This is a genomic window from Enterobacter sp. BIDMC 27 (genome assembly GCF_000534415.1).
Taxonomy (GTDB): Bacteria; Pseudomonadota; Gammaproteobacteria; order Enterobacterales; family Enterobacteriaceae; genus Enterobacter; species Enterobacter hormaechei_C.
This window is the reverse complement of record NZ_KI973178.1, coordinates 3,172,242-3,229,912: the sequence shown is the minus strand read 5'-3', so window position 1 is coordinate 3,229,912 and position 57,671 is coordinate 3,172,242. Positions and strand designations below refer to the sequence as shown.

At 55.4% G+C, this 57,671-nt stretch carries 53 protein-coding genes and 3 pseudogenes (1 of these 56 only partly in view); 24 read left to right on the top strand and 32 right to left on the bottom strand.

Translation table 11 applies throughout. The annotated features are described in order from the left end of the window. The 8 genes from L463_RS07465 to dsbG form a co-directional block, all read left to right on the top strand. Positions 1–61, top strand: partial view of a carbohydrate porin gene (locus tag L463_RS07465; protein WP_023303760.1) — the final stretch only. 1,457 nt of this gene lie to the left of the window's left edge; only the last 61 of its 1,518 coding nucleotides appear in the window; the start codon falls outside the window, past its left edge; its stop codon occupies positions 59–61. A 66-nt stretch (positions 62–127) separates the two neighbouring features. Next, positions 128–1,498 carry a sucrose-specific PTS transporter subunit IIBC gene (locus L463_RS07470; RefSeq protein ID WP_003857085.1) on the top strand — a complete coding sequence of 457 codons (1,371 nt, stop codon included), beginning with the start codon at positions 128–130 and terminating at the stop codon, positions 1,496–1,498. Then, entirely contained in the window at positions 1,498–2,904 is a 1,407-nt protein-coding gene (locus L463_RS07475) for a sucrose-6-phosphate hydrolase (RefSeq protein ID WP_032102996.1), read from the top strand. The genes L463_RS07470 and L463_RS07475 overlap by 1 nt, the downstream gene beginning before the upstream one ends. A 28-nt stretch (positions 2,905–2,932) precedes the next feature. Then, entirely contained in the window at positions 2,933–3,949 is a 1,017-nt protein-coding gene (locus tag L463_RS07480; protein WP_017693400.1) for a LacI family DNA-binding transcriptional regulator, read from the top strand. 95 nt (positions 3,950–4,044) lie between these two features. Further along, the gene (locus L463_RS07485) at positions 4,045–5,595 is read left to right on the top strand and encodes a methyl-accepting chemotaxis protein (RefSeq protein ID WP_017382326.1); all 1,551 of its coding nucleotides are present in this window, start codon (positions 4,045–4,047) and stop codon (positions 5,593–5,595) included. A gap of 189 nt (positions 5,596–5,784) precedes the next feature. Continuing rightward, positions 5,785–6,198, top strand: a complete 414-nt coding sequence (locus L463_RS07490) for a hypothetical protein (protein ID WP_015570500.1) — start codon at positions 5,785–5,787, stop codon at positions 6,196–6,198. 5 nt (positions 6,199–6,203) lie between these two features. After that, positions 6,204–6,761: an RNA polymerase sigma factor gene (locus L463_RS07495; RefSeq protein ID WP_023296645.1), complete on the top strand. Its 558-nt coding sequence runs from the start codon at positions 6,204–6,206 to the stop codon at positions 6,759–6,761. Between the two features lie 41 nt (positions 6,762–6,802). After that, positions 6,803–7,579 (top strand): thiol:disulfide interchange protein DsbG, encoded by a 777-nt coding sequence (dsbG, locus tag L463_RS07500; protein WP_017382328.1) that lies wholly within the window; start codon positions 6,803–6,805, stop codon positions 7,577–7,579. 38 nt (positions 7,580–7,617) lie between these two features. On the opposite strand, the gene L463_RS07505 is transcribed toward dsbG, so the two are convergent. The 3 genes from L463_RS07505 to L463_RS07515 form a co-directional block, all read right to left on the bottom strand. Next, positions 7,618–8,907 (bottom strand): glycoside hydrolase family 10-like protein, encoded by a 1,290-nt coding sequence (locus L463_RS07505; RefSeq protein ID WP_017693403.1) that lies wholly within the window; start codon positions 8,905–8,907, stop codon positions 7,618–7,620. A 7-nt stretch (positions 8,908–8,914) separates the two neighbouring features. Further along, entirely contained in the window at positions 8,915–9,202 is a 288-nt protein-coding gene (locus L463_RS07510) for a VF530 family protein (RefSeq protein WP_003857097.1), read from the bottom strand. A gap of 324 nt (positions 9,203–9,526) precedes the next feature. Beyond that, the gene (locus L463_RS07515; protein ID WP_017382330.1) at positions 9,527–11,008 is read right to left on the bottom strand and encodes a UbiD family decarboxylase; all 1,482 of its coding nucleotides are present in this window, start codon (positions 11,006–11,008) and stop codon (positions 9,527–9,529) included. A 111-nt stretch (positions 11,009–11,119) separates the two neighbouring features. On the opposite strand from L463_RS07515, the gene L463_RS07520 reads away from it, so the two are divergent. Beyond that, positions 11,120–12,004, top strand: a complete 885-nt coding sequence (locus L463_RS07520; RefSeq protein WP_017382331.1) for a LysR substrate-binding domain-containing protein — start codon at positions 11,120–11,122, stop codon at positions 12,002–12,004. On the opposite strand, the gene L463_RS07525 is transcribed toward L463_RS07520, so the two are convergent. Together L463_RS07525 and L463_RS0122840 are read right to left on the bottom strand one after the other, a co-directional pair. Further along, complete coding sequence (locus L463_RS07525) at positions 11,995–12,918, bottom strand: LysR family transcriptional regulator (RefSeq protein ID WP_032102998.1); 924 nt, start codon at positions 12,916–12,918, stop codon at positions 11,995–11,997. The genes L463_RS07520 and L463_RS07525 overlap by 10 nt on opposite strands. A 16-nt stretch (positions 12,919–12,934) precedes the next feature. Beyond that, positions 12,935–13,802: pseudogene (locus L463_RS0122840) on the bottom strand (LysR family transcriptional regulator). A 109-nt stretch (positions 13,803–13,911) separates the two neighbouring features. On the opposite strand from L463_RS0122840, the gene L463_RS07530 reads away from it, so the two are divergent. Continuing rightward, positions 13,912–14,496, top strand: coding sequence for a nuclear transport factor 2 family protein (locus tag L463_RS07530; RefSeq protein WP_023296638.1), 585 nt, complete (start codon positions 13,912–13,914; stop codon positions 14,494–14,496). 117 nt (positions 14,497–14,613) lie between these two features. Here the strand turns inward: L463_RS07530 and L463_RS07535 are convergent, their stop codons facing one another. The 3 genes from L463_RS07535 to L463_RS07545 form a co-directional block, all read right to left on the bottom strand. Continuing rightward, a complete protein-coding gene (locus L463_RS07535) occupies positions 14,614–15,591 on the bottom strand; it encodes an MBL fold metallo-hydrolase (protein ID WP_023296637.1) in 978 nt (325 codons plus the stop codon). A 107-nt stretch (positions 15,592–15,698) separates the two neighbouring features. Continuing rightward, on the bottom strand, positions 15,699–16,583 hold the full coding sequence (locus tag L463_RS07540) for an SDR family oxidoreductase (protein ID WP_017382335.1): 885 nt from the start codon (positions 16,581–16,583) through the stop codon (positions 15,699–15,701). Between the two features lie 111 nt (positions 16,584–16,694). Continuing rightward, complete coding sequence (locus L463_RS07545; RefSeq protein ID WP_032103000.1) at positions 16,695–17,222, bottom strand: GNAT family N-acetyltransferase; 528 nt, start codon at positions 17,220–17,222, stop codon at positions 16,695–16,697. 131 nt (positions 17,223–17,353) lie between these two features. Here L463_RS07545 and treZ point away from each other — a divergent pair, with 131 nt between their 5' ends. Genes treZ through glgX form a run of 3 tightly spaced genes read left to right on the top strand, consistent with a single transcriptional unit; the run spans position 17,354 to position 23,697 of the window. Further along, positions 17,354–19,141 (top strand): malto-oligosyltrehalose trehalohydrolase, encoded by a 1,788-nt coding sequence (gene treZ / locus L463_RS07550; RefSeq protein WP_032103001.1) that lies wholly within the window; start codon positions 17,354–17,356, stop codon positions 19,139–19,141. Beyond that, entirely contained in the window at positions 19,138–21,606 is a 2,469-nt protein-coding gene (gene treY / locus L463_RS07555) for a malto-oligosyltrehalose synthase (RefSeq protein WP_032673218.1), read from the top strand. Before treZ ends, treY begins: the two co-directional genes overlap by 4 nt. A 15-nt stretch (positions 21,607–21,621) precedes the next feature. Continuing rightward, a complete protein-coding gene (gene glgX, locus L463_RS07560; protein WP_032103003.1) occupies positions 21,622–23,697 on the top strand; it encodes a glycogen debranching protein GlgX in 2,076 nt (691 codons plus the stop codon). Here glgX and L463_RS07565 read toward each other — a convergent pair. After that, positions 23,694–24,242, bottom strand: a complete 549-nt coding sequence (locus L463_RS07565; protein WP_003857118.1) for a winged helix DNA-binding protein — start codon at positions 24,240–24,242, stop codon at positions 23,694–23,696. The two genes, glgX and L463_RS07565, sit on opposite strands and share 4 nt — an antisense overlap. A gap of 224 nt (positions 24,243–24,466) precedes the next feature. Between L463_RS07565 and L463_RS07570 the strand changes: the two genes are divergently transcribed. The 3 genes from L463_RS07570 to L463_RS07580 are packed head-to-tail and all read left to right on the top strand — an operon-like array spanning position 24,467 to position 27,177. Next, positions 24,467–25,189 (top strand): DUF969 domain-containing protein, encoded by a 723-nt coding sequence (locus L463_RS07570; RefSeq protein WP_003857121.1) that lies wholly within the window; start codon positions 24,467–24,469, stop codon positions 25,187–25,189. Continuing rightward, positions 25,186–26,172, top strand: a complete 987-nt coding sequence (locus tag L463_RS07575) for a DUF979 domain-containing protein (protein WP_023296632.1) — start codon at positions 25,186–25,188, stop codon at positions 26,170–26,172. Before L463_RS07570 ends, L463_RS07575 begins: the two co-directional genes overlap by 4 nt. Positions 26,173–26,181: 9 nt before the next feature. Continuing rightward, entirely contained in the window at positions 26,182–27,177 is a 996-nt protein-coding gene (locus L463_RS07580; protein WP_015570513.1) for a DUF2891 domain-containing protein, read from the top strand. A 21-nt stretch (positions 27,178–27,198) separates the two neighbouring features. On the opposite strand, the gene L463_RS07585 is transcribed toward L463_RS07580, so the two are convergent. Then, positions 27,199–28,587 (bottom strand): MFS transporter, encoded by a 1,389-nt coding sequence (locus L463_RS07585; RefSeq protein WP_032103005.1) that lies wholly within the window; start codon positions 28,585–28,587, stop codon positions 27,199–27,201. A 129-nt stretch (positions 28,588–28,716) separates the two neighbouring features. Here L463_RS07585 and L463_RS07590 point away from each other — a divergent pair, with 129 nt between their 5' ends. The 3 genes from L463_RS07590 (at position 28,717) to L463_RS07600 (ending at position 30,449) form a co-directional block, all read left to right on the top strand. Further along, positions 28,717–29,646: a LysR family transcriptional regulator gene (locus L463_RS07590; protein ID WP_023296630.1), complete on the top strand. Its 930-nt coding sequence runs from the start codon at positions 28,717–28,719 to the stop codon at positions 29,644–29,646. 63 nt (positions 29,647–29,709) lie between these two features. Beyond that, entirely contained in the window at positions 29,710–29,976 is a 267-nt protein-coding gene (locus L463_RS07595; RefSeq protein ID WP_003857131.1) for a type II toxin-antitoxin system TacA family antitoxin, read from the top strand. Beyond that, positions 29,964–30,449, top strand: coding sequence for a GNAT family N-acetyltransferase (locus L463_RS07600; protein WP_003857133.1), 486 nt, complete (start codon positions 29,964–29,966; stop codon positions 30,447–30,449). The genes L463_RS07595 and L463_RS07600 overlap by 13 nt, the downstream gene beginning before the upstream one ends. Positions 30,450–30,619: 170 nt before the next feature. Here L463_RS07600 and L463_RS07605 read toward each other — a convergent pair whose 3' ends face one another. Continuing rightward, positions 30,620–31,912: a glycoside hydrolase family 28 protein gene (locus tag L463_RS07605; protein WP_023296629.1), complete on the bottom strand. Its 1,293-nt coding sequence runs from the start codon at positions 31,910–31,912 to the stop codon at positions 30,620–30,622. A 104-nt stretch (positions 31,913–32,016) separates the two neighbouring features. Next, a complete protein-coding gene (locus L463_RS07610; RefSeq protein ID WP_015570520.1) occupies positions 32,017–32,775 on the bottom strand; it encodes a DeoR/GlpR family DNA-binding transcription regulator in 759 nt (252 codons plus the stop codon). 86 nt (positions 32,776–32,861) lie between these two features. Here L463_RS07610 and L463_RS07615 point away from each other — a divergent pair, with 86 nt between their 5' ends. Both L463_RS07615 and tam read left to right on the top strand, forming a co-directional pair. Beyond that, positions 32,862–33,446: an NUDIX hydrolase gene (locus L463_RS07615; protein WP_017382349.1), complete on the top strand. Its 585-nt coding sequence runs from the start codon at positions 32,862–32,864 to the stop codon at positions 33,444–33,446. Positions 33,447–33,530: 84 nt separating this feature from the next. Further along, positions 33,531–34,289 (top strand): trans-aconitate 2-methyltransferase, encoded by a 759-nt coding sequence (gene tam, locus L463_RS07620; protein WP_023296628.1) that lies wholly within the window; start codon positions 33,531–33,533, stop codon positions 34,287–34,289. A gap of 6 nt (positions 34,290–34,295) precedes the next feature. Here tam and L463_RS07625 read toward each other — a convergent pair whose 3' ends face one another. The 9 genes and pseudogenes from L463_RS07625 to L463_RS24320 form a co-directional block, all read right to left on the bottom strand. Further along, the gene (locus L463_RS07625) at positions 34,296–35,486 is read right to left on the bottom strand and encodes a cytochrome c biogenesis protein/redoxin (protein WP_032103009.1); all 1,191 of its coding nucleotides are present in this window, start codon (positions 35,484–35,486) and stop codon (positions 34,296–34,298) included. A 135-nt stretch (positions 35,487–35,621) separates the two neighbouring features. Next, positions 35,622–36,917 (bottom strand): ATP-binding protein, encoded by a 1,296-nt coding sequence (locus tag L463_RS07630; RefSeq protein WP_032103010.1) that lies wholly within the window; start codon positions 36,915–36,917, stop codon positions 35,622–35,624. Next, entirely contained in the window at positions 36,914–37,654 is a 741-nt protein-coding gene (locus L463_RS07635; RefSeq protein ID WP_022651194.1) for a response regulator, read from the bottom strand. Before L463_RS07635 ends, L463_RS07630 begins: the two co-directional genes overlap by 4 nt. A gap of 45 nt (positions 37,655–37,699) precedes the next feature. Further along, on the bottom strand, positions 37,700–38,695 hold the full coding sequence (locus tag L463_RS07640) for an alpha/beta fold hydrolase (RefSeq protein WP_032103014.1): 996 nt from the start codon (positions 38,693–38,695) through the stop codon (positions 37,700–37,702). 134 nt (positions 38,696–38,829) lie between these two features. Further along, entirely contained in the window at positions 38,830–39,057 is a 228-nt protein-coding gene (locus tag L463_RS0122835) for a GNAT family N-acetyltransferase (RefSeq protein WP_254909581.1), read from the bottom strand. Between the two features lie 11 nt (positions 39,058–39,068). Beyond that, positions 39,069–40,595 (bottom strand): annotated as a pseudogene (locus tag L463_RS07645) (peptidase domain-containing ABC transporter); the annotation flags it as partial. 1 nt (position 40,596) lies between these two features. Next, a pseudogene (locus tag L463_RS0122830) lies at positions 40,597–41,394 on the bottom strand (secretion protein HlyD); the annotation flags it as partial. A gap of 14 nt (positions 41,395–41,408) precedes the next feature. Next, positions 41,409–42,053 (bottom strand): CPBP family intramembrane glutamic endopeptidase, encoded by a 645-nt coding sequence (locus L463_RS07650; protein ID WP_032103015.1) that lies wholly within the window; start codon positions 42,051–42,053, stop codon positions 41,409–41,411. A 497-nt stretch (positions 42,054–42,550) separates the two neighbouring features. Then, positions 42,551–42,883, bottom strand: coding sequence for a hypothetical protein (locus L463_RS24320; RefSeq protein ID WP_071524110.1), 333 nt, complete (start codon positions 42,881–42,883; stop codon positions 42,551–42,553). Positions 42,884–43,327: 444 nt separating this feature from the next. On the opposite strand from L463_RS24320, the gene L463_RS07655 reads away from it, so the two are divergent. Then, a complete protein-coding gene (locus L463_RS07655) occupies positions 43,328–43,876 on the top strand; it encodes a GNAT family N-acetyltransferase (protein ID WP_032103016.1) in 549 nt (182 codons plus the stop codon). Here the strand turns inward: L463_RS07655 and L463_RS07660 are convergent. From L463_RS07660 to sad, 8 genes are all read right to left on the bottom strand, one after another. Next, the gene (locus L463_RS07660) at positions 43,864–44,778 is read right to left on the bottom strand and encodes a bestrophin family protein (RefSeq protein WP_017382358.1); all 915 of its coding nucleotides are present in this window, start codon (positions 44,776–44,778) and stop codon (positions 43,864–43,866) included. The two genes, L463_RS07655 and L463_RS07660, sit on opposite strands and share 13 nt — an antisense overlap. A gap of 201 nt (positions 44,779–44,979) precedes the next feature. Then, positions 44,980–46,431 (bottom strand): tagaturonate reductase, encoded by a 1,452-nt coding sequence (locus tag L463_RS07665; protein WP_023296619.1) that lies wholly within the window; start codon positions 46,429–46,431, stop codon positions 44,980–44,982. Positions 46,432–46,548: 117 nt separating this feature from the next. Next, a complete protein-coding gene (locus L463_RS07670) occupies positions 46,549–47,076 on the bottom strand; it encodes a GNAT family N-acetyltransferase (RefSeq protein ID WP_023296618.1) in 528 nt (175 codons plus the stop codon). 82 nt (positions 47,077–47,158) lie between these two features. After that, the gene (locus tag L463_RS07675) at positions 47,159–48,124 is read right to left on the bottom strand and encodes a sensor domain-containing diguanylate cyclase (RefSeq protein ID WP_023296617.1); all 966 of its coding nucleotides are present in this window, start codon (positions 48,122–48,124) and stop codon (positions 47,159–47,161) included. A gap of 58 nt (positions 48,125–48,182) precedes the next feature. Next, on the bottom strand, positions 48,183–48,545 hold the full coding sequence (locus L463_RS07680; RefSeq protein WP_023296616.1) for a DUF4186 domain-containing protein: 363 nt from the start codon (positions 48,543–48,545) through the stop codon (positions 48,183–48,185). After that, positions 48,545–49,471: a glutaminase B gene (gene glsB, locus L463_RS07685; RefSeq protein ID WP_032103017.1), complete on the bottom strand. Its 927-nt coding sequence runs from the start codon at positions 49,469–49,471 to the stop codon at positions 48,545–48,547. Before glsB ends, L463_RS07680 begins: the two co-directional genes overlap by 1 nt. A gap of 62 nt (positions 49,472–49,533) precedes the next feature. Continuing rightward, positions 49,534–51,123: a methyl-accepting chemotaxis protein gene (locus L463_RS07690; protein WP_032103018.1), complete on the bottom strand. Its 1,590-nt coding sequence runs from the start codon at positions 51,121–51,123 to the stop codon at positions 49,534–49,536. Positions 51,124–51,250: 127 nt separating this feature from the next. After that, on the bottom strand, positions 51,251–52,633 hold the full coding sequence (gene sad, locus L463_RS07695) for a succinate-semialdehyde dehydrogenase (RefSeq protein WP_032103019.1): 1,383 nt from the start codon (positions 52,631–52,633) through the stop codon (positions 51,251–51,253). A 99-nt stretch (positions 52,634–52,732) separates the two neighbouring features. Between sad and L463_RS07700 the strand changes: the two genes are divergently transcribed. Continuing rightward, positions 52,733–53,611, top strand: a complete 879-nt coding sequence (locus L463_RS07700; RefSeq protein WP_017382364.1) for a putrescine utilization regulator PtrR — start codon at positions 52,733–52,735, stop codon at positions 53,609–53,611. On the opposite strand, the gene L463_RS07705 is transcribed toward L463_RS07700, so the two are convergent. Together L463_RS07705 and L463_RS07710 are read right to left on the bottom strand one after the other, a co-directional pair. After that, on the bottom strand, positions 53,608–54,420 hold the full coding sequence (locus tag L463_RS07705) for a PhzF family phenazine biosynthesis protein (protein ID WP_032673217.1): 813 nt from the start codon (positions 54,418–54,420) through the stop codon (positions 53,608–53,610). The genes L463_RS07700 and L463_RS07705 overlap by 4 nt on opposite strands. Positions 54,421–54,442: 22 nt before the next feature. Next, positions 54,443–55,231 (bottom strand): PhzF family phenazine biosynthesis protein, encoded by a 789-nt coding sequence (locus L463_RS07710; protein ID WP_017693433.1) that lies wholly within the window; start codon positions 55,229–55,231, stop codon positions 54,443–54,445. Between the two features lie 176 nt (positions 55,232–55,407). Here L463_RS07710 and L463_RS07715 point away from each other — a divergent pair, with 176 nt between their 5' ends. Next, complete coding sequence (locus L463_RS07715; protein WP_023296611.1) at positions 55,408–56,604, top strand: sugar transporter; 1,197 nt, start codon at positions 55,408–55,410, stop codon at positions 56,602–56,604. 237 nt (positions 56,605–56,841) lie between these two features. On the opposite strand, the gene L463_RS07720 is transcribed toward L463_RS07715, so the two are convergent. Next, positions 56,842–57,507 (bottom strand): MarC family NAAT transporter, encoded by a 666-nt coding sequence (locus L463_RS07720; RefSeq protein ID WP_003857180.1) that lies wholly within the window; start codon positions 57,505–57,507, stop codon positions 56,842–56,844. Positions 57,508–57,671: the final 164 nt, after the last annotated feature.

Genomic DNA, 57,671 nt, shown 5'->3' with positions numbered 1-57,671 from the left:
CAGCGGCTTCAACGCGGGCGGGGAATGGAACTTTGGGGTGCAGATGGAAACCTGGTTTTAACCCTTCACGCTCCCGCATCGCGGGGGCGTTTCGAACACCATAAAAAGAGGTCAGGAAGAGGTATCTATGGATTTTAATCATATTGCGCGCGAGCTTATTCCGCTGCTCGGTGGCAAAGAGAACATTGCCAGCGCGGCACATTGCGCCACGCGCCTTCGTCTGGTGCTGGTCGATGATGCGCTTGCCGACCAGCAGGCTATCGGCAAGGTTGAAGGCGTGAAAGGCTGTTTTCGAAACGCCGGGCAGATGCAGGTGATCTTCGGCACCGGGGTGGTGAATAAGGTTTACGCCGCGTTTATTCAGGCGGCAGGGATTAGCGAGTCCAGTAAATCGGAAGCGGCGGATATTGCGGCCCGCAAGCTGAACCCATTCCAGCGTATCGCGCGTCTGCTCTCCAACATCTTCGTGCCGATTATCCCGGCGATCGTGGCCTCGGGTCTGCTGATGGGCCTGCTGGGGATGGTTAAAACCTACGGCTGGGTTAATCCGGATAACGCGCTCTATATCATGCTGGATATGTGCAGCTCGGCGGCGTTTATTATTCTGCCGATCCTGATTGGCTTCACCGCCGCGCGGGAGTTTGGCGGCAACCCGTATCTGGGGGCAACGCTCGGCGGCATCCTGACTCATCCGGCGCTGACCAACGCCTGGGGCGTAGCGTCCGGCTTCCACACCATGAACTTCTTCGGTCTTGAAATCGCCATGATTGGCTATCAGGGAACCGTCTTCCCGGTGCTGCTGGCGGTGTGGTTTATGAGCATTGTGGAAAAACAGCTGCGCCGGGCGATCCCGGATGCGTTAGATCTGATCCTGACGCCGTTCCTGACCGTCATTATCTCCGGCTTCATTGCGCTGTTGATTATTGGCCCGGCGGGACGCGCGCTGGGCGACGGGATCTCCTTCATTCTTAGCACCCTGATTGCCCACGCGGGCTGGCTGGCCGGGCTGCTGTTTGGTGGGCTTTATTCGGTGATTGTCATTACCGGCATTCACCACAGCTTCCACGCCATTGAGGCCGGGCTGCTGGGTAATCCGTCGATTGGCGTTAACTTCCTGCTGCCGATCTGGGCGATGGCGAACGTGGCGCAGGGCGGGGCGTGTCTGGCGGTGTGGTTCAAAACCCGCGATGCCAAAATCAAAGCCATTACCTTACCGTCGGCGTTTTCCGCGATGCTGGGCATCACCGAAGCGGCAATTTTTGGCATCAACCTGCGTTTTGTGAAGCCGTTTATCGCGGCGCTGATCGGTGGTGCGGCGGGCGGTGCCTGGGTGGTCTCGGTGCATGTCTACATGACCGCCGTTGGCCTGACGGCGCTTCCCGGCATGGCGATTGTCCAGGCCAGCTCGCTGCTCAACTATATAATCGGCATGGTGATTGCCTTTGGCGTGGCGTTCACCGTCTCTCTGCTGCTGAAATATAAAACGGACTCTGAATAATGACCTTATCTTCCCGCTGGCCTGCCGTGTTGCAGGCCGTTATGCAAGGCCAGCCGCGTGCGCTGGCGGACAGCCACTATCCGCAGTGGCATCCCGCACCGGTGACAGGGCTGATGAACGATCCGAACGGGTTTATCTGGTTTGCCGGGCGCTACCATCTGTTTTATCAGTGGAACCCGCTGGGCTGCGATCATCGCTACAAGTGTTGGGGGCACTGGAGCTCAGCAGATCTGGTGCACTGGCAGCACGAGCCAATGGCGCTGATGCCTGACGAAGAGTATGACCGCAATGGCTGTTACTCCGGCAGCGCCGTGGATAACAACGGCGTGCTGACCCTGTGCTATACCGGCAACGTTAAGTTTGACGATGGCGGCCGCACCGCCTGGCAGTGTCTGGCGGTGCAAAATGACGATGGCACGTTTGCCAAACTGGGACCGGTGTTGCCCCTGCCGGACGGGTACACCGGGCACGTCCGCGATCCGAAAGTATGGTGGCATGACGGGCTGTGGTACATGGTGCTCGGCGCGCAGGATCGACAGCAGCGCGGCAAGGTGCTGCTGTTTACGTCAGCCGATTTACACACCTGGGCGTCATGCGGCGAAATCGCCGGTCACGGCGTCAACGGACTCACGGACGCGGGCTATATGTGGGAGTGCCCGGATCTGTTTGAGCTTGATGGCACACACGTCTTGATCTGCTGCCCGCAGGGGCTGGCGCGCGAACCGCATCGCTATCTCAACACCTATCCGGCCGTCTGGATGAGTGGGGCATTTGATTATCAAACGCCTGCATTTGCGCACGGCGAGCTGCATGAGCTTGACGCCGGTTTCGAATTTTACGCGCCGCAAACCACGGTGGCAGAAGATGGCCGCCGCATCCTCATCGGCTGGATGGGCGTGCCGGACGGCGAAGAGATGCTCCAGCCTACGCGGGCGCACGGCTGGATCCACCAGATGACCTGTCCTCGCGAGCTGCGCTACCGCGACGGTAAGCTCTGGCAAACCCCGGTTCGTGAGCTGGAAACGCTGCGCGAGGATGAACATCACTGGCAGGGACGCGCCAGCGATGCCCCGGTGCTGGCGGGAGCGCGTCTTGAGTTCGAACTGAGCGCATCGAGCGTGAACGTGGATTTTGCCGGCGCGTTGCGGCTGATTGTGGATGATGAGGGGATCCGCCTGGAACGCGCCAGTCTGAAAACCACAGACACGCTGACCCGCTACTGGCAGGGCAATGTTCATCATTTACGCGTGCTGTGCGACTGTTCCAGTGTCGAAATTTTCATCAATCACGGTGAAGGCGTCATGAGCAGCCGCTATTTTCCTGACCATCCGGCCCAGGTACGCTTCGAAGGTGCGTCCGATATCACATTACGCTACTGGTCGCTGCGCAGCTGCATGATAGAATAGAGTTTTTGGCAGCCGGATCTAAGTCGTTGTGAGAAAAACAAAACGCGTCACCATTAAAGATATCGCGGAGCTCGCGGGGGTATCAAAAGCCACCGCCAGCCTGGTTCTGAACGGCCGCAGCAAAGAGCTTCGGGTGGCGGAGGAGACACGCGAGCGTGTGCTGGCGATTGCCAAAGAACATCATTATCAGCCCAGCATTCACGCCCGTTCGCTGCGGGACAACCGCAGCCACACCATTGGTCTGGTGGTGCCGGAAATCACCAACTACGGGTTTGCCGTTTTTTCTCATGAGCTGGAGACCCTCTGCCGCGAGGCGGGTGTTCAGCTGCTGATCTCCTGTAGCGATGAAAATCCCGGCCAGGAGACGGTGGTGGTCAATAACATGGTGGCCCGCCAGGTGGACGGGCTGATTGTCGCCTCCAGCATGCTCAACGACGCGGACTATCAAAAGCTGAGCGAACAGTTGCCCGTTGTGCTTTTTGATCGTCATATGAACGACAGTTCTCTGCCGCTGGTTCTCACCGATTCAATTACCCCAACCGCCACACTGGTGGCCGACATCGCGCGCCAGCATCCGGATGAGTTCTACTTCCTCGGCGGTCAGCCGCGGCTTTCCCCGACGCGTGACCGTCTTGAAGGGTTTAAGCAGGGGCTGCGTGACGCTGGCGTCGAGTTACGTCCGGAGTGGATCATTCATGGTAATTACCATCCGAGCTCCGGCTACGAAATGTTTGCCGAGCTTTGCGCACGCCTGGGCCGCCCGCCAAAAGCCCTTTTTACCGCCGCCTGCGGTCTGCTGGAAGGGGTGTTGCGCTATATGGGGCAACATAATCTGCTGCAAAGCGATATGCGTCTGGCCAGCTTTGACGATCACTATCTCTATGATTCTCTGACCATTCCTGTCGATACCGTTCGTCAGGATAACCGCCAGCTCGCCTGGCACTGCTTTGATCTGATTGGCAAACTGATTGAAGGGGAAACGCCGGAGCCGATCCAGCGTAAGCTGGATGCCACCCTGCAACGGCGATACAAGGCCGTAGAGTGACAGGGTAACGTCTGAGGGTGACATCAATAACTTTAATTAATTAAAGATTGGATTCAGCCGATAACCAAAGGGAAATTATATCCCTGAGGTGTGTTATGTCGTTGAAAAAATCATCCCTGATTATCCTGTTTTCCCTGCTTTTCTTCTTTGTGGCCAGCACTATCACCAGCGTTGGGCTCATCATTAAAAGTAATACTTCGCTGGATAATGTGAACAAAGAAATTCAGGTGGTTCTGTCCATTATTGATCCCATTAACCACAGCCGAACCCTGCGGGTCAGGGTTATGGAGTATGTGAAAATGGTGGAAGCGGGGGACGCTACCGATCTGTCTGCGAAACTGGCCTCGGTTAAAGAGGCGCTGACCAAAGCCGATAGTGCATTTTCGGCGTTTATGGCCTCGCCGCGTTTGCCGGACGAAGCCCCGCTGGTCACTGCCTACCAGGAGGCGTGGCAAAACTACCGTAACCAGGGACTGGCGCCTCTCATCGCCGCTGCCGCCGCTCACGATGTGTCGCGGTTCAACGCTCTTATTCCCGTGGTGTCTCGACTCGATCGCCAATATGAAATTGTGCTCGATCAGGTTCTCTCCGTTCACCAGAAGTACGCCAAAACGCTGAACGAGGATGCGAGCCATAATTTCGTGTCGGGTCTGGTTATTATCGCCTGCATTGCGGTGCTGTTCGTGGTGGTGATCTTCGCCGTCAGCCTGCTGATGAAACGCGTGGTCTTTGCGCCGGTGAACCTGGCGCGCGAGCACTGTCGCCAGATTGCGGCCGGGAAGCTGGACGTACCGGTACCGATCAAGCGTGATTCCGGGAATGAAATCGATCACCTGATGTCCTCGATGGAGCAGATGCGCCAGGCGCTGCTCTCCACCATTTCTCAGGTGCGCGATGCCAGCCACACTGTGACGCATGCGGCGCAGGAAATTGCCTCCGGCAATATCGACCTGGCCTCCCGTACCGAGCAACAGGCTTCGGCCCTGACCCAGACGGCCGCCAGCATGGAAGAGCTGAGCGCGACGGTGGCGAATAACACCGACAACGTTTTCCAGGCCGGTAAGCTGGTGCAGGATGCCGTGAAAAATGCCCATACCGGTGAAGCGGTAACCCGTGAAGTCATCGAAACGATGAATACTATCGCGTCCAATTCGAAGCGTATTGAGGACATCACCAGCGTCATCAACAGCATTGCTTTCCAGACTAATATTCTGGCGCTAAACGCGGCCGTTGAAGCGGCGCGTGCTGGCGCGCAGGGGCGAGGATTTGCCGTGGTAGCAAGTGAAGTGCGCACCCTGGCACAAAAAAGCGCGGTGGCGGCGAAAGATATCGAAAGCCTTATCGCCCAGTCTGTTTCCAGCGTGAAAAACGGTGCACAACTGGTGAATCGTTCGGGAGAGGTGATTGATTCTATTATCAGCTCTGTGAATAAAGTGCATACGCTGATGGAACAGATTTCGGTTGCCTCAGAAGAGCAGAGCCGCGGAATTGGTCAGGTTGGGCAGGCCGTAACGGAGATGGACGGTGTGACCCAGCAGAACGCGGCGCTGGTGCAGCAATCCGCCGCCGCCGCCGCCTCGCTGGAGGAGCAGGCGCAGCAGCTGTCCCAGAGTATCTCGAGCTTTAGTTTGCCTGCTACGGCGTGATGTTCAGAGAGGCTCCTGAGGGAGCCTTTTTAATGTCTGCATGTAGCCGCTGCACAATCTCCTTCAGCCATTACTGTTATCCGTACAAAGCCGCTATCACATAAATTTTATCTTTCCCCGGCAATATTTCTGTTCCTCATCCGTCTACCTCCTCAGAGACCATAATCATTCAACATAAACGAGGTACACATGAGAAATTTTGATATGCACGGAAAAGGTCACGGGCGTGGTTTGGGCCGCCATCGTATGGGTAAGGGCATCGTGATTGGCGCAGTCCTGTTCGTGGTACTTGGCCTGCTGGTCATGTCCCTGTGGAACGCGTTGCTCCCGGCCATCCTGGGGGTTAAAGCCATTGGCTTCTGGCAGGCGCTGGGGATCCTGCTGCTGAGCCGCATTCTTTTCGGTGGGCTGGGTTTCCGTCCTGGTATGTTCGGTGCGCACCGCCGTATGCACGAACAATGGATGAATATGAGCCCCGAACAACGTGAGGCCTTCATTCAGCAGCGTCGGGCGGGATTTGGGCGCCACGGTCATTGCCGGTGGCACGATGGCCGGGATGAAAAGCGAGATGATAACGGTGCGAAAGCGCCGGAAGCCGAGTGAGCGATATGAAAGCCGGTGAGGCGGGGGAATCATTACTGATCTCGGCACTCAATGCCTGCCGCGCGCGGCTAAAAGCCTTCATTCGCGGACGGACCGCGGTTCGTGATGATGTCGATGATATTCTTCAGGAAGTGACCTGGCAGTTGATGAAAGTGGAACAACCGGTCGAGAACGTCGCCGCCTGGCTGTTTCGCGCCGCACGAAATGAGATGATCGACCGGGCGCGAAAAAAGCACGAGGTTTCACTGCCGGGGTACCTGACAGCAGATGACGAAGACTTTCCTGAGCAGGAGATTGCAGAAACGTTATTCGGCGTACCGCAAACGCCGGAGGAAGAGTATCTCAACATGCTGCTATGGGAAGAGTTGGGGCAAGCCCTGTCGGAACTGCCGCCACCTCAGCGCGAGGTGTTTGAAAAAACGGAATTTGAGGGCTACAGCATGAAGATGCTGGCAGAGGAAACAGGCGACAGTGTGCAGGCGTTATTATCCCGCAAACACAAAGCCGTGCGATTTTTGCGTAGTCGCCTCAAGGATATTTATGAAGCGTTGACAGGGCAATAAACTTCGACCACTCTGAAAAACAATATTTTAAAGGGGTCGTTATGCTTCAACGGTTAGCAAAGAAAAAGGTGCTGTTACTCTCTGCTCTGATGGTTACAGGGCTGGTCAGGGCAGAGGAGTCGCTTCCGGATGTGGTGAAGCACTTCAGTGAACAGCAGGACATCAAAATCATCAAGAAAATTGACGCCCCCGGCGGCGCGCCAGCGTGGCTGGGGAAATATCAGGACATGGGCGTGACGCTCTTTCTGACCCCTGACGGAAAGCACGTCGTGTCTGGTTATCTTTATGATGAGAAGGGAACCAACCTCAGCGAGGCCTTTTTCCAGAAAGAGATCTACGCCCCGATGGGCCGCGAGATGTGGAAAAAGCTCAATGCGGCGCATCCCCTGAAAGAGGGCGCGGAGAGTGCCCCGCGCAAAGTCTTCGTCTTTGCCGACCCGTTCTGCCCGTACTGCAAGCAGTTCTGGGCTGAAGCGCAGCCGTGGGTGAAGGCTGGCAAGGTTCAGCTCAATACGCTGCTGGTTGCATTTCTTAACCCGAACAGCGGGCGTAACGCCTCCGCGATCCTGAATGCGAAAGATCCGGTGTCGGCCTGGAAAACGTACGAGCTGTCCGGCGGGAAAAAGCTGCCGAAACCTGAAGCTGCGGCTTCCCGGGAAACCGTTGAGATCCTGCAAAATCACCAGACGCTAATGGACAGTCTCGGCGCGAATGCCACACCGGCTATTTATTACCTGAATGAGCAAAACGAACTGCAACAGGTCGTGGGTATGCCAGACGCAAAACAGCTTGAGGCGATGTTCGGGCCGAAGCCGTAAAAGAAAGGCAGAAACAGAACGTTTCTGCCTTTTTTCAGTCAATTACCCCAGCGTCCCCGGAGGTAATTTACCGCCTCCTGCGTCTGCGGCTGGTTAAGATAGTCTTCACGGAACAGGATGGTGCCCTTAACGTCTGGCAGTGAATCGTTGAGGTCGAGCTGTTTTTTCAGCTCCGGTACGCCGCCGTTCACCGTCCAGTCCGGTTCGTTTCTGGAAGGCGCGCCCACTTTGTAGAACGCGATCCCGATATACAGGCGGGTATGGGTCGGTTTCACCACGTCAGCCCACCATTTTGTCAGCACATCGTAACGTGCCGCGTCGCGGGCGAAGGGCCAGTAGATCTGCGGCGCAATGTAATCCAGTAAACCCTGCTGTACCCATTTGCGCGTGTCAGCGTAGGATTCATCATAGGCTGCGGCACCGCGCGTGTCCGAGCCTGCCGGGTCGAAGGAGCGATTGCGCCAGACCCCCGCCGGGCTAACGCCAAATTCGACCTCAGGTTTAGCCTGCTTGATCGCCCTTGAAACCTGCACAATCAACTGCTGCGTATTGTGTCGACGCCAGTCCGCTTTTGACGCAAATCCTTCGCCATAGCGCCTGAAGGTCCAGGCATCATTCAGGGTGGACCCCGGCGTCTCGGTGTAAAAATAGTCATCGAACTGAACGCCGTCGACAGGGTAGTGATTTACCACTTCCATCACCACCTGGGTTATCCATTCCCGCACGTCGGGAATGCCCGGGTCGAGAACAAAACGATCCCCCGAGGTGCGGATCCACTCCGGATGCTGGACGTACACGCTGGAAGGATGAAGCGACGAGGTGCGGTTAAGCGCGGCGATGGTCGACGGCTTCGTGTTGGTGGAAACGCGGTACGGGTTAAACCAGGCATGAACCTTCATCCCGCGCTTGTGCGCTTCATCCAGCATAAACTGAAGCGGATCGTAACCGGGATCTTCCCCGATAGTCCCCGTCAGGGTATCTGACCACGGCAGTATTTTAGAGGCCCACAGCGCCGTACTGTCCGGTTTTACCTGAAAGAAGACGGTGTTGATCCCAAGTTTTTTCAGCTTATCGAGCTTGTCCGTCAGCGCCCGCTGTTGCTGGGCGATACGCTGGTCCGCGCTACGGCCATTCACCGATGACACGGGAGGCCAGTCGAGACGGGAGACGGTCGCCAGCCAGATCCCGCGCATGGGTTCGTTAGTCTGCTGTAGAGGTTTCGCCTGCGGCAGCGGGGTAACGAGTGATTTGGGTGGTTTGGAAGTGCAACTTACCAGTAAAAGCGCGCAGCCAAGCAGCGCGCCAGTCCGTTTTACGTGTCGCATCATTTGCGTGTTAGCTCCTGGGTGTCCGGCTATCCGTCCAGGGATTAAACGCCGGTTCGTCCTGTTCCCCGTTACCGTCATCGTGAAGAGAGTCGAGGTAGAGGGCTTCAACTTCCGCCCGCGCCCATGGGGTGCGGCGCAGGAACTTCAGACTCGATTTAACACTCGGGTCCTTGCGAAAACAGTTGATTTTGATTCGGTTGCCCAGTTCATTCCAGCCATATCGCGCAACCAGCGCGTTAACCTGCATTTCGAGCGTTACGCCATGCAAAGGATCGTTGGAAACATGTGCTGTCATAGGCGTCCGGTAGTCTCATTTTTTATGGGGATGTGATAAACGCTCAAAGGTTACAAGAAAGCAGGGGACGCGGCAATTTCAGCGTGAGGTTCTTCACCCGTGAAGGAGAGGGTTACCCAGTAATTTGAAAGAAAAAGCTATAACGTTGCCTCAGAAAAACTGAGGGCTTTCAGCGATGCCCTAAGTGAACGGAATGACCACCAGCGCCGTATGTTCCCCCTCACCCCAGCCCTCTCCCTCAAGGGAGAGGGGGCCGTCTGTGCAGGCATTATTTTGTGGGAAACCCTCAGCCCGTGAAGGGTGAAGAAGATTATCCGGTTAACGCTATTTTTTAAACAGTTCAGGCGCCCATGGCGTCGGGTCTACCTCCATAAAGGGCGCACGCTCAAAGCGGGACTTAAGCGCCCAGGGCACCGTACAGTCGAAAATCGTTTTGCAGGTGATCCCGTTGCCACGAATGGAGGGGCTGTAGTCCGGGGCCTGAGACGGATCGAGCTGGTGTCCGCGGATCCCCGGCAGATGGGTGATGCTGACATCGCCCTGCATACGGGTGGTCATCGCCCACAGGATGTCGTCGCTGTCGAAAATATCCACATCTTCGTCGACGAGAATAATGTTTTTAAGCTCGGAATAGGTGGCTAACGCGATGAGTGCCGCCTGACCCTGACGCCCTTCGTCAGAGGGCTGGCGTTTTTTCACCTGCAATACGCCAAGAAACTTGCCGCCGCCAGCGGTATGCGCATAGACGTTTTGCAGAAAACCGGGGATGGCTTCTTCGACCGCATTACGGATGCTGGCCTCCGTTGGCAAACCGGCCAGCGTGGTGTGCTCCTCGCCCGGTCCTACCAGGGTTTGCAGGATCGCCTGATGACGCATCGTGACGGCCTTCACTTTGATTACCGGTAAGGAGGGGTTAGCCTCCCCGCAGTAGCCGGGAAATTCCGGCATCGCGTGCCCGGTGTGGGTATGCTGATCTTCTTCTACACGCACGCCCGGCAGCAGTTCGCCTTCGATGATAATTTCCGCACGCGCTATCGCTTTTTCATTTACGGCCACACCCTGCACCAGCTCGACGGGGGTCTGACGTAACGCGCCGGCGACACCCAGCTCGTTGTAGCCGAAGGGCGTGGTAGGGGCTTCGAAACAGGCGCCAATATAGATAGCGGGATCGAGACCCATATTGATCGTGACCGGCAACGGTTTGCCCGCCTCCTCGGCTTTCTTACGGAACACTTCAATATGGCGGCCCGCGGCAAGAAACATGGAGAGCTCATCGCGCTCCTGCACGCAGAGACGGTGAATAGTGACATCGGTCAGTGAGGCATCTTCCGGATCGCTTGCCAGCACCAGCCCCAGACAGAAGAACGGACCGGCATCTATCGGCGTGTTGGTCGGTGCCGGAAGCAATTTACGCAGATCGAAGTCCGGATCGTCGGCATAAAACACCTGTTCCTGACACGGCGCCTGTGCCGCCGGAACCACAACGGGAGCAATCGGGTTTTTCACGGCCTGGCCGACATGTTTTGCCAGTTCAGAGGGCTCGCAGCCCAACAGGAGCGCCGCCCGCTCGCGGCTGGCGTGCATTCCGACCAGAATACGCGAGTCGGGATATCCCTTAATAGCGTTAAACATCATCGCCGGGCCAATGCGCGTCGGACGTTTTACCGTGCCGCCAGCACCAATATGCCGGTACACACCCGCCAGCTCCGCGTCAGGATCGACCGGATGGCTGGTTTCAAGGTATTGACCTTCATGGCGTTTGAGCAGTTCGATAGCACTTCTGAGATCGTTGATGTGGTTTTTCATATTTCCCTCCTCGGATGAAGGCTTCCATTCTTAACCGGACGAAGAGGGCTATCAATTGCATCATTTATGCTATTTTAATATGAATTTTATTATCAATAATAAAGGCATGGTATGCAGTTTCGACTGATGCGCAATTTCATCGTGGTGGCAGAAGAGCTTCACATGCATCGGGCGGCGGAGCGCCTTAACATGGCGCAGCCAGCGCTGAGCCAGCAGATAAAAACGCTTGAAGATCGTCTTGGGGTCTTGCTCTTTAGCCGGGCGAATCGTCGCCTGACGCTGACGCCAGCCGGTGAGGCATTTCTCAGTAAAGCCAGAGTCGCGATTTTAATGACCGATCAGGCGATTCTGGATGCCAGACAGACGGCCAGAGGGGAACAGGGCGTGCTGAATCTCGGATGTGTTTCAAGTGCGATATTCGACAGTAAGCTGCCCGCCGCGCTGCGGCTTTTACATGAGAAATGGCCCGCCATCAGCCTTTCCATGATGACGGGTAACGTGCAAACCCTTTATACCGGCGTGCAAAGCAACCAGCTGGATGTGGCCATTATTCGTGCCCCGTTACCGCTATTGCCTGACGATCTGCAAAGCCGTCCATTTACAACGGAAAAGGCCGTGCTGGCCTTACCTCGTCAACATAGCCTGGCGGGCTCCGCCGCGCTGACGCTTGCGTCGGTGAAAGAGGAGAAGTGGATCGCCCTGCGCGACCCGGAGGGGATGGGGCTGGAGCAATATTTCTATGATGCCTGCCACAGCGCGGGCATACAGCCTGACGTTGTGCAAAATGCCACCGATGTCCCCACGGTGATAAGTCTCGTCTCGGCAGGGTTTGGCATCGCCATGCTGCCGGCTTCAGCGAAGGCGATATGCGTACAAAACGTCGTCTTTGTGGATATTCTTGACCGACTCCGGGAGAGCGAGCTGACGCTGGTTTGCCACCGGATTATTCGCTCTGAGGTCCTGAAAAAATTGATGAGCATCCTCGATCATACCTGACGTCCGGCGGCCTGAAGAAGCTGTTCTCGCAGCCAGCGGTTAGCCGGATCCTGGCTGTTTTTCGGGTGCCAGTACATACCGATGACGATCGGCGGGAGATCCAGCGGCGGCGGAAAAATATCAAGCGTTTGCGTGAACCGTAGCAACATGCGTCTGGGTAGGGTGCAGAGCAAATCGGTACCGGCAACAATCGCAGGCGCCATCGCATAGCTTTGCGTCGACATCACCACGTTACGCTGGTGGCCAAGCCCCGCCAGATGCTGATCGACAAAGCCTGCGAACGGGTCGCCCTCGGATGAAACCACCAGGTGGGAAAGGCTACAATAGCTTTCCAGATCCATCGGTCCCGTACCGCGCGGATGGCCTTTTCGCTGGGCTGTGGCATATTCATCGTCAAACAGCTTGCGTCTGACCCATGCATCGTGCGCCCCCGCGTTAACGCCGACATAAATATCCACATCGCCATTTTCCATCTGCGCTGGCAGCAGCGGGGTTTCCGGGAGCGCAAAACGCAGGCGGATGCCTGGTGCTGCGCTGCTAATCTGATTCTGCAACTCTGCCCCCAGCATCAGCGCCGGGTTCTCGTGCAGGGCAATCACAAAGGTGCGGGTGCTGTTATGCGCGTTGAACGTGGTGGGTTCAAGCATCGCCGATATACCCTGCAAAACCGTCGCGACCTGCGGCCTTAACGCCTCGGCGCGCGGCGTAGGTAACACCCCACGTCCGTGTGGGGAAGGGATAAACAGCGGCTCATCGAACAGGACGCGCAGGCGCGCAAGGCGGGCAGACATCGCCGGCTGGCTGATGCCCAGCCGTGCGGCCGCATGGGTGATATTCTGATCCCTGAGTAACGCATCCAGCGTCAGGATCAGGTCCATATCCATATCGGAGGAGGGCATCTTATTGTGCGTCATAGCTTGCTGCCGTTGTTCAAAAGGGAAGGTTAGCCATTGCCAGAAAAGCAGTCACTGCATTACCTGGCTCCTGCATGCGGCTGATCATGACCAGATTTGCGGTCAGCGCCTGAGCATTCAGGTTGCGGTAAATCAGTCCGGGTATTTGCACCTGTTGCAGGGGGGCGGGAACCAGCGCCAGACCGAGCCCGGCTGCGGCAAATGCCAGAACGCTTAGCGTACTGTTTGAACGATGTGCCACGCAAAAACCATCCCCGAGCTGCTGCGCCAGCAGCACAGTCAGATTTTCATTGGCGTCATGCGCGTCGTACAGGACCGAGCATTTCAACGGAGAGGTGCGGATGGATGGCTAAGGGATGATCTTCACACATTGCGATTATCATCTCCCAGTTTCCGGTTTTCTGCACCCTGATCTGCGGATCGGCTGTCGTACTGTTATCCGGTGTATAACCGACATCAATATGCCCTGCGAGGATCGCAGCTACCTGTTTCTGGGGAGCGATTTCCTGAATGGTGACTTCTGCATCCGGATGGGTTTTACGGAAGCGACGTACATCGGTAATCATTTTGCCACTAAAAATGGCGTTCCCGGCAAAACCGACCCGTACACGCCCTGTCTCTCCCCGTATCGCACGCTGGACTGCCAGACGCGTGTGTTCCATCTGTTCCAGCATCAGTCTGGCTTCGCTGAGAAGAAGCGATCCGGCCTCAGTAAGTTCCACACGACGGCTGGAGCGGATAAACAGCGGACCGCCTAACTCGGTTTCAAGGGCTTTAATCTGCATGCTGAGCGCAGGCTGAACAATATTGAGTCGCTCAGCCGCGCGTCCAAAATGCTCTTCTTCTGCAACAGCCAAAAAATAGCGTAAGTGCCGGAGTTCCATTGCCACCCTGACTCATCATTAAAAATGATTGTTTAGTAAAATATATATATTTGAGTATAAACCGCTTCACGGCCAAACTGAACGCATCAACTCAAACAGGAACCAAACAATGCAAACTCACCAACTGCAAGACCGTCAGGATCTTAACGACCTCATGAATGGCTGGATGCACCGCGACCTGGGCGAATGGGAGCAGCTGCGTAATCTTTTTCATCCGGACGGCACAATCGAAATTACGTGGTTCGAAGGGCTCGCGAGCGATTTTGTCGAGGGTTCCATGCGTATGGGCGCTTCAGATTTGCGCACAAAACATATGATTGGCTCGCCCGCCGTCACTTTTAACGACCGCGGCGACAAAGCGATTCTCGAAACCAATGCGATGATCATCGCTGAAAATATAAAACTTAATATTGGATGCGAATGCCACAATCGTTTCTACGATCTGGCAGAAAAGAGAGAGGGCGTATGGAAGCTGTTCCATCGTCAGAGCATCTACGACATGGGTATTTTCACCTTTCCTCTGGGCCCGGTTGAGATTGATTCAAAAATTGCTGCCAACTATCCGCGGGAATATGCCGCGCTAGCTTATCTGCTGGAACAAAGCGGTTTCCCCCTCGGCCGCGTATTTGCCACGCGTGACAGTGAACTAGAAGCGAATATGAAAGCGAACGCAAAAAAATGGCTGGCTGTCTGACAGGTTCAGCGCAGGGCCGAACAGATTTCGCCGGCTGGTTAATACCCGGCCGCGGGGCCCTGGGCGTGAGATAGCGGTCCCAGGTTGAAATATTTAGCCTGGGACGCAGAGACTCTCTTATTGCGCGTCCCGGTTGGTATAGGTCACCGGAACCCACGCGTAGCCTTCCCGCTCACCTTTCTTCATATACCCGATCCCGGGGAAAGGCAGATGTGGCGCCGCAATCAGATCTTTGTTTTTCACAAACTCAGCGAACGCTGCGTTGCGTACCCGGGCGGCTCCGTCCTGATCCTCATCGTAAGCAATCGTCACGTTGGGCTGTGGGAACTGAACCGCGGCAACGTGAATGATGTCGCCGACAAAGGTAATTTTTTCACCTTTGCTCTCCAGCGTGTAGAACGCGGACCCTGGGGTGTGGCCCGGGTGAACCGTACCGCTGATGCCCGGCAGAAGCTGTTCCGTCCCGGAGAAAGTCTTCACTTTTCCGGCATCCAGATAGGGCTTTAAGGTCTTGTGCGCGACGTCGAAGTAGTTCTGGTCATAGCCAGATTTTTTCTGGTTCTCGTCGTTAAAGAAGAAATCGATATCCGGTTTGCCGACATACACCTGTGCGCGGGTAAATACGCGCTGACCGTCTTTGACCAGGCCGCCTGCATGATCGGAGTGCGCGTGGGTGATCAGGATATCGGTGATGTCCTGCGGCCTGATACCCTGCGTCGCCAGGCTTTCAATCAGCCGCCCGCCTTTGCCGGGGCCAAAGAGCTGACCGGAGCCGGTGTCCACCAGAATTTTGTGGCCGGGCATAGCGATATAGAACGCGTTAATCGATGCTTCCACCGGATTGGCCTGGAAGTTTTTGGCCAGTAACGCATCGGTATTTTCCGCCGTCGTCCGGCGCAGTAAGGCGTGCAGGTCCTGCGGCACGCTGCCGTCCGTAAAGGCGGTGACAATCGTATCGCCAACCTGAATGCTGTAGCCGCCGGCCTGCTGTTTCACCACATGCTGCGGAACGCTGGCCACCGCGTGGATCGCGGGAAAGAATAAAACCGAACCGGTCAACAGGGTTGATAACGCAAGTTTGTTCACAGTAAACATGATGGGCTCCTCAATAGTAAGTTCATCATAGTTCAACTGAGATTTTTGAGAACAGCAGGGAAGTGAATGTGACCTATCCATGAAATGGATAGGTCTGAGAGGATGCTTTACAGCACGCCGGTACCGCCGTCAGAGCACCATACTTGTCCGGAGGCGTATGAGCAGGTATCTGAGGCAAAAAGCACATACAGCGGTGCGATTTCAACCGGCTGGCCCGGTCGGCCCAGGGGCGTATCTTCCCCGAACTTCTGAACTTTGGACTGCGGCTGACCGCCGCTGGACTGAAGAGGCGTCCAGTATGGACCTGGCGCGACGGCATTCACCCGAATGCCACGCGGCCCCAGCTGCTGAGCCAGAGACTTGGTAAAGGCCACGTTACAGGCTTTGGTCTGCGCATAGTCCACCAGGATCGCGCTCGGTTTAAACGCCTGAACGGAAGTGGTGTTAATGATCACGGCGCCTTCCTGCAAATGGCGCAGCGCAGCTTTAGTGATCCAGAAGGGGGCATAAACGTTGGTTTTAAACGTCGCGTCGAAATCTGCCGTGGTGAGATCGTCGATCGATTCGCAGTACTGCTGGCGTCCAGCGTTGTTCACCAGGATATCCAGGCCACCCAGTTCCGCGACGGCTTTTTCCACCAGCGTATCGCAGAACGATTCCACGCGAATGTCGCCGGGAATGGCGACCGCTTTACGGCCTTCGGCCCGAATCAGCGCAATGACCGATGCCGCATCGGACTCCTCTTCCGGGAGATAGCCAATAGCCACATCTGCACCTTCACGGGCATAGGCGATCGCTACCGCGCGACCAATTCCGGAATCACCGCCGGTAATCAGCGCTTTTTTTCCTGCCAGTTTGCCTGATCCGATATAACTTGTTTCACCGTGATCCGGTATTGGCTTCATTTCCGATGCCAGCCCGGGGGCCCTTTGCGGTTGTTCAGCAAACGGTGGACGAGGGTAATGCAGCGTGTGATTATTTCCTGTAGACATACCGGCCTCCTTAATAGTGAATTCCAAGATTAGTCGTTAATTAAACGTAAGCGGGCAAAATTGACAAATTCAGACAAATCTATCTTCTGGCAGCGGATATAAAATATTTTCTCAAGTCAGCATGTAATACCAGAAAAGGGCGACCTCATCTTTTTCCGGCAGGGCGTTGTAAAGGTAGCGATCGTAACCGCCGAGAATAAACCCATAGTGACGATAGAACTGACAGGCAGAAACATTAACGTTCTGCGTCTCCAGCCGTAACCCGGGCGCATTGAGGCTTCGCGCCCAGACGTGGGTGGCGGACATCAGCTTGTGCGCCGCGCCCGTACGGCGTTTTGAACGCTCCACGGCAATGTAATCCACCGAAATAAATTTATTCCAGTTGCAGGACGCGGTAATAAAACCGGCGATTTCACCGTCATCCGTTTCGGCGATAAGAAATATTGAATCCGGATTAACGCAATGATTTTCCAGCGTCTGGATATCAAGTTCATAGGTTTTAAGATAAGGTTCGGTCAGCGCCTCGATATGCAAATCACCATTGAGAAATGGCTCTCTGGCAATCTCATCAACCTTGAAAGAAAAATCACAACATTCAAGGCGGGCGAGGTCTGTACTTAATCCTTTTCGAATATGCATAGTATTCCTTAAGTGGGAGTTATAAATAGATAATAGACGAAGCGGCATCCCCTGCTGGCATAACACTCTGTAGATCCTGGTCTAAGCTTGTATTTCGTTCCGCGTAAAAGGTGGTCATTCGAGGACAATGAATGGAATTCAGAACATGTCGCAGGCACTGGGGTGCTGAGTTTATTTCCGATGACGTTGTACGTTTTCGCGTCTGGGCAGAAGGGCAGAAAGATCTCACATTACGTTTAACCGATACCGACATTCCCCTGGCGGCGGTGGGCGACGGTTGGTTTCAGATTGACGTGCCCGGCGTCAGGCACGGTACGACCTATCAGTTTGTTTTACAGGATGGAATGGCGGTGCCGGATCCGGCCTCACGCGCGCAGCAGGCTGACGTCAACGGCCCGTCGGTGGTGATCGACCCGCGTCGCAGCCAGCCCACTCAGCGGGAATGGCAAGGACGACCGTGGGAAGAGACGGTGATCTACGAGCTGCATATCGGCACCTTCACCGGGGAAGGAACCTTCAGGGCGGCCATCGACAAACTGCCTTATCTGGCCGGGCTGGGTATTACGCAACTGGAAGTGATGCCCGTGTCCCAGTTCGGGGGCGCGCGCGGATGGGGGTATGACGGCGTACTGCTGTATGCCCCGCACTCGGCTTATGGCACACCGGATGATTTTCATGCCTTCATTGATGCCGCCCACGCGCTCGGGCTTTCCGTGGTGCTGGATATCGTACTCAACCACTTTGGCCCGGAAGGTAATTACCTGCCGTTGCTCTCGCCAGCGTTTTTCCATCAGGATCGTATGACCCCGTGGGGCAACGGTATTGCCTATGAGGTTGAGGCCGTCCGGCAATACATCGCCGAGGCGCCGTTATTCTGGCTCTCGGAGTATCATCTTGACGGTCTGCGCTTCGACGCCATCGACCAGATCCATGACGACGCTGAGACCCATATTCTTCCCGAAATAGCGCAACGGATCCGCGACGCATTTCCGGATCGGCATATTCATCTGACCACCGAAGACAGTCGCAACGTGATTTTCCTGCATCCGCGCGATGAGCATGGTCAGACGCCGCTTTTCACCGCCGAATGGAATGATGATTTTCACAACGCCGCGCATGTCTTCGCGACCGGGGAATCGCATGCCTATTATCAGGATTTTGCCTTTGAGCCGGAGAAAAAACTGGCGCGGGCGCTGGCAGAGGGCTTTGTCTACCAGGGGGAAATCTCGCTTCAGACCGGAAAATCGCGCGGGGTAGAGTGTCGCGAGCAACCTCCTCAGTTTTTTGTCGATTTTATTCAGAATCACGACCAGGTCGGCAACCGTGCCCAGGGGGAGAGGCTTATCTCTCTGGCAGGCGCGGATAAAACGCGTGTGCTGTTTGCGGCGCTGCTTATGTCGCCCCATATTCCGCTGCTGTTTATGGGCGAGGAGTATGGCGAAACGCATCCGTTCCTCTTTTTCACCGACTTCCACGGCGACCTGGCGAAAGCCGTGCGGGAAGGGCGCGCGAAAGAGTTTACCGGCCATGCCGGGCACGATGAAACCGTACCGGACCCCAATGACGTAAATACCTTTATGCAGTCGAAGCTTGACTGGAACAAGGCAGACACGGAGGAAGGCAGGGCGTGGCTGCACGCTACGCGCGAACTGATTGCGCTGCGTCAGCGCTTTATCGTCCCGCTACTGAAACAGCGGGGCGCCGTGGAGGGTAACGTCCTGCAAACGGCGCTCGGCATGGTTGCCGTGAGCTGGCGTTTCCCGTCCGGTACGCTGTCGCTGGCGCTGAATATCGGCAAAAAGCCGCTCGCCTTACCGAACCTGCCCGGAAAAACGATCTTTAGCTGGCCGGAGGCAGTCGATAACCTGCCGCCAAACAGCATTGTTGTTCGCTTAGCTGATGGAGAAGCAGCGCTATGATCCCTTCCTCTACTTACCGAATTCAGTTTCGCAACGGCATGACCTTCGATCGCGTGGTGGACCTGATTCCGTATATGAAAGACCTTGGAATTAGCCATCTTTACGCGTCGCCTGTTTTCACCGCAACCACGGATTCCACCCACGGCTATGACGTGACCGACCCCAACGAAATCGACCCGGCGATTGGCGGGCGGGAAGGGTTTGACCGCATGGCGGCAGCGCTGAAGCAGGCGGGGATGGGGCTGATTCTGGATATCGTTCCTAACCATATGTCGACCTCGCTGGAAAACCGCTGGTGGCGCGATGTTATAGAACAAGGCAGGCAGAGCCGCTATGCGGCATATTTTGATATCGACTGGTCCCGACCGCTGACGTTGCCGTTTCTTGGCGACACCTTTGAAGCCGAGCTGGAGCGGGGGGCTATCACCTTAAAACGTGACAGTGTCACCAACAGCGCGGCGCTGGTTTACTATGATACCGCCTATCCGCTTAATCCCGGCACGTATGCCGAAGGCAAGAGCATCGCTGAGATCCACGAGGCGCAAAACTGGCGGCTGATGTCCTGGCGGGAAGCGCCGAAACAGCTTTCATGGCGGCGCTTTTTTGAAATCACCGGGCTGGTCGGCGTGCGGGTAGAGGATGAGGCGGTCTTCGCAGACACGCACCGCCTGATCCTTGAGCTTGTTCACGACGGGGTTGTCGATGGCCTGCGCATTGACCATGTGGACGGGCTTGCCGATCCGCTGGGCTATTTGCAGCGCCTGCGTGCGGCGACCGGACCGGATTGCTACATCACGGTAGAGAAGATCCTCGCCAAAGGGGAACAGCTTCCTCCGGAGTGGCCGGTCTCGGGTACAACGGGCTATGAGTTTATTGCCTCTCTGGCGGAAGTGCTGGTGGATGATACCAACCTCTCTCGACTGGAGACGCTCTACGACGAGACGCTGGGTACGACCGTGGACAGGCAGGCGGAACTTCGCAAAGCCAAAGGGCTGATGACCGATCGTAATTTTGAAGGTGAATTTACCACGCTGCTCAAAATCGCCAGCGAGCTGGCCGGGCATAACGGCGCCGAAGTGGAGCATGAGGATATCCGCCATGCCCTGCGCGAGCTGCTTATCGCGTTTCCGGTGTATCGCACCTACGGCACCGGAGAGGGGTTGACGCCACCGGATGTGGCGCTGCTCAGCCGCGTGGTCGCCAGCGTCAACGCCTCTGAACCCGCTCTCAGCCTGATCGTGCGTATTCTTACCGGCGATCTGCCGGAGGATGACCACGCGCTGGCCTCGCTTTTCCGCACCCATTTTCAGCAACTGACCGGGCCGCTGATGGCGAAATCGGTAGAGGATACGCTGTTCTTCCGCCATAACCTGGAGCTGGCCCTGAACGAAGTCGGCGCCGACCCGACGCCGCGCGCATTTTCACTTTCCCGTTTTCACCAGGAGATGCGCATTCGTCTTGCCCGCCAGCCCGATGCGCTGCTGGGAACCTCCACCCACGACACCAAACGCGGCGAGGATGCGCGAGCGCGACTATACACGCTGACGGAAGCGCCAGATCTGTGGGGGGAAAACCTGGCGCGCTGGCGCCAGATGAACCAGACGCAGGTTCGATTCCTCAACGACGGCACCGCGCCGAACGCCGCCGACACCTGGATGATCTTCCAGGCGCTGGCGGGCGTCTGGCCAGCCACGCTGTCGCCAGACGATCGTGATGGTCTTAAGTCACTGGAAGAGCGTTTCCTCGGCTTTATTGAGAAAGCCCTGCGCGAGGCCAAGCAGCGTACCGACTGGATCGACAGCAACGAAGGGTACGAGAGCGTGGTGCTGGACTACGTGCGCCATCTGCTCTCCCCGGATAACACCCTGTTCCTGCGTGATTTCAGTGCCGCACTCCAGCCGTTTATTCGGGCTGGGTTAATGAACAGCCTGAGCCAGACGGTGATCAAGCTGACTGCGCCAGGCGTACCGGACATCTACCAGGGCAGCGAAGGGCTTAACTTCAGCCTGGTCGACCCGGATAACCGCCGCGAACCGGATTTCACCGCGCTGGCGGAAAACCTCAGCGTAGCGGATGGAACCATTTTTAACGATGCGCAACGCTGGCGAGACGGCAGCGTGAAGCAGTACGTCACCGCCACGCTGTTACGGCTGCGGCCGCATTACCCCGCGCTTTTCCGCTACGGCGACTGGCTGCCGCTGAAGGTGACCGGCGAGCGGGAAGAGAATCTGATCGTTTATGCCCGCATAAAAGATGACGAGGCGCTGATCGTCGCCGTGCCGCGTCTGGTGTTTGACGTCACCGACAATGCGATGCTGTGGGCCAATACTATGGTGGCCATACCCCAGGAGCTGGCCGGGAAGTACTACCGGGATCTGTTTACCGGTGAGCGTCGCCTTCTGCCAGAGACGCTGGATTTAACGTCTGAAAAGGGATGTTTGTTGGTTCTGCTTACCTGCGACTAATCGAGGAGAACAAAAATGCCAAAGGATACAACGTTTGAAATTCGGGCCGGTCATGGCCAACAGTTGGGCGCAAATTATGACGGAAAAGGAGTGAACTTCGCTCTGTTTTCCGCCCATGCGGAGCGGGTAGAGCTGTGTCTGTTTGATCCTTCGGGAAAAACAGAAATAGCCCGCCTGGAACTGCCGGAATATACCCATGAGGTCTGGCACGGCTATGTGCCGGATCTGAAACCGGGGGCGCTGTATGGTTACCGTGTGTATGGCCCTTACGATCCGGAGAACGGTCACCGCTTCAATCCCAATAAGCTGCTTATTGACCCCTATGCCCGTGAACTGGTGGGTGACATTGAGTGGAACGATGCCCACTTCGGCTATGAGCTGGGACACGATGAGCTGGATCTCAGCTTTGATACGCGAGACAGCGCGCCGTTTACGCCCAAATGTAAGGTCATCGACCCCAATGCCGTCGACTGGCAAGACTCCCGCCGACCCGATATCCCGTGGCCGCATACCGTGGTTTATGAGAGCCACGTAAAAGGCTTTACCCAGCTTAACCCGGCTATTCCGCCTGAACTGCGCGGTACGTTTGAGGGGATGGGGCATAAAGCGTCGGTGGAGTACATCAAAAGCCTCGGGATTACCTCGGTCGAGCTGCTGCCGGTTCACTGGTTCCCTGACGATCAGCACCTGCTCGATCGCGGCCTGAAAAACTTCTGGGGCTATAACTCGCTCGGTTTCTTTGCGCCAGCGTCCCGCTATTACGGCCCGGCGGGGATCCAGGGTTTCCGCGACATGGTGCGTGCCTATCATGACGCGGGCATCGAGGTGATCCTCGACGTGGTCTATAACCACACGGCGGAGGGCAACGAGCTGGGGCCAACCCTGTCGTTTAAGGGAATTGATAACTTCTGTTATTACCGCACCATGCCGGATCAGCACCGGTATTACATCAACGACACCGGCACCGGAAACACCGTTAATACTTCACACCCGCGCGTATTGCAGATGGTCATGGACTCCCTGCGTTACTGGGCAGAATCGATGCAGATTGACGGTTTCCGCTTTGATCTCGGGACCATTCTCGGACGTGAGCCGGAGGGGTTCGATCCGCGCGGCGGCTTCTTCGATGCCGTGACCCAGGATCCGGTGCTGTCGAAGCTGAAGCTCATCGGTGAGCCGTGGGATATCGGCCCCGGCGGGTATCAGGTGGGAGGCTTCCCGCCTGGCTGGGGTGAGTGGAACGACAAATACCGCGATACGGTACGTGAATACTGGAAGGGGGATAACGTCTCTAACGATTTTGCCGCCCGTCTGTTAGGGTCCGGTGATTTGTACGATCTGCGCGGGCGTCGTCCGTGGGCCAGCGTCAATTTTATTACCGCGCATGACGGCTTCACGCTGAACGACCTGGTGTCGTACAACGAGAAACATAACGCCGATAACGGGGAAGATAATAACGACGGACATAACGATAACCGGTCGTATAACTACGGCGAAGAGGGGCCGACGGAGAATCCGGATATCATCGCCACCCGCGAGCGGCAAAAGCGCAACTTCCTCACCACGCTCTTCTTCTCGCACGGTACGCCGATGCTGCTGGCTGGCGATGAGTTTGGCCGGACGCAAAAGGGCAATAATAACGGCTATTGTCAGGACAGCGAGATCTCCTGGGTAAACTGGAAAGGGCTCTCTGAAAACGACGAGAAGCTGCGCGACTTTACCCGTCGGTTGATTGCCCTGCGCGCGACGCAGCCGCTGCTGCGACGTGAAAACTGGCGCGACGGGCTGGAGATCCGCTGGTTTAACGCCGGTGGCGGACCGCAGCAGTCGGAACAATGGGACGAGGGTTCCACCCTTGGTCTTGCCATCAGCCGTCCCGATCTTGAGCAGGAAGAGGGCGTCTGGCACGACGTGCTGATGCTGTTTAACCCGTTTGAAGGCACGGTGCCATTCCAGATCCCGCAGTTTGGCGAAGGGGGTTGGGTGCTGGAGCTTTCGACGGCGGATGAGGCCCCCACAGGGGAAATCATCACGGAATCCGTCGATTATGAACTGGCCGGGCGGAGTATGACGCTTTTCCGCCGTCCTTAAAGCGAGGCCGCCGCGCGTGCGGCGGTATCATACAGGGAGGAGATCGCGCGGAGTAACTGCGCGGTCTCGCCAATTGATGCACCCGGAATGCCGCTTTCCGCATGAATGTTGATCAGGCAGGCCTCCCGCACCTCCCGGTACTTCATGCACAGCGCTTTTCCCTCCTCCGTGGTGGAGAAAAAAAGCTCTTTTCCGGCTTTCTCGCTGGTGACATATCCCGCCTTGACCAGCTTTTTCAGCGCATACGTCACCACGTGGGTATCTTCCACGTTCAGCACAAAGCAGATGTCGGCCAGCTTTTTCTTGCGGTTGCGGTGATTCACGTGGTGCAGAAGCGAAACGTCAAAGGCCCCCATATCCGGTTCACCCGCAGCGGTCATGCAGCGCACCATCCATTTGTTAAACGCATTGCTGGTCATGATCAGCGCATATTCCAGCTCTGATAATTCAGCACACCGCTCTGAGACGAGATGACGGGAGGAGACGATTCGCCCGTCCGCAATATCGTCGTGGTTTAACGCTGTCGTCTTTTTCTTTACTGTCATAACGATCCTTCCCCCGAAATGTAAACCCGTCGATAAAATAAGAACATTTTATTGATAAATTGTTTACATGTTTTTGACGTTCAGATATAGCTTTTTAGTGCAGGTTCTGTGGAGCCTGACGCAAAACACAACATCGCGCGCCGTAATGCACCGGCTTCGCTCTGCTGCGAAGTATAAAAAATAGCCGTCGGCGCGCAACGCTCACTTTGGATAGGGTAACGTTTATGGACAGTTCTACACTGTTGCCACTTATCGGGATTCCGGTGGTGGTTATTGGTTTTGCACTGCGTTTCAACCCGCTGCTGGTTGTCGTGGTGGCGGGGCTGGCGACGGGCCTGCTGGTTGGCATGGATTTCGGTATGCTGCTGGAAACCTTTGGCGAAAAGTTCGTGAATAGCCGATCGCTTGCCACCTTCATTCTGATCCTGCCGGTGATTGGCCTGCTGGAGTATTACGGGCTGAAAGAGCGCGCCCAGGCCTGGGTCGCGAAGATCGCCAGCGCCACCTCGGCGCGTATCCTGATGCTCTACTTTGTCGCCCGCGAAGGGACGGCTGCGCTGGGCCTGATGTCCCTTGGCGGCCACGCGCAAACGGTGCGTCCGCTGCTGGCGCCGATGGCGGAAGGGGCGGCCCTGAATGAATACGGCGAACTGCCGCAGACTATCCGCGACAAAATCAAAGCCCATGCCGCCGCGTGTGACAATATCGCGGTTTTCTTTGGGGAAGATATCTTTATCGCCTTTGGCGCGGTACTGCTGATTGATGCGTTCCTGAAAGAGAACGGGATCGAGGGGATCGAACCGCTGCATATCGGCCTGTGGGCCATTCCGACCGCTATTGCGGCACTGATCATCCATATGACGCGTCTGCTGCGCCTCGACGCCAGCATTCGTCGCGACGTGATGGCCTGGAAAGCAGAGCAGGGTACGCAGGAGATCGCACCATGATGACCCTCATTACCATTAACCGCGTGTACTACCTGATCGGCTTCGTCGTGATGCTGCTGGTTGTGATGACCCTTCGCGATCGCGCTAACCCAAAACGCTATACCACGGCGCTGTTCTGGTTTCTGTTCGGCGGGATCTTCCTGTTTGGCGATCTGATGGTGCAGGAGCTGGGTAAGTCGCTGGCGTATCGCATTATTGGCGGGGCCGTTATCGTGATTGCGCTGCTGGCCGGTTTCGGGCTGGTCGGGAAGGGGTACTATAAAATGTCCACCGAGGAGGAGCGTGTTGCCTCGTCGAACCGGCTGAAAAACTGGCTGTTTTTACCGGCACTGATGATCCCCGTGGTAACGGTCATCGGGACGCTGTTTCTGAAAGGCGTGTCGATTGGCGGCGTTTATCTGCTCGACCAGAAACAGCTTACGCTGGCGGCGCTGTGCGTGGCCTGCGTGGCGGCTATCCTTACCGGCTGGTGGCTGACAAAAGGTACGCCGCTGCATGCGGTGCGTCAGTCGCGTCGGCTGGTCGATACCATTGGCTGGGCGGTGATCCTGCCGCAGATGCTCGCCATGCTCGGCGGGGTGTTTGTGGTGGCGAATACCGGCGAATCGGTACAAAAGGTGGTCAGCCTGTTTGTGAACCCGGACAGCCGCTTCATGCTGGTGGTCATTTACTGCGTGGGGATGGCGCTGTTTACCATGATCATGGGTAATGCCTTCGCAGCCTTCCCGGTGTTAAGCGCCGGTATCGCTCTGCCATTCCTGATTAACGTCCATCACGGTAACCCGGCGCCGCTGCTGGCTATCGGTATGTACGCAGGCTATTGCGGCACGCTGATGACGCCGATGGCCGCCAACTTCAACATTGTGCCCGCCGCGCTGCTGGAGCTAAAAGACAAATATCAGGTTATCAAGATCCAGATCCCGACCGCGTTAACCCTGCTGGTGGTGAACGTGTTCTTAATGTATTTCCTCGTGTTTCGCTAAGGAGCTGCAATGGAATTAACGCAACATCAGGCTGACGCCTTCGCCAGAATGCCGTTGACCTATTTACGTCAGGAATACCCGAACCACATTATGCATCTGCTCAACGATGACGGCGACGTTCTGCCGCCTCGCGAGCTGCACCCGATCTTTTACGGCTGTTTTGACTGGCACTCTGCGGTGCACGGCTACTGGCTGCTGCTGCGCTGCCTGCGTCTCTGGCCCGAACTGCCGTGCCGGGAAGAGATCATCACTCTGTTCGAAGAACACCTGACCGACGAGAAGGTGGCGAAGGAGCTGGCCTATTTTACCGCGCCGTTCCGCGCGTCGTTTGAGCGGCCTTATGGCTACGGCTGGCTGCTGGCGCTGGCGCAGGAGCTGAAACAGTCGTCACTGCCACAGGCGGAGCGCTGGTACCAGACGCTGCAACCGTTAACGCGGGATATTCGCCAGCGGCTGGTGGATTACCTCAGCAAGCTCACCTATCCCATCCGCGTCGGAACACATTACAACACGGCGTTTGCGCTCGCGCTGGGGCTGGATTATGCCCGGGCGGTGACGGATGACGGGCTTGAACAGGCTATCCTGGACGCGGCGACGCGCTTTTATCATACGGACACGCAATATCCGGCGCATTATGAGCCGGGCGGCGACGAGTATATCTCCGGGGCGCTGACCGAGGCGTTACTGATGAGTAAGGTGGTAGAGAATTTCCCGGCCTGGTTCGATGCGTTTCTGCCTGAAGTGGGTGCCGTTTCAGCGCTGATGAACCCGGCTGAGGTAAGCGACCGCACCGACCCGAAAATCGCACATCTGGACGGGCTTAACCTCAGCCGCGCGTGGTGTATGAAGCACATTGCCCGTGCTCTGCCGGAAAACCACCCGGCGCAACAGGCGTTACAGGATGCCGTTGCGCGCCATCTCTCGGCAAGCGTGGAGCATGTTGTCGGCAGTCACTACAGCGGCGGCCACTGGCTGGCGAGTTTTGCGCTGCTGGCGCTGGAGTAGCGCTTAGTTATATTTTTGTGCTCATCCTGTTTCCGCAGGATGAGTGATTTTACGCAACCGGCTCGCGCTGACGACGACCGCTACCGCAGAAGCTGCGGCGGCGACCCACAGCGCAACATGAATTGACCTTTCATCTGCGGCCAGCAGAACGGCCACGGCGGCGGCGCCAAGACACTGCCCGAACGTGCGCATAATGGATAAAACACCGGATGCATAGCTCGCATGCTCACGAATAACGTTGGAAAGCATTTCCCGGTTATTGGGACTCTGAAAGCAGCCAAACCCCACTCCGCACACCAGACTCCGCAGGCAGATATCCCACACTGAAGGGCGGGCGGGTAATGTTGCCAGCAGGATCAAACCGACGACAAAAATCATCAGCCCCAGGGTGGATATCGCCGGGGCTGAAATCGTGTCTGCCCACCGGCCTGCATGCGGCGCAATCAGTACGATCCCTAGCGGCCACGGCGTAAACAGCAGGGCAGACAACACCGGGCTGTAGCCGTATTCGCTCTGAAACAGGAAGGGCAGCGCAATAAAGGTGATCCCCTGGCTGACAAAAGCAATCATCGACGTGAAGGCCGCGAGGGTAAAACGTTCATTTTTAAACATCATCGGCGGCAGTAAGGGGTTATCCGCGCGGCGGATCTGCCAGATAAACGCCATGCCGCTCAGCGCAGCGAGCATTGTCCAGCAAAGACTGCCAAGGTGATAAGTCGCGTTCTGGAGGCTGTTCGCCGCCATGATCGTCGACCCCAACAGCAGCGCCGACAATATGGCGCCCGGGGTGTCGAAAGGCGCTTGCTTTCGAACCGCATCCCGCGGCAGCGCTTTGACCGCCAGCAGTAAGGCGAGGGTGCCGGGAACAACGTTTATCGCAAACAGCCATTGCCAGCTCAGGGTGTGAAGGATCGTCCCGCCCAATACCGGGCCGATAGCGGAGCTGGAGGCGATGAGCAGGGCGTGCAACCCCAGAATGCGGCCAAGCAATCGCCCGGGAAATACGGACCGCAGGATTGCGGGGGCAATACTCAGCGTCGCCGCGCCGCCGATCCCCTGAAGCACGCGCATACCGATAAGCACTTCGGGTGTATTCGCCAGCGCGCAACCCAGCGATGTCAGAGTAAAGGTCGTCAGACCTGCCAGAAATACGGGGCGATAACCCAGGCGGGCCGCAAGCGCCGCGAATATCGCCAGCGTCATCGCAGCCGCCAGCAGATACCCGTTGGCGAACCAGACGGCCATACTGGCAGGTACCTGCATCTCCTGAGCCATGGAGGGCAGGGCAATGTTGATCATGGTGCCATCAAACACGCCCATTAAGGTGGTGGTCATAATTGCGGCCATCACCCGTGCGCGCGCCGGGCCAGGCAGTCCTTCGTCGCCGGGTTGACTGGAAAAGAGCATCATCATGTTGTCCTCTGAGAAGAGTGTATGGATGACAAAACTATAAAGATGGCTTTTACAGGGCGGAAGGCGCACCATTTACACTTTCTCGTTGCACGAAACGCCTTATCTGAATGAACAGGAATGAGCGCTATGACCGATCCTGATTTTAATTTACTGATTGCACTCGACATATTGCTGAGCGAAGCGAGTGTCGCAGGTGCAGCACGTCGTCTGAACCTCAGCACCTCGGCCATGAGCCGGACATTAAGCAGGTTACGCGACGTTACAGGCGACCCGATCCTGGTGCGCGCCGGGCGTAACATGGTACTGACCCCGTGGGCCGAAGCGACCCGGGATCGCGCCAGGCGTGCAGTGCACGAGGCGAGGGCGGTATTGCAGCCCTCAACTGAAACGTTCAGTGCGCAAAGTCTGGCGCGCCTTTTTACCATCAGAGCAAACGATGGTTTTGTGGTGGCGTTTGGGCCTGCGCTTATAGCGGCTGTGGCCGACGCCGCGCCGGACGTCTGTATACGCTTTGCGCCTAAGCCGGAAAAAACGTCGCGCTATCTTCGGGAAGGGCTGGTTGATCTGGAGATTGGCGTCCAGAGCAATATGGGGCCTGAAATACGGCTGCAACGACTGTTTGAGGATCGGTTTGTGGGCGTCGTGCGTAAGGGACACCCGCTGGCTAAGCAGGCAGAAATAGGCGTGAAGGATTATGTCGCCTGGGGCCATGTGGTTGCGTCACCCGAGGGCGCGTTGCACGGTTCCGTTGACGATGCGCTGGCCGAACTGGGGACAAAACGTAAAATCGCCAGCGTCGTACCGGGATTTCCGACGGCGCTCTCCGTGGCGCTGGAATCGGATCTTATCACCATGATACCCGCGCTCTATTTACTCAATCAGCAGGTAACGGACCAGGTACATCTGTTCGAGCTGCCGTTCAAAAGCCGTCGTATTACGGTATCGCAGATGTGGCACCCAAGAATGGAACGCGACCCTGGTCACCGCTGGCTGAGAGAGCAAATTCTTGCGATATGCGGTGTGGAGAGGTCAGACATGATTAAGGGTTCTGTATAGCGATTGCTATACACAGCGCTTATGCTATCCTTGTAAAGCAATTGCTATACAAGAGGTATACCTATGAAATCAGATGTTCAACTCAATCTCAGAGCCAAAGAATCCCAGCGGGCGCTTATCGATGCCGCCGCAGAGATCCTCCATAAATCACGTACAGACTTCATTCTGGAGATGGCCTGTCAGGCAGCCGAGAATGTGATCCTCGATCGACGTGTATTCAATTTTAACGATGAACAGTACGCAGAGTTCATTGACATGCTCGATGCCCCGGTCGCGGACGATCCTGCCATAGAAAAACTGCTGGCAAGGAAACCACAGTGGGACGTGTAACAGCACCAGAGCCCTTATCCAGCGTCCATCAACTGGCGGAGTTCGTTAGTGGAGAGGCCGTGCTTGACGAATGGCTAAAACAAAGAGGTCTGAAAAACCAGGCGCTCGGCGCAGCCCGAACGTTTGTCGTTTGTAAAACGGGCACGAAGCAGGTCGCGGGATTTTACTCTCTGGCTACCGGGAGCGTTAACCATACGCAAGCGACAGGTAATCTGCGGCGTAACATGCCGGATCCCATACCCGTGATTATACTTGCCCGTCTGGCTGTGGATGTCTCGTTACGCGGAAACGGGTTGGGAGCCGATTTACTCCACGATGCGGTTTTACGCTGTTATCGGGTAGCTGAGAATATCGGGGTGCGAGCGATCATGGTTCATGCACTCACTGAGGAAGCCAAAGCGTTTTATATCCACCATGGTTTCAAAGCATCGCAGACTCAGGAACGGACACTGTTTCTCCGGCTTCCTCAGTAGAGGCAAAGGGAAGGGGTGGAATGCGATGGGCTTATCTGACGAGGGATAGGCTTCATAATATCTCATTTAACATAATATACATTATGCGCACTAAGATTAATTAAGAACAAATCCAGCCGTTTCGGACCCATCCTTGTTCTGCTCATTCAGCGCATTATGTCCATATGCCATCAACGCTCATAACTGTCGTTACGGTCTTGCGTGTTCTCCACGGCAGTCACCTGCACATCCTTAAAGCGCAACCCATCCACACCGGAAATTTTCCCGAACTCTGACGCGTCAATCAAAATTCCGTCCAGCGTTAACCCGGTCACAGGACGCTCCGGATACCCCTCAATGAAAAATGCCCGCGAGAAATATTTGTTGTCTGAGCGACGCGCCGTCATATTTTTAATCGTCAGTCCGCTGACCGCAGTAAGACCGGCTTCGCCCTCAACACCTTCAGCCAGCTTGCGCCAGTGTTCTGGTTTATCAGATAAATTTCCCCGGTCGCCATAGCTGTACTGCGGAAACCAGTTCAGCTGGATCAGCACCGGAAAACGTACGTCCGTAAGATGTAAATTTTGGACGGTGATATCACGGATAAACCCGCCCCGGTTGCGGGCCGACTTAATGCGAAACCCGACGCCCGTACCGTTAAACGCGTTATCTTCTATCAGGACGCGTTCAATGCCGCCTGAGGTTTCGCTCCCCAGCGTGATCCCGGACCCCTTATTCAGCGTACAACCGCGAACCACTATATCCCGTGCGGTACGTGCTTTTTGCGCCGCTTCGCGTCCTCGTCCTGATTTTATGCAGATATTGTCGTCATTACAGGAAACAATGCAGCGTTCAACCCGCACCTGTTCACAGGAATCGATATCAATCCCGTCGGTGCTCGGCCCCGCAGAATTGCTGATTTGCATGCCCTCAACCGTGATATGGCGCGAATAACAAAGGTGCACGTTCCAGAATCCGGACTCCCGACTGGTAACATCACGCAGCAGAATGCTCTGGCTTTCAAAGACCAGAATATTGCGCGGGCGCTGACAGTCGTAATCAACCACCCAGCGCAATCCTCTGGCGCTGTAATCGCCGACCATGCCGCTGCGCTCGTCATCGCCCCAGAAGCGTCGCCACCAGATAACACCCTGCCCGTCTATCGTGCCTGTACCGGTAATACTGACGTTTTCACAATCGATGATATTAATAATGCCTGCCGGCCAGCGCATATCAATGCCCGCCACCCGGGTGTTTATCAACGGATAATCAGCCAGATCCTGGCTTCCAACGAGCTGTGCGCCAGCGTCCAGGCGAAGCGAAACACCGCTTTTCAGGAACAGTGCTCCGGTCAGAAAACGGCCTTGCGGAATAACAATGACATCGTTCTGATGAGCGCTATTTATGGCCTGCTGAATGGCAGACGTTGACAGGCGTTGCGCGGTTGGGTCCGCGCCGCACGTCAGAATGGAGACCGCTTTCATGGCTTGTCCTTAAACAGATGAAAGCCTTAGTCTAGAAATCCGCGTGAAGGATAACCTTTGTCTGTTTGACAGCCACGCGGTCAGGCTGGCAAAAAAGCAGATATTTACTGGCTTGCGATCACCGCAACGCCCTTTTCTTTCAGAGCGCTCACCCAGCGTTCATCCGTTGTGTTTTCAACAACCAGCGTATTCACCAGCGACAGGTCGCCAATCACAAACGCCGAGGCCGTGTTGATCTTTTCCGGTGAGGCCAATACCACCGTTTCCGCCGCTCTGCCGGAAAATGCACGTTTGATGCACGCTTCTTCGTAATCTCCGGTGGTCAGCCCGGCCTCAGGATGGACGCCGGTGACCCCCATGAAGAACAGATCCGCATGAATATTATTGATGCCTTCAATAGCGGCCGCGCCGACCGTGACGATGGAGTGTTTATACAAACGACCACCAATCAGGATCACCTCTATGCATGGATGGTCGACCAGCCCCAAAGCGATACCCGGGCTGTGCGTCACCACGGTTATCCGTAAATCGGGTGGTAAGAACGTAATAAGTTCGGAGGTGGTCGTCCCGCCATCAATGATCACCACCTGCCCCGGTGAAATAAGCTGCGCGCCTCGCCGTGCCACGCGTTTTTTTGCATCCATTTTAACGGACTGACGCTCGGCAAAAGGCGCAATCGCTGACGATGCTGGCAGTGCGCCGCCGTGAACACGCTGCAAACGCCCTTCTGCCGCCAGTTCACGTAAATCCCGGCGGATAGTGTCCTCAGACACCGAGAAAAAGAGGCTGAGCGCAGTAGACTGGACCTGACCTTCCGCCTCCAGTTTTTCCAGAATCAACTGTTTACGCTGGCTTGTGAGCATGAATTATTCCTGTTGTTGCACGATATGCCTTGTATTTGCACGATAGTGCTGTTTATGATGCTTACTCTACGAGAGGAGAGCCAAACGTGCAATCAAAACGTGCAGATATACGCATTATCAACAGCGAAACGTTGTCCGACAACTGGTATAACCTGAAAAAATATACTTTTGACCTCCAGCGCAGCGATGGCGACTGGCAGCGACAAGAGCGTGAAGTGTATGACCGGGGGAATGGCGCGACGATCCTGCTCTATAATCGCGACAGCAAAACCGTCATTCTGACGCGTCAGTTCCGTTTCCCGGTGTTTATAAATGGTCACGAAGAGGATCTCATTGAGGCGGCCGCCGGGTTGCTCGATAACCTTGACCCGGAAAGCCGGATTAAGGCCGAAGCGGAAGAAGAAACCGGGTATAAGGTGACGCGCGTAGAGAAAATTTTTGAGGCCTATATGAGCCCGGGCTCGGTTACCGAGAAACTCTACTTCTATCTGGCGGAATATCACCCGCAGGATCGGACCAGCGCGGGCGGAGGCGTTAAAGCAGAGGGAGAAGATATCGACGTACTGGAAATGACGCTGGACGACGCGCTTCGGGGCATTGAAAATGGGCAGATTGTCGACGGAAAAACCATCATGCTGCTCTATCACCTGGCCCTGAAAGGCATTTTATAATCTCACCATTAGCCAGATACCTCCCCCGGCGCAGGTATTTGCCTGTGCTATCCTTGCTGAACACCTCAACATGGAGATGCGAAAATGGCCGACTGGGATCCCTCTCTTTATCTACAGTACAGCGCAGAACGCACACGTCCCGCCGCTGAGTTGCTCGCCCGGGTGCCGCTTGCTGACATAACCTCTGGCGTGGATTTGGGCTGCGGGCCAGGCAACAGCACCGCGCTGCTGAAACAGCGCTGGCCTTCTGCGCAGATCGCCGGCGTGGATAATTCCCCGGCCATGCTGGAGGAAGCCCGACAGGCCCTGCCAGACTGCCACTTTGTTGAGGCGGACATCCGGCACTACAAACCTGACCAGCCGCTCAGCCTGATCTACGCCAACGCCTCACTGCAATGGATCCCGGACCATTACCACCTTCTGCCACACCTGGTTTCGCTGCTCCAGTTAAACGGCGTGCTGGCGGTGCAAATGCCTGACAACTGGCTTGAGCCGACGCACGCCCTGATGCGTGAAGTTGCCTGGGAACAGGGCTACCCCGATCGTGGCCGCGAGCCATTGCCGGGTATCCATGCCTACTACGATATTCTGACGGAAGCGGGATGCGACGTGGATATCTGGCGCACCACTTACTTCCATCAGATGAGCTCTCATCAGGCGATTATTGACTGGGTCAGCGCGACAGGGTTACGCCCGTGGTTACAGGAACTCAACGAAAGCGAGCAGAAAAACTATCTGAAACGCTACCTTGAGCTGCTGGAAGAGCAGTATCCGCTCCAGGAGAACGGGCAGATACTGCTGGCTTTTCCGCGCCTGTTTATGGTCGCTCAGCGGGTTCCGTAAGCCGGATCAGGAACGCGCTTCCTTGAGCAACTGCTGAATTACGGCCTCCTGCTTGTCGTAGTTCCCCTCGCCAAACGCGGTGTAACGCAGTTGCCCTTTCGCATCGAAATAGTAATGTGCTGGCCAGTACTGATTTCCGAACGCGCTCCAGATTTTGTAGTTATTATCCGTCACTACGCGGTACGGCAGCTGCCATTTGTTGACCGCGTTTTTCACCGATGATAACGGCTTTTCCCAGGGGTATTCCGGGGTGTGGACGCCAATCACTACCAGACCTTCAGACTGATATTTCTTCGCCCAGTCACGCACATGCGGAAGCGTATGCTGGCAGTTGATACAGTCCCAGGTCCAGAAATCGATAAGCACAACTTTCCCGCGCAAGGCCCCAGACGTGACAGGGTCACCGTTAACCCAACCCGTACCGCCGCTTAATGACGGTAGCTGGCTGCTCGGCATCGTGTCAGCGACCGGTTGCAGTTTCACCTGCGTGGAGGTGGGTTGCGCAAGGCTCAACAGGGCATTTTCCAGCTGGTCGGCAATACCGTTGGCACCTTTCAGGGCTGAGGTCATCCCGCTGGCGTTGAACGCAACGGCGGCTAACATCATCACTCCCGCTCCCTGACGCAAACGCGCCATCAATGCGGATTTGGCTCTCAGAGGGGTTATCAACTTACGGCCCCCCGCGACAAGCAGCCCCAGCATCAACGCGCACCCACTACCGTAAGCGGCTAACAGCGCTCCGGTTGCGATAGCCGAGTGGCCCGCAATATTAATGCTGAAGATCGCCCCGAGAATCGGTCCGGCACAGGGGGACCACAGCAGCCCGACGGCCAGCCCTGCCAGAAAAGCCGAAACCAGGCCGCGTCGCTGCATGCTGTGGGTGTTGAGAACGTTTCCCGCGCTGACCGCCGGGCGGGCAATGCGCTGAGCGAACTGCGGAAAGATCAGGGCCAGGGCGGCAATGCTCAGTACCAACAGCGCAATCCAGCGACCGATAATGGTGGCGTCAGCGATCCACTCGCTGGCAACCGTTACTACCATCGCCACCAACGTGAACATCACAATCATTCCCGCCAGAAGCGCCAGAATGTGTTTGCGCTGCCCCTGAAAGCCAGCGAACAGCAGAGGAATGACGGGAAGCGTGCACGGACTGAGCAGGCTAATCATGCCGCCTAAAAAAGCGATTATCAGAAACATAACGACCTCACGATACGGTTGCTGCGAAGGTGCAGTGAGGTCATTTCACCGTACGAATGTGTTCAGGCCGTGTGCGAAAAGCTGAATTTTGTCTGCCTGCGTATCGGCGCGGCGTGCAGATACACAGGCGTACAATTAACCGCGCGGAAGGATCACGCTTACGGCCAGCCCTCCCTCTGCCCGGTTTGCAAGATGCAATTTCCCGTCAAGCTGGGCGGTGAGCTGCGCGGCAATGGCGAGGCCTAACCCGGTGCCGCCCGTTTCCCGGTTGCGCGACGTTTCAACCCGGTAGAACGGCTGTAATACCGCCTCCAGTTCTGCCTCCGGAATGCCAGGGCCGTTATCCATAATGCGGATCGCGACCTGCCTTTCATCTTCATCAATCTCTATTACCGCGCTATCGCCAAACTTCAGCGCATTATCCAGCAGGTTGGTCATTACCCTGCGCAATGCCTGGGGACGAGTGACGATCGGCAGACGCGCATTGCGAGCATGAAACTGCACGTTTTTACCAATGTCCTGATAATCACTGGCGATGCTGTTAACCCACGCGTTCAACTCCAGCTTCAGCGTGGTCTCTTCCAGGGATTCTGATGACCGGGCATAGGCAATCCCTTCCCGTACAAGGCTCGACATATTATCCAGGTCGCTCAGCAGCTTATCGCGGAGTTCGGGCTGATCCGCCATTTCGATCCGCAGCTTCATGCGCGTGATGGGCGTCTGGAGATCGTGAGAAATGGACGCCAGAATCTGCGCGCGTTCACGCAGATAGGTCTGTATCCGCGACTGCATCTCATTAAAAGCGTGCGCTGCCTGGCGCACCTCAACCGGACCTTTTTCAGTCATCGGAGAATGGGCCGCAGGATCGAGGGAATCAACCGCGCGCGTGAATTGCAGGAAGGGCCGGACAACCTGGCGCACGGCAATCCAGGAGCAGAGCGCGACAAGTAACAGCTGAAGAACCAGCACCACGGGCAACCAGCTGGCGACAGGCGGCATGCGCGGGATCAGATCGATGGTGAGCGGTGCGCCGTCGCGGAGCGTCAGATGGGCCTGAATATGGGAAATCGGCCCCGGCACCGCCGTAAAGTGGAGCGGATATTGTGCTGAAAGCGTCTCTTTCAGGGTGCGAATCGCGTCCCGCGAGCGCTTGTCCGTTGGCGCGGCGCCTGCCTCGCCGGGGCCAAGGATATAACGATAATTACCGCGACTGAGCCGTTCCAGCCACTCTGGCCGCTCTTTGGCCGGAAGCCGGTCTAGAATGGCCACGCTGGTCGCCACGTCGTTCTCAAGATTGCCCAGCATAACCGTACGCGCGCTGCGCATTCGCTCAACCATGACCAGCGTCAGGCTGAGTGCGTTAGCCAGCAAGAGTCCAAGCAGCACAATGATCAGCAGCCGGGCCAGTAAGGTGCGGGGCCACAGCGTCATTCATTGGCCTCGACGATGGTCACCGGCATGGTAAAAACGTAGCCTTCGCTGCGAACGGTTTTAATGTAGGCGGGCGTGCGGGCATCTTCATTCAGACGCTGTCGCACGCGGCTCACCAGGAGATCAATCGAACGCTCAAACAGCTCGGCATCACGTCCCTGCGTCAGGTTCAGCAGCTGATCGCGGGTCAGCACCCGTTGAGGATGATCGAGGAATACGCGCAAAAGGCGATATTCCGCCCCGCTGAGCGCCACAACCATCCCCTCGTTATCAATCAGATGACGCGCCACGGTATCCAGCTGCCATTCCCCGAACACCACCAGGCGCCCTGCCTCGGTCACCTGAAGATTAGGCGGCATAGTACGAAAACGACGCAGGATAGCTTTGATACGCGCCAGCAGTTCGCGGGCCACAAACGGTTTCACCACGTAATCGTCGGCGCCCATCTCCAGCCCCAGGATGCGGTCCGTGTCCTCGTTGCGCGCGGTGAGCATCAGGATCGGCAGATCCTTATGCCTGCTGCTGCGCAGCTGTCGACACAGCGTCAGGCCATCATCGCCGGGCATCATCACGTCCAGCACCACCAGGTCGATATGCTGTTTGTCGAGCACTACGCGCATCTCTTTCCCGTTCGCCGCGCCAGAGGCGTGATAGCCGGATTTCACGAGGTAATCGACAATCAGCTCACGAATATCCCTGTCGTCATCGACGACAAGGATGTGATCAATATGCTCCACCGCAGGCTCCCTGATTAAGAGGTAACGGATTGAAAATAGCACATATCAGAGCTTATCCGCGTCGACAACCGCGTTAACAAAGTCCTGCGGATCTTCCTGCGGCGGGTTGTGGCCAACCGTTGCGCCGAAAGTACGGTGCTCATATTTTCCGGTGAATTTCCCCGCATAGGCTGCGGGTGCAGGATGTGGTGCCCCGTTGTTACCGCCCTCGATGGTGATGGTCGGCACCGTAATGTTCGGCAGCTTAGCCAGCTTTTGTTCGTAGGCGTGATATTTCTGCTCCCCCTTCTCCAGCCCCAGACGCCAGCGGTAATTACTGAGCGTGACGGCAACGTGGTCCGGGTTATCGAGGGATTTGGCGCTCGCATTGAAGGTGGCATCGCTGAATTTCCAGTCAGGCGAAGCCTGGGACCAAATCAACCGGGCAAAATCGTGCGTATTTTTAGCATAGCCTTCCGCACCGCGCGGCGTGGCGAAATAGAACTGATACCACCACTGAACCTCTGCCTTCGGCGGTAAAGGCTGTTTGCCAATCGCCTGGCTGCTGATCAGGTAGCCACTCACCGAGACCAGCGATTTCACGCGTTCCGGCCAGAGCGCCGCAACGATATCCGCCGTACGCGCCCCCCAGTCATAACCGGCAAACACCGCCTGTCTGATATTCAGGGCGTCCATCAGGTTGACGATGTCTTTTGCCATCGCCGCAGGCTGGCCGTTTCGCGGCGTTTTTTCAGAAATAAAGCGCGTGGTGCCGTACCCGCGCAGGGACGGCACAATGACACGATACCCCTTTGCGGCCAGCGCGGGGGCCACTTCAGCATAACTGTGAATGTCGTACGGCCAGCCATGCAGCAGGATCACCGGTTGCCCCTCTTTTGGCCCGATATCGACGTAACCGACGTTCAAATCGCCAGCGTTAATCTGTTTAACCTGGTTAAAAGCCGACGCGTAATCCTTACCCGTCGCTTCTGCCTGACAGGACATCACGGTGCCAAGTGAAACGGTCAGGGCGACGGCTGAGTATGCGAGTTTATTAAACATGATGTTATCTCCGGGTGAGTTCAGTTGACGGAGATATATCACCATGCGTTTGTATAGGAGATGTGTGCGGATGCGGCTTTGTTGCATACCTGTGTATGTATCACAGACGCAGATACAGTGTGATACAAACCCGGTTAAGGGGTGATTCGGTACCGGACGTAATCGTCGGCTTCACCATAGTGGTCATACAGCTTACGCGCCGGATTGTGCATGCGGGTTACCCAGTAGAGTTTTGACCACCCTTCCCGCTTACCCTCATCGATCAGGGCGTCGATAAGCGCTTTACCCGCCCCTGCGCCACGTTCGGCAGCGTCAACAAATAGATCTTCCAGATAGGGGTAAGTTTGGATATCGAAAATTATGTACGTTAAGGTTAATTTTTTGCCATCACGTCATTAGTATATTCACAAACAGACTCGCCATTATTGACTGTATGCTGGAGATTCAGCTCCGTTAAGTAGCCGTCTGCCAGATACAAAACCCGGTCTGCAGAGGCTATGGTTTCCGGGCGATGGGCTATCAGCAGAACAGGAAGCCCCAGTTGACGTAAGGTCTGGCTTATCCGGATTTCACTCTCAACATCAAGGTGGCTGGTCGCTTCATCCAGTAACAGGAATCCCGGTTTCTTGTACAACGCCCTTGCCAGCAGAATGCGTTGTTTTTGTCCTCCGGAAAGCCCTCCGCCGGTTTCACCAATCAGCGTCTGATACCCCATCGGCATTGCCATAACATCGCTGTCGATAAGTGCCAGTCTTGCGCACTGGATCATTCGTTCATAATTTCGGTCATCACTGAAAAAAATAATGTTATCTGCTACAGAACCTTTGAAAAGATGGTCATCCTGCAGTACGGTACCGATACGCTGACGAACCTGAAAATAATACGGATGCGTATGCAATATGCCAAATGCCCTGATCCTGCCCTCATCAGGGATGTGGATCCCAAGGATAAGCTTCACCAGTGTCGTTTTCCCGCATCCGGATTTACCTGTAATGGCAACGACTTCTCCGGGATTGAGTGTCAGCGACACCCCGCCGATTATCGGATTTTCCCCTCCCTTGTGGCTGAAGATGATGTGCTCAAGTACTAGAGGAGCATGAGCATATTCATCCATCTCCCTGCGGGATACAGAAGGAATGTGCGAAGCGTTGTTATGCTCACGAAAAGGCTGTTGCTGAAGGCCTTCTGTCGGGGTCAGTACAATATCAGCCAGTCGTTCGTTGTAAACATCGAGCATACGCCAGGAAAAAAACTTATCAGTCAGGCTACTGATACTGGAAGAAAAACGCGTCTGATAGGATAAATAAGCAACCAGCATGCCGACGGTGAAGGTTCCATTCAATACCTCCCCGGCGCCTTTCCACAAAATGATTGCTGATACCACGCTGCCGGTAAGAGTGTGAGCAATGTCATAGCACATCAGCAGACGGCTCTGACGCAACTGCGTATTTCTGCGGGCAACGTTGAGATTCAGCCAGGCGGCCTCACGATGTGCCGTCACACCGTTAATTCTCAGGCTGAGGATCCCGTTGAGTGTTTCAAGAAAATGCCCGGACTCCTTGGCACCTGCATCCCAGGCATCTTCTGCCGACTGTCGAAGGGACGGATACCACAGTGCCCTCAACACACCATAGAAAATGGCTGCAAGTACGGCGATCAATGTCATTTCAGGACTGTACAGCAGCATCATGCAAAGCGCAGTCACCACGAGCAACACATCCAGAATACCTTCCAGCACTTGCGTAGTCAGCGCCTGCTGGATGGTATCTACCGCCTCAAAACGAGCATTAATACTCCCCTTACTGCGTGCATCAAACCAGGCCAGAGGAAGATGGACCTGATGATGGAAAACCCGTGCTGTCCACTGCATGTTAAAATTGACGGACAGTGTAATACTCGCCCGGTGAAGTCAGCGTGAAATTTTCCTTACCTGCCAGTTCGTCCTGCTGTTGCCTGATCACCTGCAACTGCCTGTCCATTTCAGCCTTCCGGCTTTCACCCTGAACGATGAGATGGTCAAGGTCGTCTTTAGCAGCCTCCATCGCGGTGTGCAGTTGCAGAAGCCCCTGACGCTGATCCTCAACGTTTTGCTGTGACGTTGAAACGTCAATCTGCTTCTGCTGGTATTCGATATCTGATACGTAATGCGTATCAGCAAGTTTCTTATAGCGCTCCATAACAGACACGGCCAGCGCAGCCTGATGCACGGCAAGTGACAGACGCTTTTCTGCACTTTTAACCTGAGGTTTCAGGGAAACTATTCGCTGTTGTATGGCATGCTGCTGCTGACTGTTGTCACGCAATTCCAGGGTCTGTTGAGAAGTCAGCATTGTAAACTGAGTTTGTAGGGAAAGTCTTATAGCAGCGAGTGTACCTGCCCCCTGTTCGTTGAAATGTTCACCGCTGATATGATAAAGAGTCTCACCGGCAATAATGTGTTGACCTTCTGAGGCGGTCAATTTGGTTACGTAGCCAGCATATTGAGGAGTGATTTTTACCAGCCCGGATGAGGGCATAACGATTCCGGAAAGGTGAGCCTTACGTGTATAGCTACCATAAAGAATAAAGAGTATCAGGCACAGAAATATGAATAACGTTGTGAGTGCGCTTACTGATAAACCGAATGACGCAGGTAAAACAATCTCACCATAATCAGAATCTGTTTGATGATTTAAAGCCTCTTCCCTGAAGATATTCATATCCCAAATACCCTTCAAAAATTTAACGACAAAACAAAAGCATTCATGCACGAATGAATTATAATAGGATAAAAAAGCCCTCTGCTTCTTATTCTAACTATTAATAGCAATATTGACACCAAAAAAAGAATGGATTGATCTAAAATGTTATAATACTGTCCATGCATCAGACAAAAAGACAATGAAGTCAATATACATGGGATAATATACTTTTTATTAAAAATTGAGTGGAAAACACCGAAGATACAGCCCCTGTATATAATCTCCTCATAATATGGGACTACGAAGGTGGCTATTATAAATGCTATAAAACTAATATGGGAAGGTCCATAATGATATAAATTATCCCTGTAAAGATAAACATTATACTGAACCAGCAAAATGACAAACAACACAACAATAGAAAATTTTATTGAAGCTAAATCTCTACTTGGGCGTAATTTAAAACCATCCAACTTCCTTAAGTAAAAAATATACAAGAAAAATGCAATTGAAAATTCCGCAATAAACAATAAGAAAAATGACACATCGAGAGTAAGATAGCGGAGGGTTATGGATGGCGATAACGTAATTATTATTGAGATAACAGACGCAATAAAAAGAACAATCACGTTTTTCTTACTATAAATGAATGGATAGACATGCCTAAAGATTATCATGTTCAACCTATTATTAATTCATATTTTATATAAGAATCAACAAATATGGCTATGATATCGTAATCATTTTTTGATATCATGCACTTTAACTTCAGTGAACATTTGTAATGATTCCATTCTGCAACACAACAATTTTTATCGGAGTGTACTTTATTTACTTTTAAACCTATTCATCAAGTTAACGCCCCATCGAGTTACTGCTATTAATACAATCAACGCAATAAGAAACCTTGATATAATCCCTGGCCGTGATACTTCGTCAAACTCAAGAACTTCAGCGTATTTCAAAAGGGTAAATGCGATAATGAAAAAAAATAAGTAAATTAGGAAATTTAAAAATTGTTTCATGCTTAACCCGATACTTGTGATTACATTAACTTTATCAAAAACAATAGCTCATCATGACTACTTCGAATAATCATTAAATATCGAAACACCTAGAATAACATTCAGTTATAATGAGCTTTTAAATTACTATCACACACAACTCAAATTACTTACCAACGGCATTGTCCGGGGCCGTTGTAATTATTACTTTTATCTTTACTACCACGATCTGAAAAACTATCTTTTGTGCACTGGCCAGCTATAGCTCCACCAATTACCCCAGCGGTCATACCCACTGGCCCCCCAGGAGAGCCGGCGATTAGACCACCGATGATTCCTGCGCCGCATGAGTCAACGCCCTTGTAAATAGAGCCATTGTTTCCTTTTGAATTACCAGGTTTAGAGCTGGTGTTACGACTACCGGCACCTTCATAATTACCGCTTCCATTGCCGCCACTTACTAATGCTATCTCATTAAGGCTTAATGCTCTTATATTCGACATAAATCATCTCCATTTAATTTAGTTTTGCATTTTGTGCTAAAAAAATATCTTACATTACTTAATGTAAAGAAAGTGAGTTTATGTAAGCAAATGTAAATAAGCTATTGAACTTCGTAAACCGTAGCTCCATTTGGGAGCAGTTCAGCTCCTGCATGGGCAGGCCTATAACACGAAATCGACCTGGAGGTACGGTAATGTTCAGGCATCTTTTCTGACGTCCAGCGCGCAATCACTTCTGCGTCGTAACAGATTTTACAGCCATGGCGCATCGCTTCGTTACGGACGTGCCAGAGTGTTTCGGCTTCTTCGGGCCTGGCTTTTCTTGGCATTACATACTCCTTTATGGATAAATCTGAATAACAAAAGCACGACCAACTGGAATGTGATATTGATGAAATATCAGAACCCAAACAAATGATAACGCTCAAATATGGAGATCACCGGATGACAATACCCACGCTTACGACAGAACGCTTATTACTTAAACCCCTTGTTGCCGCCGATGCCGTCCAGATCCAGCAACGCTATCCGCGCTGGGAAATTGTCCGCTATATGGTGGCTTCAGTCCCCTGGCCCTACCCGGAAAACGGTGCAGAAAATTATGTTAATAACGTTGCACTACCCGATATGGCCAAAGGGATTGCGTGGTTCTGGACGATTCGCCGTCGCGAAGCGCCTGACGAACTGATGGGGGTGATTTGCCTGTATGACGTGGAGGACAACAACCGGGGCTTCTGGCTTGCGCCGGAATTTCAGGACCAGGGATATATGCGGGAAGCGAGCATTGCGGCAACGGATTATTGGTTTAATACGCTCAATAAACCGGTGTTACGTGCGCCGAAAGCGGCGGCCAACAGCCGCTCCCGACGTATTTCAGACAGCAGCGGCATGCGGCTTATCAGGACGGAGAAGAAAGCCTACGTCAGCGGCATGCTGGACTCGGAACTGTGGGAAATCACCCGCGACGAATGGAATGCCCGTCAGGTCAGCTGATAATACTTATCCGGCATCAGTCTTTCAGGGATGTTCTCTTCATCGTTCATCTGCAACAGATCGCGCTCCATCATGTTGCAGATGGCGTCCAGCGGCAAATCGTTATCTTCCGTCCCAAACGGATCTTCCAGCTCTTCTGCCAGCGTATCCAGCGAGATAAAAGTGTAGGAAATCAGCGCAGAGACAAAGGGCGTCATGTAATGCAGATCAACTACCAGCGCAAACGGCAGCATGATGCAGAACAGATACACCGTCCGGTGCAGGATCAGCGTATAGGCAAACGGGACTGGCGTATTGGCGATACGCTCACAGCCAGCCAGCACGATGGACATATCATTCAGGCGGTTGTTAAGGCTGTGAAACAGAATGTCTGAAAGGTGCCCGCTACGCCGCCGTACGGCCAGCCACTCCCCCATGATCAGCAGGATACGGTTCGCCGGCGAGTTGGCGTCCATCACTTTGCGTAGATCGTCAGGAGCCAGATAGCGGGACAGCTGATCGGCATTGGTTTCTCTGCGCAGGGTCATACGCAGACAGTTAGCAAACGCGATTTGCAGGCGGACAAACTCTCCAAGATGTTTATCATCCGGCAAGGTGTTTTTTACCTCGCGAAACAGCGAGCGCGCCGCTATCATCAACTGCCCCCAAAGCAGACGCGCCTCAACGTAGCGCGAATAACAGGCGTTATTGCGAAATCCCAGGAAGATGGCGATAGCCACGCCCAGAATGCTGAACGGCGCGACGGTAAACCGGATACCCAGCGAGGTGTACCACGGCAGCATGACAATCACGGCGATGGAAAGCAGGAAGTTAAGCAGCAGTCGGGTATAAATTTTGGGAAGTACCGAACCATGCCAGACAAAAATCAGTTGCAGCCAGTGCTGTTGAGGACGAACAATCATAATCAGCTTCAGAAAAGTAAAGAGCGCGGCTATTAAACGTGATCCCCCTCACGGTTGCAAGCATGTTAATAGTTCATTGCATTTTCTGACCTGTTAAGCCTCAACCGCACGGTGCTGCATGTGTTTTTTAAAAAAAGAACGTATAGTATGTTGTAACTAAATAGGGTCTTTAAAAAACCCGGCCAACGCCGGGCATTATGATTAGCAGAGCGGTTTTACCGCATCGCGCATGCCTTTGCTTAAAATTGCATCCAGATCCAGCGCAACCTGGTCTACCAGTCCGTTCACCAGAGTGAGATCCTGTTCCCAGTGCTCGCTCACGCTTAACACTGACGACACCAGTTCACGGGTAGTGACCTGTTTGTCGTGATGTTGCGTCCACAACTGCTGGTAACGTTCAAGCCAGTGCGCATCGTCCTGCACCGGATAGCGCTCACCGTTGCGCTCGGCACGGTAAAATGCAATCAGCGCCGCCAGAGCAAAGGTCAGACGTGCTGGCAGTTTGCCGGTCGCCTTCTGCCCTGCCAGCAGTTGCGGCAGAATGCGGGTGCGGTACTTGGTCATCCCGTTCAGGGCAATCGACAGCAGCTGATGCTTAATGTACGGATTACGGAAACGCCCCGTTACGGCACTGGCGAAGGAGTGCAGCTCGTCGCGCGGCAGATCAAGGACCGGAATAATCTCCTCATAAATAGCCTTCTCTACGAACGCGCAAATTTCCGCGTCGTTCATGGCTTCCCCTACCGTATCCAGGCCGGCCTGAAAAGCGACCGGAACCAGCGCCGTGTGCGCGCCGTTGAGGATCGCCACCTTACGCTCTTTATACGGTTTGATATCGTCAACAATCAGGACGTTGAGTGGGTATTTATCCAGGCGCAGTTCAGCTGCAAGTGATTTCGGCCCCTGAATAACAAACAGATAGAAATGTTCCGCCGTGTCGAGGAAGCTGTCGTGATAGCCCAGCCCGGCTTCCAGCTCTGCCACCTCATCACGCGGATAGCCGGTAACAATGCGGTCAACCAGCGTCGAACAGAAAGTGTTAGCATCATTCAGCCACGCAATGAATGCCGCCGGCAGCGCCCACTCCTGTGCATAGCGCAGCACCAGTTCACGCAGGGCATCGCCGTTGTAGTCGATGAGTTCGCAAGGAATGATAATCCAGCCTTTATCCGCTGCCCCGTTAAAGTGGGTAAAGCGCTCGAACAGCAGACGCGTCAGTTTGGCCGGATAGCTGACAGCTGGCGCATCGTCAAACTTATCCCCCGCGTGATAGCTGATCCCCGCCTCCGTGGTATTGGAGAAGACAAACCGCATGTCCGGGTTATGGGCGAGCTTCAGAAATTCATCGTACTGGCTGTAGACGCTGATTTCACGATTCACGGAACGAATAAGACGCGCATCGCTTACCGCTTCCCCCTGCTCATTCAGACCACGAATAATCGTGGTATACAGACCATCCTGGGTGCTCAGGGACGGCGGAAAATCGCTCTGGATCGGCCGCACAATCACCACACCGGCATTGAGATCGGTATGCTCGTTTAAGAGGTCGATTTGCCAGTCAACGAACGCGCGCAGGAAGTTACCTTCGCCAAACTGGATGATACGTTCAGGATAGCGCGCACCGGGGAAATCACGACGGTTGAGTGTGTTCACAATGGAGGTCCTTTATGATTAGTCATACAGCCTGATAAGATTGGTGTGATAACTTATCAAAACTTCAGGACCATAACCCCTGTCTGGATCAACTCAGGATGCGATGGTGAAAAATAATCACAGAAATTTATAGAACACCGAGGTCGCCGTCATGTCCCCGTTCGGCATCAGGGCGTAGCGTGGGATCTCCCCCGCCTTTTGCCAGCCTGCTCTCTGGTAAAACGTCTCCGCGCCGCTGCCGGTTGAGGTATCAAGCACCAGTACCGTAAGCGCTTTTTCACGTGCAACCGCCTCCAGGGCTTCCATCAGCGCCATTGCCGCCCCTTTACGGCGCGCGTTCTCATGAACCAGCAGTTTCGCGACATCTGCACGGTGCGGCTGGTTTTCAGGCTGATCGGTGATCAGCTGGACCGTGCCAACCAGCCCCTGCTCCGCATCAAAACAGCCCAGGACGGTACGCTCGTCGCGCCCGACGCTGTCTGCGACGCCGACCCAGAAGGTTTGGGCTTTCCCGGCAGAAAAAGGCAGCATAAAGCTGACGGAGGCGCCGCCGTTGACACAGTTGACGAGAATATCGTTGAGGGCATCGATGTGGGTGAGGATGTCCTGCCGGGAGAGAGGTTTAATCAGCATGGGAGAGTTCATTGCGCGTCCTTAGGTTGAATCTCTCCACTTTGCTATTAACATTTTTGTAACGCAATAAGTGATGACATAGGATTTCGTTATGTCATTTCTCGCCGTGGTGTTGCCGCTTCATGGCGTACATTTGCGCATCCGCGTGTTTTAGCCATGCCTGCATATCGTTGCGGTGATGATCGAACTCGCTCAGCCCCCAGGAGAACTGTAACGACCAGGGATGTAGCTGACGCGCGTTATACTTTTCCGTTTGTTCCACGAGATACTGCATCGCGATCCAGGCGCCAGGCTCATCGGTATCCGCAAACAGCACCGCGAACTCATCTCCCCCGAAACGTACCAGCAGATCGGCCTCGCGGAACGAGGAACGCATCAGGGCGGCCATCGCTTTCAGAGCTTTGTCCCCCTCCTGATGTCCGAAGCGATCGTTAATGGTTTTGAAATGGTCCAGATCCAGCCAGCCAAGGGTTAAGGGTTCTGCCCGACGCTGCGAAACCGACAGTGCAAACTGCGCAAACTGGTTAAACCCGCGACGGTTAAACAGCCCCGTGAGTTCATCGGTTGTGGCCGCGCTAACGGCCGCAAATTCATCCTCTGCCAGCGCGCTGAGATCGGCCAGTACGGCGGCATCCGCCGCGGTAAACTCACGAGGCGCGTAATCAATAAGACACAACGATCCCACGCATGCCCCGTCACGTAAACGCAGCGGGAAACCGGCGTAAAAGCGCACGCCCGGATCTCCCACCACCTGCGGATTATCCGCAAAGCGTTCGTCCAGCAGCGTGTCACTCACCACCAGCGGCGCGTCACCCAGGATCGTATGACCACAAAACGAGAGATCGCGAGGCTGGGTGGCAGGTACCTGGCCGTCGGCAGACTTCACGATCGCGGCGTGGTCATCCACCAGCGTAATCATCGCCAGCGGCACCCTGAAAAAGCGTGTTGCCAGCCGCGTAAGACGATCAAACGCGGGGTAATTGTCGATCTCAAGCAGACCGGACTCGCGCAGCGCATTCATGCGCTCCGCTTCATTCACGGGAATTTGAGGTGCCTTCATAACGTCTCCTGACGCTGAGCATTAGTAAAAGCGTAGCTTAAACAGAGACATTGTCAGTTCAGGAGGCACGATTTACCTCTATGACCAGCCAATGATGGATTACGTTGACGATATACTGTTGTTGCTGCGCACTCAGCGGCACGCCCTGCGGGATAGCGTGCCACTTAGCCAGACAGCCCCGACAGCAGGTTGCCGTGGCATGCTGGGCGATAAAAACCGGATGGCCGCGCATTGGCGTCTGCTTACCGTCATTCACCGGGTGTGCAGGCGCCAGCCGCGCGGCGACAAAATCGGCGGCATGCTTATCGATAGTCTCCGCGCCCTTATCCCAGCAGTATTGCCGCTCTTTCGTCCCTAAATGAAATCGTGAACGGAACGTGGAGCGAGCCAGGCGCGAGAACAGAGGATCTAACGTGGACATCAGTATACGGACCGTCCAAGGCGTTTGGTCAGCTGTTCCAGCGCCGCCACGCCCGCCAGTGAATTTCCGGTCTCGTCCAGTTCCGGGCTCCAGACGGCAATCGCCATCTCGTGAGGGACAATCGCCACGACCCCACCGCCAACGCCGGATTTAGCCGGCAGCCCCACGCGCCAGGCAAACTCCCCGGCATTCTGATACATTCCGCTGGTTGCCATTAAGGCGTTGATCTGCCGGGCCTGCATCGGGGAGACAACGTTCTCGCCCAGATGCGGGGCATGGCCCTGATGCGCCAGAAACAGAAAAGTCTGCGCCAGTTCGACGCAGTTCATCTTCAGCGCGCAGTAATGAAAATAGTTTTGCAGCACCGTGGCGACGTCATTATGAAAGTTGCCGAAGGACTTCATCAGCCAGGCGATGGCGGCGTTACGTGCAGAGTGTTCAAACTCAGAGCGCGCTACCACCGGATCGTAGGCGATGTCCTGCACGCCGGAAAGCTGCCGCACAATCTGGAGCATCCGCTGGCGCGGCGCGCTCAGCCGGCTTTGCAGCATATCGCACACCACCAGCGCCCCGGCGTTAATAAACGGGTTACGCGGCTTACCCTGTTCGATTTCCAGCTGGAGAAGGGAGTTGAACGGCTGACCGGACGGATCTTTGCCTACCCGCTGCCAGATCTCCTGCTCGTCATACTGGCGCATGGCGGCAACGAGGCTAAGCACTTTTGAGATCGACTGAATCGAAAAGCGCTCAAGCGCGTCTCCCGCCTGAAAACGCTGACCGTCGACAGTACAAATGGCGATACCGAGCTTATTACCGCTGATCGAAGCCAGCGCGGGAATGTAATCGGCAACCTTACCCTGCCCCAGTAACGGACGAACCTGCGCCAGAATCTCGTCCAGCATCTCATTATGGATGACCGCAGCCACACTTTGCTCCTTGCCCTCAGGCTAAAACGGGCAGCGAGTATAACAGACGCTTATACGTCACGTCAGGCAGGGAGACGAAAACGCGAGACGGCCTGCAACAAAAGATCGGACTGCTGATGCAGGCGCTCAGAGGCATTTGACGCTTCGCTAACCAGCACATCTGTCCGACGCGATACCTGATTCAGCGCCTGAAGCTGACGGGTCATCTGATGAATGCTGTCCCCCTGATTCAGGGTGGCCAGCGAAATATCATTCAGCAGGCTGCTCAGATTCGCCACCAGCCCGGTGACCTGTTGCAAATTCTCTTCCAGACGGTTTACCACCTGAGAACCTTCTTCAATGCCCTGTAGCGAGTGGTTAATCAGCGCCTGGATGGTTTGCGTAGAGTGACTGCTTTTTCTGGCCAGCAGCCCCACTTCCCGGGCAACCACCGCAAATCCGCGCCCCTGCTCTCCTGCATGGGCGGCTTCAATGGCAGCGTTGAGGGCGAGAATGTTGGTCTGAAACGCCACGCTGTCGATCATCGCGACGATCCCGCGCATCTCTGAGGATCGGTCGACGATCGTCTGCATCGAGCCATTCACCGCTGACATCATTTGCTCCCCACCAGCGGCAGCCTGTCGGGCTTCATCCGCGCGCGAGCGGGCGAGTTTAGCATAACCCGTGTTCCCCTCAACGTGGGTTTCGAGATCGGCGATGTGTGCGGTCACCTCCTCCAGCTCTTTGGCCTGTCGCGTAGACTGCTGATAAAGCTTCTGATTCCCCTGCGCAAGCGATCCGATATTTTCAACCATGGAGGTAGTGGCCTCGCTGACCTGGGTCACCAGTTGCTGGAGCCCGCGCTGCATGGCGGTAATACTGCCGCTGAGCTGGCTGATTTCACGGTTAAAGCGCACAACGTCAGGCGGCGTGCCTGACAAATCCCCTGCCGCAAGCTGGTTAATATGGATAATCAGACGGCGTAGCGGGGATATCACCCACTTCGCCATTCCGAACCAGACGGCAATGGCAATGGTCAGCAGCACCAGTGGCGCAAACAGGAACAGCCGTTGCAGGCCTGAGAGTTGTTCCATGAGCGACTGACGCCCCTGTATCGCCTGCTTCTCACTCCGTTGCTGGTAGCGTGCAAAATTGTCATTAAAATCGGTCTGAAACGCCTGGGCGGGTACGGCGAAAAAGAGGTCGATGCTGTTGGTTTTCACCAGCCCCTCTGCCTGCTCCCGGATGGCGTCGAAAAACAGCTGATAGCTGTTAACCAGCCCGTCGTCTTTCGGCGGATTAAGCGCGAGCCAGGCCTGCCATGCCTGCTGTGACGCCACCAGGGATTTTTGCGCCTCGTCCATCAGGCTATGCCAGCTCCCTTCCGAGCCGGTCTCTTTATCCTGCATAAAGTACACACCAGCGCGGTTGAGCAGATCGCTGGCCGCCAGCAGAGAAATACGGGCCTGATCCAGTCTGCTCTGCTGCTGCCAGGCCAGCTGATTGCGCTGTTCATTACGCTGGGCTTCATTCAGGGAGGCGGTCAGCAGGAAGGAGGAAGAGAGTTGCAGGGCGGAGAAAAGGCCAATAATACAAAAGATGCCGGTCAGCAGGCCAAACTGACGAGGGATAAAGCGCGGCGCAAGACGACTAAAAATTTGCGTTAGGTTCATAATTTTCTTCTGTAACAATACGTTAGACGCGAGCGAGTCTACGAAACGAAAATGACAGAACCATTACGCAAAAATGACAGGAAACGTGAATTGCCGGGTAGCGGCCTGGCCTTACCCGGCAACAAGACTAGACGCGATCCTTCCACACCGTCTGCACATTACAGAACTCATGCAGGCCGAAATGAGAAAGCTCTCGCCCGAAGCCGCTCTTCTTCACCCCGCCAAACGCGACGCGCGCATCGCTGGCGCTGTAGCCGTTGATAAAGATCCCGCCGCACTCCAGCTCGCGCGCAAAGGTTTCAGCCAGCGCATCGTTCGCGGTAAAGACCGTCGCCGATAAGCCAAAATCGCTGTCGTTAGCCAGCTGCAATGCGTGCGCCGCATCGTTCGCGATGGTAATTGCCGCCACCGGACCAAACAGCTCCTGACGAAAGGCCGTCATCTGTGGGGTGACGCCGCCGAGTACGGTTGGGGCATAATAGTTACCGGTCCCGGACATCTTCTCCCCGCCCAGCAGCAGGGTCGCCCCTTCCGCCAGCGTAGCCTGCACCTGCTGATGCAGTTCATCGCGAAGATCAAATCGCGCCATCGGGCCAATATAGTTATCTTCCTCATCCGGTGCGCCCATCTTCAGCGCCTTGACCGCGTCAACAAAGCGTTGGGTAAAGGCGTCCGCCACGCCCGCTTCCACAATAAAGCGTTTTGCCGCCGCACAAACCTGCCCGGTATTCTGATAACGTCCGGCCACCGCCGCGTTGACGGCCAGATCCAGATCGGCATCGTTCAGAACGATAAACGGATCGGAACCACCCAGCTCCAGCACGCATTTCTTCAGCGCCGCGCCCGCCTGCGCGCCAATTGCCGCACCAGCCCGAACGCTGCCGGTTACGGTCACCGCCGCGATACGACGATCGTTAATCGCCTGGCTGACGCCGTCATTCGTCGCGTTCACCCAGCCAAAGACCCCCTCCGGGAAACCGGCATCCGCGAATACCTTCCCGATCAGCTCCGCCGAGCCGAGCACATTAGGCGCATGTTTAAGCAGATAGCTGTTCCCTGCCAGCAGGATCGGCACCGCACCGCGCAGCACCTGCCAGAGCGGGAAGTTCCACGGCATCACCGCCAGAACGGGGCCAAGCGGGCGGTACTCAATCACCGCATTTTCGACCTGGGTAGATTCCGGGTGCAGCATCGCCGGGCCGTGTTCAGCGTACCAGTCGCAAAGGCTGGCGGACTTAGCCACCTCCGCACGCGCCTGCACAATGGGCTTGCCCATCTCCCGGGAGATAGTCTGCGCCATCTCTTCCGCACGACTACGCAGCGCCGCACCCAGATCGCGAAGTTTTTGCGCCCGGTGCGCCACGCTTTCGCGTCGCCACTGACGAAAACCGATATCCGCCTGCACAATGGCACGCTCAACGTCACCGGACGTTGCCCACGGGTAAGCAGCCAGCGTTTCGCCGGTAGCCGGGTTGACAGAGTGGGCATGGGTAGCAGATGAATAGGTCATGATGTTCTCCACGTAATAACAGTTGATTGATTGTGGCCTACTCTGCTATTTCTTAAAAATGAATAATACTCACCACCTTATTCACGAATCGAGAACGGAATGGACTTAACACAGCTTGAGATGTTTAACGCCGTCGCACTGACCGGCAGCATTACCCAGGCGGCGCAGAAGGTACACCGGGTGCCGTCAAACCTCACCACCCGCATCCGACAGCTAGAAGCGGATCTCGGCGTGGAACTGTTTATTCGCGAGAATCAGCGCCTGCGGCTTTCCCCCGCCGGGCACAATTTTTTGCGCTACAGCAAGCAGATCCTGGCGCTGGTTGACGAAGCGCGAATGGTCGTCGCCGGGGATGAACCGCAGGGATTATTCTCGCTCGGCGCGCTGGAAAGTACCGCCGCCGTACGCATTCCGGAAAGTCTGGCGCGGTTTAACCAGCGCTATCCGCGCATTCAGTTTGCGTTGTCCACCGGACCTTCCGGTACGATGATTGACGGCGTGCTTGAGGGGACGCTCAGCGCCGCCTTTGTCGACGGGCCGCTCTCGCATCCGGAACTGGAAGGGATGCCGGTTTACCGGGAAGAGATGATGCTGGTCACCCCTGCGGGTCACGCGGAAGTATCAAAAGCCACGCAGGTGAGCGGCAGCGACGTGTATGCCTTTCGCGCCAACTGTTCTTACCGGCGTCATCTGGAGAGCTGGTTCCATGCCGACCGCGTCACGCCGGGAAGGATCCATGAGATGGAGTCCTATCACGGGATGCTCGCCTGCGTGATTGCCGGGGCAGGCATTGCGCTGATGCCCCGCTCCATGCTGGAGAGCATGCCGGGCCATCATCAGGTGGCGGCGTGGCCGCTGGCGGAAAACTGGCGCTGGCTCACCACCTGGCTGGTGTGGCGACGCGGGGCGATGACCCGCCAGCTTGAGGCGTTTATCGCGCTGCTGAACGAGCGTCAGCCACCAGCGCCCAGTTGTTAATGATGAACGTAGTCCTGGAGTCGAAGGAAAATTTTTCCCTTCATATACAGCGTGGCCTGCCCGCCAATCAGCACGCGGTCGCCTTTCAGCTCGCAGCGCAGATCCCCGCCGCGCAAGGAGACCTGCCGGGCCGACATCTGCGTTTTACCAAGCTTTTCACTCCAGTACGGGATCAGCATGCTGTGAGCTGATCCCGTCACCGGATCTTCCGGCACCCCTTCCCCCGGGCAGAAGAAGCGGCTGACGAAATCATACTCATCCCCCGGCGCCGTAACGCAGACCATTTTCCCGAGCGGGAGCATGGCCGCGATATCCGGCGTCAGCGCTTCCACCTGCCGCTGGCTGTCGAGCACCACCATGTAGTCACGCCCCACACGCACCTCGTCTGCTGCGTTAATGCCCAGCGCGCTGAACAGCACCACGGGTGGAGTATCGACAACCTCGGTTGACCACGCCGGGAAATTAAGCGTCAGCCAGTCGCCGCTGCGTTGTACCGTCAGTTCGCCGACAAAGCGCGTGGTGAAGGTGATTTCCGTATGCGGATAATCCAGGTATTCGAAAATAACGTGAGAAGCCGCGAGGGTTGCGTGGCCGCACAGGTTAATTTCATCCTGCGTGGTAAACCAGCGCAGTTCAAACCCGTTATCCGTTCGGACAAAGAACGCCGTCTCTGACTGATTATGCTGCTTCGCCATCTTCAGCAGCGTCTCATCCGGCAGCCACGCTTCCAGCGGACACACCGCCGCCGCATTGCCGCCGAACGCCCTGTCGCTGAAGGCATCTACCAGATAAAAATCAATTTCCTGCATCGTTGGTTCCTCTTAGATTTGTTCAGCGCAGAAATACTGTGCCCTTCAGATACAGTGCCGCCTGCCCGCCCATCCGCACGCGGTCGCCCTTGAGTTCGCAGCGTACGTCGCCACCACGGGCAGAAACCTGGCGGGCAAACATCTGTGTTTTGCCAAGCCGTTCACTCCAGTACGGGATCAGCATGGTGTGCGCGGAGCCGGTGACAGGATCTTCCGGCACGGCCACGCCTGGCGAGAAGAAACGGCTGACAAAGTCGTATTCCCCCTCGTCCCGGGCAGTGACGGCCACTTTATGCTCGCCCGGCGTCATGGCGGAGAAATCCGGATTAAGGGCTTCAACCTGCTCTCGGCTTTCCAGTACCAGCACCCAGGCGCGGCCTTTTCGCGCCTCGACGTAGTGGCTGATACCGAGTGCGGTGAGCATCTCCGGTGGCGGCGTCTGTGCCTGCGTCGGGCAGGCCGGGAAGTCCAGCGTCATCCAGTCACCTTCACGACTGACGGTCAGGCGACCAGAGGCGGTGTCAAAATGAAGGCGTGAGTCCGGATAATCCAGTTCGTGAAACAGTACATACGCCGCGGCAAGCGTCGCGTGACCACAGAGATTAACCTCGGTGAGCGTGGTGAACCAGCGCAACTCGATCCCCCCTTTGGTACACACAAAAAACGCGGTTTCTGACTGGTTATGCTGTTGTGCCATTCGCAGTAACGTCTCATCCGGCAGCCACGCGTCGAGCGGGCACACCACCGCCGGGTTGCCGCCAAAGGAGGACGCGCTGAACGCATCTACCAGATAAAAATCAATCTCCTGCATCGTGTTACCGCCTGTTTTTGTTGTGTTGTTCTTTATCTTCGATGAAAACAACCCCGTTCGCTACCGCTGCATGAAGGTAAATTTTGTGATTCACATCACATAACGGTTGAGTTTTCGCCGTTTAAGGCTTTAAGATCGTCTCCTCATCTTTCAGGCAACGAATCCCAGATATCCCTATGACAACACACACGGTTTCCCGCAGAGTCGCGTGGCTACGCGTGGTCACGCTCGCCATCGCCGCGTTTATTTTCAACACCACGGAATTTGTTCCGGTTGGGCTGTTGTCCGACATCGCCGCCAGCTTCCATATGGAAACGGCACAGGTTGGCATTATGTTGACCATCTATGCATGGGTGGTGGCGCTGATGTCGCTGCCGTTTATGCTGCTGACCAGCCAGATGGAACGCCGTAAGCTGCTGATTGGGCTGTTTGTGGTGTTCATTGCCAGCCATGTGCTGTCATTTATGGCATGGAACTTTACCGTACTGGTCATCAGCCGCGTTGGCATCGCGTTTGCCCATGCCGTTTTCTGGTCGATCACCGCGTCCCTCGCCATTCGTCTGGCTCCGGCGGGAAAACGCGCCCAGGCGCTGAGCCTGATTGCCACCGGTACGGCGCTGGCGATGGTGTTAGGCCTGCCGATCGGGCGCATTGTGGGACAATACTTCGGCTGGCGCACCACCTTCTTTGCCATCGGCATGGGGGCGCTGATCACCCTGGTGTGTCTGATCAAACTGCTGCCAAAACTGCCCAGCGAACACTCCGGCTCGCTGAAAAGTCTGCCGCTGCTGATGCGTCGACCGGCGCTGATGAGCATCTATCTGCTGACCGTGATTGTGGTGACCGCCCATTACACGGCCTACAGCTATATTGAGCCGTTTGTTCAGGTTGTGGCGGGCTTTAGCGCTAACTTTGCCACCGTTCTGCTGCTGATCCTGGGCGGCGCGGGGATTATCGGCAGCATCCTGTTCGGGAAGCTGGGCAATAAGCACGCGTCTGCGCTGGTAAGCAGTGCGATTGGTCTGCTGCTGGCATGCCTGCTGTTACTGATGCCTGCGGCAGGCAGCGAGAGTCATCTGGCGATCCTCAGTCTGTTCTGGGGCGTGGCAATCATGATTATTGGTCTGGGAATGCAGGTCAAAGTGCTGGCGCTGGCCCCGGACGCCACGGACGTAGCGATGTCGCTCTTCTCCGGGATTTTTAATCTGGGGATTGGAGCCGGTGCGCTGGTGGGAAATCAGATCAGCCTGCATGTATCGATGTCGGCCATTGGTTATCTCGGGGCGATTCCGGCGCTGATCGCGCTGATCTGGTCGGTGCTTATCTTCCGTAAATGGCCGGTCGCGATGGAAGAACAGTCCAGCCACGGTTGACGTTTGTTATGCCGGGTGGCGGCTTCGCCTTACCCGGCCTACGAAGCATTAATATCCGTGTTCTTCATCACCGCCAAGATAACGGAATCTTTCATCTGTCATTTTGGTCTGACAATCATAGATACCCATTCTCGTTGCCAGAGGAGTGGTTGCAGAAGACGCATCGCTTTATATTCATAAGAATTATATCCATTGCGAGTAGGCCGGGTAAGGCGAAGCCGCCACCCGGCAACGTTCTCAATGATACGTCTTAACAATCTCCAGCACGCCGTTAATAATAAACTGCACGCCCATACAGACCAGCAGAAAACCCATCAGTCGGGAGATAGCTTCAATCCCCCCCTTACCCACCCAGCGCATAATCGCCCCGGAGCTGCGCAATGACCCCCAGACGATAATAGCGATAAGCGCAAAAATGATCGGCGGCGCAACGGTGATAACCCAGTGCGGAAATGTCGACCCATCACGCACCGTTGAGGCGGAACTGATGATCATCGCAATCGTCCCCGGCCCCGCCGTGCTCGGCATGGCTAACGGCACAAACGCGATGTTGGCGCTCGGTTCGCTTTCAAGCTCTTCCGATTTGCTTTTGGCTTCCGGGGATTCGTGCGCTTTATGCGCCGGGAACAGCATCCGGAAACCAATAAAGGCCACAATCAGCCCGCCAGCAATACGCAGACCGGGAATCGAAATACCAAAGGTATTCATCACCAGTTGCCCGGCGTAATAAGCCACCATCATTATGGCAAAGACATAGACAGAGGCCATCATCGACTGCTGATTGCGCTCTGCGCTGTTCATGTTCCCCGCCAGCCCCAGAAAAAGCGCCACCGTCGTTAACGGGTTCGCCAGCGGCAGCAACACCACCAGTCCAAGCCCCACTGCTTTAATCAAATCCAACATAATGCACCGCAGTCCTTATCCTTATTCAACATCGCAATTATAGGGGCAAATCCTCGTCCGGAGCCATCCGACAGCGTAACCATAATTGTCTCGCGTAATTCATAACCCCAGATTATCTGTATGATTTAAAAGCGTACAGAATAAGTTCCTGAAGCGTTTTAGCA

Coding starts and splice junctions, on each gene's coding strand:
- L463_RS07710 (WP_017693433.1), bottom strand. CDS start 55,231: ATGCAGGAGATTGATTTTTATCTGGTAGATGCGTTCAGCGCGTCCTCC.
- L463_RS07625 (WP_032103009.1), bottom strand. CDS start 35,486: ATGTTTCTGATAATCGCTTTTTTAGGCGGCATGATTAGCCTGCTCAGT.
- L463_RS07575 (WP_023296632.1), top strand. CDS start 25,186: ATGATGACCCTCATTACCATTAACCGCGTGTACTACCTGATCGGCTTC.
- L463_RS07690 (WP_032103018.1), bottom strand. CDS start 51,123: ATGAACCTAACGCAAATTTTTAGTCGTCTTGCGCCGCGCTTTATCCCT.
- L463_RS07490 (WP_015570500.1), top strand. CDS start 5,785: ATGAGAAATTTTGATATGCACGGAAAAGGTCACGGGCGTGGTTTGGGC.
- L463_RS07650 (WP_032103015.1), bottom strand. CDS start 42,053: ATGATAATCTTTAGGCATGTCTATCCATTCATTTATAGTAAGAAAAAC.
- L463_RS07660 (WP_017382358.1), bottom strand. CDS start 44,778: ATGATTGTTCGTCCTCAACAGCACTGGCTGCAACTGATTTTTGTCTGG.
- L463_RS07530 (WP_023296638.1), top strand. CDS start 13,912: ATGCAAACTCACCAACTGCAAGACCGTCAGGATCTTAACGACCTCATG.
- L463_RS07675 (WP_023296617.1), bottom strand. CDS start 48,124: ATGAAGGCACCTCAAATTCCCGTGAATGAAGCGGAGCGCATGAATGCG.
- treY (WP_032673218.1), top strand. CDS start 19,138: ATGATCCCTTCCTCTACTTACCGAATTCAGTTTCGCAACGGCATGACC.
- L463_RS07670 (WP_023296618.1), bottom strand. CDS start 47,076: ATGAACTCTCCCATGCTGATTAAACCTCTCTCCCGGCAGGACATCCTC.
- L463_RS07515 (WP_017382330.1), bottom strand. CDS start 11,008: ATGAAAAACCACATCAACGATCTCAGAAGTGCTATCGAACTGCTCAAA.
- L463_RS07475 (WP_032102996.1), top strand. CDS start 1,498: ATGACCTTATCTTCCCGCTGGCCTGCCGTGTTGCAGGCCGTTATGCAA.
- L463_RS07715 (WP_023296611.1), top strand. CDS start 55,408: ATGACAACACACACGGTTTCCCGCAGAGTCGCGTGGCTACGCGTGGTC.
- L463_RS07610 (WP_015570520.1), bottom strand. CDS start 32,775: ATGCTCACAAGCCAGCGTAAACAGTTGATTCTGGAAAAACTGGAGGCG.
- L463_RS07535 (WP_023296637.1), bottom strand. CDS start 15,591: ATGTTTACTGTGAACAAACTTGCGTTATCAACCCTGTTGACCGGTTCG.
- L463_RS07510 (WP_003857097.1), bottom strand. CDS start 9,202: ATGACAGCACATGTTTCCAACGATCCTTTGCATGGCGTAACGCTCGAA.
- L463_RS07585 (WP_032103005.1), bottom strand. CDS start 28,587: ATGATGCTCTTTTCCAGTCAACCCGGCGACGAAGGACTGCCTGGCCCG.
- L463_RS07705 (WP_032673217.1), bottom strand. CDS start 54,420: ATGCAGGAAATTGATTTTTATCTGGTAGATGCCTTCAGCGACAGGGCG.
- L463_RS07655 (WP_032103016.1), top strand. CDS start 43,328: ATGACAATACCCACGCTTACGACAGAACGCTTATTACTTAAACCCCTT.
- L463_RS07495 (WP_023296645.1), top strand. CDS start 6,204: ATGAAAGCCGGTGAGGCGGGGGAATCATTACTGATCTCGGCACTCAAT.
- L463_RS07580 (WP_015570513.1), top strand. CDS start 26,182: ATGGAATTAACGCAACATCAGGCTGACGCCTTCGCCAGAATGCCGTTG.
- sad (WP_032103019.1), bottom strand. CDS start 52,633: ATGACCTATTCATCTGCTACCCATGCCCACTCTGTCAACCCGGCTACC.
- L463_RS07595 (WP_003857131.1), top strand. CDS start 29,710: ATGAAATCAGATGTTCAACTCAATCTCAGAGCCAAAGAATCCCAGCGG.
- L463_RS07700 (WP_017382364.1), top strand. CDS start 52,733: ATGGACTTAACACAGCTTGAGATGTTTAACGCCGTCGCACTGACCGGC.
- tam (WP_023296628.1), top strand. CDS start 33,531: ATGGCCGACTGGGATCCCTCTCTTTATCTACAGTACAGCGCAGAACGC.
- L463_RS07545 (WP_032103000.1), bottom strand. CDS start 17,222: ATGCATATTCGAAAAGGATTAAGTACAGACCTCGCCCGCCTTGAATGT.
- L463_RS07525 (WP_032102998.1), bottom strand. CDS start 12,918: ATGACGCACAATAAGATGCCCTCCTCCGATATGGATATGGACCTGATC.
- L463_RS07680 (WP_023296616.1), bottom strand. CDS start 48,545: ATGTCCACGTTAGATCCTCTGTTCTCGCGCCTGGCTCGCTCCACGTTC.
- L463_RS07630 (WP_032103010.1), bottom strand. CDS start 36,917: ATGACGCTGTGGCCCCGCACCTTACTGGCCCGGCTGCTGATCATTGTG.
- L463_RS07540 (WP_017382335.1), bottom strand. CDS start 16,583: ATGTCTACAGGAAATAATCACACGCTGCATTACCCTCGTCCACCGTTT.
- L463_RS07520 (WP_017382331.1), top strand. CDS start 11,120: ATGCAGTTTCGACTGATGCGCAATTTCATCGTGGTGGCAGAAGAGCTT.
- L463_RS07505 (WP_017693403.1), bottom strand. CDS start 8,907: ATGATGCGACACGTAAAACGGACTGGCGCGCTGCTTGGCTGCGCGCTT.
- L463_RS07485 (WP_017382326.1), top strand. CDS start 4,045: ATGTCGTTGAAAAAATCATCCCTGATTATCCTGTTTTCCCTGCTTTTC.
- dsbG (WP_017382328.1), top strand. CDS start 6,803: ATGCTTCAACGGTTAGCAAAGAAAAAGGTGCTGTTACTCTCTGCTCTG.
- L463_RS07565 (WP_003857118.1), bottom strand. CDS start 24,242: ATGACAGTAAAGAAAAAGACGACAGCGTTAAACCACGACGATATTGCG.
- L463_RS07640 (WP_032103014.1), bottom strand. CDS start 38,695: ATGTTTAATAAACTCGCATACTCAGCCGTCGCCCTGACCGTTTCACTT.
- L463_RS07470 (WP_003857085.1), top strand. CDS start 128: ATGGATTTTAATCATATTGCGCGCGAGCTTATTCCGCTGCTCGGTGGC.
- glgX (WP_032103003.1), top strand. CDS start 21,622: ATGCCAAAGGATACAACGTTTGAAATTCGGGCCGGTCATGGCCAACAG.
- L463_RS07570 (WP_003857121.1), top strand. CDS start 24,467: ATGGACAGTTCTACACTGTTGCCACTTATCGGGATTCCGGTGGTGGTT.
- treZ (WP_032103001.1), top strand. CDS start 17,354: ATGGAATTCAGAACATGTCGCAGGCACTGGGGTGCTGAGTTTATTTCC.
- L463_RS07590 (WP_023296630.1), top strand. CDS start 28,717: ATGACCGATCCTGATTTTAATTTACTGATTGCACTCGACATATTGCTG.
- L463_RS07720 (WP_003857180.1), bottom strand. CDS start 57,507: ATGTTGGATTTGATTAAAGCAGTGGGGCTTGGACTGGTGGTGTTGCTG.
- L463_RS07605 (WP_023296629.1), bottom strand. CDS start 31,912: ATGAAAGCGGTCTCCATTCTGACGTGCGGCGCGGACCCAACCGCGCAA.
- L463_RS24320 (WP_071524110.1), bottom strand. CDS start 42,883: ATGTCGAATATAAGAGCATTAAGCCTTAATGAGATAGCATTAGTAAGT.